At 56.8% G+C, this 54,540-nt stretch carries 66 protein-coding genes and 1 riboswitch (1 of these 67 only partly in view); of the genes, 6 read left to right on the forward strand and 60 right to left on the reverse strand.

Going from position 1 to position 54,540, the window contains the following annotated elements; all coding sequences use genetic code 11:
- Positions 1-94 precede the first annotated feature (94 nt).
- From NWF31_RS06410 to NWF31_RS06455, 10 genes are all read right to left on the reverse strand, one after another.
- On the reverse strand, positions 95-1,102 hold the full coding sequence (locus tag NWF31_RS06410) for a sodium:calcium antiporter (RefSeq protein ID WP_258359682.1): 1,008 nt from the start codon (positions 1,100-1,102) through the stop codon (positions 95-97).
- 285 nt (positions 1,103-1,387) lie between these two features.
- Complete coding sequence (locus NWF31_RS06415; RefSeq protein ID WP_258359683.1) at positions 1,388-2,143, reverse strand: histidinol-phosphatase HisJ family protein; 756 nt, start codon at positions 2,141-2,143, stop codon at positions 1,388-1,390.
- A 595-nt stretch (positions 2,144-2,738) separates the two neighbouring features.
- Positions 2,739-3,569: an FAD/NAD(P)-binding protein gene (locus NWF31_RS06420; RefSeq protein ID WP_258359684.1), complete on the reverse strand. Its 831-nt coding sequence runs from the start codon at positions 3,567-3,569 to the stop codon at positions 2,739-2,741.
- Positions 3,569-4,570 carry a 4Fe-4S dicluster domain-containing protein gene (locus NWF31_RS06425; RefSeq protein ID WP_258359685.1) on the reverse strand — a complete coding sequence of 334 codons (1,002 nt, stop codon included), beginning with the start codon at positions 4,568-4,570 and terminating at the stop codon, positions 3,569-3,571. Before NWF31_RS06425 ends, NWF31_RS06420 begins: the two co-directional genes overlap by 1 nt.
- A 15-nt stretch (positions 4,571-4,585) precedes the next feature.
- The gene (locus NWF31_RS06430; RefSeq protein ID WP_258359686.1) at positions 4,586-5,494 is read right to left on the reverse strand and encodes a ferredoxin family protein; all 909 of its coding nucleotides are present in this window, start codon (positions 5,492-5,494) and stop codon (positions 4,586-4,588) included.
- Complete coding sequence (locus NWF31_RS06435; RefSeq protein WP_258359687.1) at positions 5,491-5,928, reverse strand: hydrogenase iron-sulfur subunit; 438 nt, start codon at positions 5,926-5,928, stop codon at positions 5,491-5,493. Before NWF31_RS06435 ends, NWF31_RS06430 begins: the two co-directional genes overlap by 4 nt.
- Complete coding sequence (locus tag NWF31_RS06440) at positions 5,919-7,901, reverse strand: CoB--CoM heterodisulfide reductase iron-sulfur subunit A family protein (RefSeq protein WP_258359688.1); 1,983 nt, start codon at positions 7,899-7,901, stop codon at positions 5,919-5,921. Before NWF31_RS06440 ends, NWF31_RS06435 begins: the two co-directional genes overlap by 10 nt.
- Positions 7,898-8,797 (reverse strand): CoB--CoM heterodisulfide reductase iron-sulfur subunit B family protein, encoded by a 900-nt coding sequence (locus tag NWF31_RS06445; protein WP_258359689.1) that lies wholly within the window; start codon positions 8,795-8,797, stop codon positions 7,898-7,900. Before NWF31_RS06445 ends, NWF31_RS06440 begins: the two co-directional genes overlap by 4 nt.
- Positions 8,794-9,366 carry a 4Fe-4S dicluster domain-containing protein gene (locus NWF31_RS06450; protein ID WP_258359690.1) on the reverse strand — a complete coding sequence of 191 codons (573 nt, stop codon included), beginning with the start codon at positions 9,364-9,366 and terminating at the stop codon, positions 8,794-8,796. Before NWF31_RS06450 ends, NWF31_RS06445 begins: the two co-directional genes overlap by 4 nt.
- 211 nt (positions 9,367-9,577) lie before the next feature.
- On the reverse strand, positions 9,578-10,717 hold the full coding sequence (locus NWF31_RS06455) for a geranylgeranyl reductase family protein (RefSeq protein WP_258359691.1): 1,140 nt from the start codon (positions 10,715-10,717) through the stop codon (positions 9,578-9,580).
- Between the two features lie 124 nt (positions 10,718-10,841).
- On the opposite strand from NWF31_RS06455, the gene NWF31_RS06460 reads away from it, so the two are divergent.
- Both NWF31_RS06460 and NWF31_RS06465 read left to right on the forward strand, forming a co-directional pair.
- Entirely contained in the window at positions 10,842-11,336 is a 495-nt protein-coding gene (locus tag NWF31_RS06460) for a general stress protein (RefSeq protein ID WP_258359692.1), read from the forward strand.
- 157 nt (positions 11,337-11,493) lie between these two features.
- A complete protein-coding gene (locus tag NWF31_RS06465) occupies positions 11,494-11,673 on the forward strand; it encodes an alpha/beta-type small acid-soluble spore protein (protein WP_258359693.1) in 180 nt (59 codons plus the stop codon).
- 58 nt (positions 11,674-11,731) lie between these two features.
- On the opposite strand, the gene fliY is transcribed toward NWF31_RS06465, so the two are convergent.
- Genes fliY through NWF31_RS06495 form a run of 6 tightly spaced genes read right to left on the reverse strand, consistent with a single transcriptional unit; the run spans position 11,732 to position 16,196 of the window.
- The gene (gene fliY / locus NWF31_RS06470) at positions 11,732-12,847 is read right to left on the reverse strand and encodes a flagellar motor switch phosphatase FliY (RefSeq protein ID WP_258359694.1); all 1,116 of its coding nucleotides are present in this window, start codon (positions 12,845-12,847) and stop codon (positions 11,732-11,734) included.
- Positions 12,848-13,819 carry a flagellar motor switch protein FliM gene (fliM, locus tag NWF31_RS06475; RefSeq protein WP_258359695.1) on the reverse strand — a complete coding sequence of 324 codons (972 nt, stop codon included), beginning with the start codon at positions 13,817-13,819 and terminating at the stop codon, positions 12,848-12,850. It lies immediately after the preceding gene.
- 14 nt (positions 13,820-13,833) lie between these two features.
- On the reverse strand, positions 13,834-14,196 hold the full coding sequence (locus tag NWF31_RS06480) for a response regulator (protein WP_258359696.1): 363 nt from the start codon (positions 14,194-14,196) through the stop codon (positions 13,834-13,836).
- Between the two features lie 48 nt (positions 14,197-14,244).
- Positions 14,245-14,865: a chemotaxis protein CheC gene (locus NWF31_RS06485; RefSeq protein ID WP_258359697.1), complete on the reverse strand. Its 621-nt coding sequence runs from the start codon at positions 14,863-14,865 to the stop codon at positions 14,245-14,247.
- A gap of 39 nt (positions 14,866-14,904) precedes the next feature.
- Positions 14,905-15,678: a CheR family methyltransferase gene (locus NWF31_RS06490; protein ID WP_258359698.1), complete on the reverse strand. Its 774-nt coding sequence runs from the start codon at positions 15,676-15,678 to the stop codon at positions 14,905-14,907.
- A 14-nt stretch (positions 15,679-15,692) separates the two neighbouring features.
- Positions 15,693-16,196 (reverse strand): chemotaxis protein CheD, encoded by a 504-nt coding sequence (locus NWF31_RS06495; protein WP_258359699.1) that lies wholly within the window; start codon positions 16,194-16,196, stop codon positions 15,693-15,695.
- A gap of 104 nt (positions 16,197-16,300) precedes the next feature.
- Here NWF31_RS06495 and NWF31_RS06500 point away from each other — a divergent pair, with 104 nt between their 5' ends.
- Positions 16,301-16,903, forward strand: coding sequence for a tetratricopeptide repeat protein (locus NWF31_RS06500; RefSeq protein ID WP_258359700.1), 603 nt, complete (start codon positions 16,301-16,303; stop codon positions 16,901-16,903).
- Between the two features lie 7 nt (positions 16,904-16,910).
- Here the strand turns inward: NWF31_RS06500 and flgG are convergent, their stop codons facing one another.
- The 36 genes from flgG to NWF31_RS06680 form a co-directional block, all read right to left on the reverse strand.
- Positions 16,911-17,693: a flagellar basal-body rod protein FlgG gene (gene flgG / locus NWF31_RS06505; protein ID WP_258359701.1), complete on the reverse strand. Its 783-nt coding sequence runs from the start codon at positions 17,691-17,693 to the stop codon at positions 16,911-16,913.
- 70 nt (positions 17,694-17,763) lie between these two features.
- Positions 17,764-18,531 (reverse strand): flagellar hook-basal body protein, encoded by a 768-nt coding sequence (locus tag NWF31_RS06510; protein WP_258359702.1) that lies wholly within the window; start codon positions 18,529-18,531, stop codon positions 17,764-17,766.
- A 63-nt stretch (positions 18,532-18,594) separates the two neighbouring features.
- Positions 18,595-18,978 carry an MltG/YceG/YrrL family protein gene (locus tag NWF31_RS06515; protein WP_258359703.1) on the reverse strand — a complete coding sequence of 128 codons (384 nt, stop codon included), beginning with the start codon at positions 18,976-18,978 and terminating at the stop codon, positions 18,595-18,597.
- A 68-nt stretch (positions 18,979-19,046) separates the two neighbouring features.
- On the reverse strand, positions 19,047-19,559 hold the full coding sequence (locus NWF31_RS06520; protein ID WP_258359704.1) for a helix-turn-helix domain-containing protein: 513 nt from the start codon (positions 19,557-19,559) through the stop codon (positions 19,047-19,049).
- A 9-nt stretch (positions 19,560-19,568) separates the two neighbouring features.
- On the reverse strand, positions 19,569-20,327 hold the full coding sequence (locus NWF31_RS06525; protein ID WP_258359705.1) for a FliA/WhiG family RNA polymerase sigma factor: 759 nt from the start codon (positions 20,325-20,327) through the stop codon (positions 19,569-19,571).
- A complete protein-coding gene (locus NWF31_RS06530) occupies positions 20,317-20,991 on the reverse strand; it encodes a flagellar brake protein (protein ID WP_258359706.1) in 675 nt (224 codons plus the stop codon). Before NWF31_RS06530 ends, NWF31_RS06525 begins: the two co-directional genes overlap by 11 nt.
- A gap of 12 nt (positions 20,992-21,003) precedes the next feature.
- On the reverse strand, positions 21,004-21,828 hold the full coding sequence (locus NWF31_RS06535) for a MinD/ParA family protein (RefSeq protein WP_258359707.1): 825 nt from the start codon (positions 21,826-21,828) through the stop codon (positions 21,004-21,006).
- Positions 21,821-22,990, reverse strand: a complete 1,170-nt coding sequence (gene flhF / locus NWF31_RS06540; protein WP_258359708.1) for a flagellar biosynthesis GTPase FlhF — start codon at positions 22,988-22,990, stop codon at positions 21,821-21,823. Before flhF ends, NWF31_RS06535 begins: the two co-directional genes overlap by 8 nt.
- A complete protein-coding gene (gene flhA / locus NWF31_RS06545; protein WP_258359709.1) occupies positions 22,987-25,059 on the reverse strand; it encodes a flagellar biosynthesis protein FlhA in 2,073 nt (690 codons plus the stop codon). Before flhA ends, flhF begins: the two co-directional genes overlap by 4 nt.
- Before the next feature lie 108 nt (positions 25,060-25,167).
- Positions 25,168-26,304 (reverse strand): flagellar biosynthesis protein FlhB, encoded by a 1,137-nt coding sequence (gene flhB, locus NWF31_RS06550; protein WP_258359710.1) that lies wholly within the window; start codon positions 26,302-26,304, stop codon positions 25,168-25,170.
- Positions 26,304-27,071, reverse strand: coding sequence for a flagellar biosynthetic protein FliR (gene fliR / locus NWF31_RS06555; protein ID WP_258359711.1), 768 nt, complete (start codon positions 27,069-27,071; stop codon positions 26,304-26,306). Before fliR ends, flhB begins: the two co-directional genes overlap by 1 nt.
- Positions 27,072-27,128: 57 nt before the next feature.
- On the reverse strand, positions 27,129-27,398 hold the full coding sequence (gene fliQ, locus NWF31_RS06560; RefSeq protein WP_258359712.1) for a flagellar biosynthesis protein FliQ: 270 nt from the start codon (positions 27,396-27,398) through the stop codon (positions 27,129-27,131).
- A gap of 40 nt (positions 27,399-27,438) precedes the next feature.
- Positions 27,439-28,101 (reverse strand): flagellar type III secretion system pore protein FliP, encoded by a 663-nt coding sequence (gene fliP / locus NWF31_RS06565; RefSeq protein WP_258359713.1) that lies wholly within the window; start codon positions 28,099-28,101, stop codon positions 27,439-27,441.
- Positions 28,091-28,501, reverse strand: coding sequence for a FliO/MopB family protein (locus tag NWF31_RS06570; protein ID WP_258359714.1), 411 nt, complete (start codon positions 28,499-28,501; stop codon positions 28,091-28,093). Before NWF31_RS06570 ends, fliP begins: the two co-directional genes overlap by 11 nt.
- A 2-nt stretch (positions 28,502-28,503) precedes the next feature.
- Positions 28,504-28,881, reverse strand: coding sequence for a flagellar motor switch protein FliN (gene fliN, locus NWF31_RS06575; protein WP_258359715.1), 378 nt, complete (start codon positions 28,879-28,881; stop codon positions 28,504-28,506).
- 11 nt (positions 28,882-28,892) lie between these two features.
- Positions 28,893-29,357, reverse strand: a complete 465-nt coding sequence (locus NWF31_RS06580) for a flagellar basal body-associated FliL family protein (RefSeq protein ID WP_258359716.1) — start codon at positions 29,355-29,357, stop codon at positions 28,893-28,895.
- A gap of 68 nt (positions 29,358-29,425) precedes the next feature.
- Positions 29,426-30,160, reverse strand: a complete 735-nt coding sequence (locus NWF31_RS06585; RefSeq protein ID WP_258359717.1) for an OmpA family protein — start codon at positions 30,158-30,160, stop codon at positions 29,426-29,428.
- 18 nt (positions 30,161-30,178) lie between these two features.
- Positions 30,179-30,994 carry a motility protein A gene (locus NWF31_RS06590; protein WP_258359718.1) on the reverse strand — a complete coding sequence of 272 codons (816 nt, stop codon included), beginning with the start codon at positions 30,992-30,994 and terminating at the stop codon, positions 30,179-30,181.
- Positions 30,995-30,997: 3 nt separating this feature from the next.
- Positions 30,998-31,207, reverse strand: coding sequence for a flagellar FlbD family protein (locus NWF31_RS06595; RefSeq protein ID WP_258359719.1), 210 nt, complete (start codon positions 31,205-31,207; stop codon positions 30,998-31,000).
- Positions 31,208-31,360: 153 nt separating this feature from the next.
- A complete protein-coding gene (locus tag NWF31_RS06600; protein WP_258359720.1) occupies positions 31,361-32,146 on the reverse strand; it encodes a flagellar hook-basal body complex protein in 786 nt (261 codons plus the stop codon).
- Between the two features lie 74 nt (positions 32,147-32,220).
- On the reverse strand, positions 32,221-32,592 hold the full coding sequence (locus NWF31_RS06605) for a TIGR02530 family flagellar biosynthesis protein (protein WP_258359721.1): 372 nt from the start codon (positions 32,590-32,592) through the stop codon (positions 32,221-32,223).
- An 18-nt stretch (positions 32,593-32,610) separates the two neighbouring features.
- Complete coding sequence (locus NWF31_RS06610) at positions 32,611-33,102, reverse strand: flagellar hook capping FlgD N-terminal domain-containing protein (protein WP_258359722.1); 492 nt, start codon at positions 33,100-33,102, stop codon at positions 32,611-32,613.
- Between the two features lie 57 nt (positions 33,103-33,159).
- Positions 33,160-34,668, reverse strand: coding sequence for a flagellar hook-length control protein FliK (locus tag NWF31_RS06615; protein ID WP_258359723.1), 1,509 nt, complete (start codon positions 34,666-34,668; stop codon positions 33,160-33,162).
- On the reverse strand, positions 34,637-35,059 hold the full coding sequence (gene fliJ, locus NWF31_RS06620; RefSeq protein WP_258359724.1) for a flagellar export protein FliJ: 423 nt from the start codon (positions 35,057-35,059) through the stop codon (positions 34,637-34,639). Before fliJ ends, NWF31_RS06615 begins: the two co-directional genes overlap by 32 nt.
- Before the next feature lie 32 nt (positions 35,060-35,091).
- The gene (gene fliI, locus NWF31_RS06625; protein ID WP_340674360.1) at positions 35,092-36,402 is read right to left on the reverse strand and encodes a flagellar protein export ATPase FliI; all 1,311 of its coding nucleotides are present in this window, start codon (positions 36,400-36,402) and stop codon (positions 35,092-35,094) included.
- Positions 36,399-37,229 carry a FliH/SctL family protein gene (locus NWF31_RS06630; RefSeq protein WP_258359725.1) on the reverse strand — a complete coding sequence of 277 codons (831 nt, stop codon included), beginning with the start codon at positions 37,227-37,229 and terminating at the stop codon, positions 36,399-36,401. The genes fliI and NWF31_RS06630 overlap by 4 nt, the downstream gene beginning before the upstream one ends.
- The gene (fliG, locus tag NWF31_RS06635) at positions 37,213-38,220 is read right to left on the reverse strand and encodes a flagellar motor switch protein FliG (protein ID WP_258359726.1); all 1,008 of its coding nucleotides are present in this window, start codon (positions 38,218-38,220) and stop codon (positions 37,213-37,215) included. Before fliG ends, NWF31_RS06630 begins: the two co-directional genes overlap by 17 nt.
- 12 nt (positions 38,221-38,232) lie before the next feature.
- Positions 38,233-39,810 (reverse strand): flagellar basal-body MS-ring/collar protein FliF, encoded by a 1,578-nt coding sequence (fliF, locus tag NWF31_RS06640; RefSeq protein WP_258359727.1) that lies wholly within the window; start codon positions 39,808-39,810, stop codon positions 38,233-38,235.
- Positions 39,811-39,966: 156 nt separating this feature from the next.
- Positions 39,967-40,278: a flagellar hook-basal body complex protein FliE gene (gene fliE / locus NWF31_RS06645; protein WP_258359728.1), complete on the reverse strand. Its 312-nt coding sequence runs from the start codon at positions 40,276-40,278 to the stop codon at positions 39,967-39,969.
- A 175-nt stretch (positions 40,279-40,453) separates the two neighbouring features.
- Entirely contained in the window at positions 40,454-40,879 is a 426-nt protein-coding gene (gene flgC / locus NWF31_RS06650; RefSeq protein WP_258359729.1) for a flagellar basal body rod protein FlgC, read from the reverse strand.
- A 113-nt stretch (positions 40,880-40,992) separates the two neighbouring features.
- The gene (gene flgB, locus NWF31_RS06655; protein WP_258359730.1) at positions 40,993-41,391 is read right to left on the reverse strand and encodes a flagellar basal body rod protein FlgB; all 399 of its coding nucleotides are present in this window, start codon (positions 41,389-41,391) and stop codon (positions 40,993-40,995) included.
- 161 nt (positions 41,392-41,552) lie between these two features.
- Positions 41,553-41,687: riboswitch (cyclic di-GMP riboswitch) on the reverse strand.
- A 174-nt stretch (positions 41,688-41,861) separates the two neighbouring features.
- Positions 41,862-42,104 (reverse strand): AbrB/MazE/SpoVT family DNA-binding domain-containing protein, encoded by a 243-nt coding sequence (locus tag NWF31_RS06660; RefSeq protein WP_258359731.1) that lies wholly within the window; start codon positions 42,102-42,104, stop codon positions 41,862-41,864.
- The gene (gene flgN / locus NWF31_RS06665) at positions 42,105-42,593 is read right to left on the reverse strand and encodes a flagellar export chaperone FlgN (protein WP_258359732.1); all 489 of its coding nucleotides are present in this window, start codon (positions 42,591-42,593) and stop codon (positions 42,105-42,107) included.
- Positions 42,594-42,595: 2 nt separating this feature from the next.
- Entirely contained in the window at positions 42,596-43,051 is a 456-nt protein-coding gene (gene fliS / locus NWF31_RS06670) for a flagellar export chaperone FliS (RefSeq protein WP_258359733.1), read from the reverse strand.
- A 98-nt stretch (positions 43,052-43,149) separates the two neighbouring features.
- Positions 43,150-45,048 carry a flagellar filament capping protein FliD gene (fliD, locus tag NWF31_RS06675; RefSeq protein ID WP_258359734.1) on the reverse strand — a complete coding sequence of 633 codons (1,899 nt, stop codon included), beginning with the start codon at positions 45,046-45,048 and terminating at the stop codon, positions 43,150-43,152.
- A 217-nt stretch (positions 45,049-45,265) separates the two neighbouring features.
- Positions 45,266-45,628: a flagellar protein FlaG gene (locus NWF31_RS06680; RefSeq protein ID WP_258359735.1), complete on the reverse strand. Its 363-nt coding sequence runs from the start codon at positions 45,626-45,628 to the stop codon at positions 45,266-45,268.
- A 145-nt stretch (positions 45,629-45,773) separates the two neighbouring features.
- Here NWF31_RS06680 and NWF31_RS06685 point away from each other — a divergent pair, with 145 nt between their 5' ends.
- Together NWF31_RS06685 and NWF31_RS06690 are read left to right on the forward strand one after the other, a co-directional pair.
- Positions 45,774-46,028, forward strand: coding sequence for a type II toxin-antitoxin system Phd/YefM family antitoxin (locus NWF31_RS06685; protein WP_258359736.1), 255 nt, complete (start codon positions 45,774-45,776; stop codon positions 46,026-46,028).
- Positions 46,029-46,034: 6 nt separating this feature from the next.
- Positions 46,035-46,460 (forward strand): type II toxin-antitoxin system VapC family toxin, encoded by a 426-nt coding sequence (locus tag NWF31_RS06690; RefSeq protein ID WP_258359737.1) that lies wholly within the window; start codon positions 46,035-46,037, stop codon positions 46,458-46,460.
- 10 nt (positions 46,461-46,470) lie between these two features.
- Here the strand turns inward: NWF31_RS06690 and NWF31_RS06695 are convergent, their stop codons facing one another.
- Positions 46,471-46,848, reverse strand: coding sequence for a type II toxin-antitoxin system HicB family antitoxin (locus NWF31_RS06695; RefSeq protein WP_258359738.1), 378 nt, complete (start codon positions 46,846-46,848; stop codon positions 46,471-46,473).
- A 73-nt stretch (positions 46,849-46,921) separates the two neighbouring features.
- Positions 46,922-47,071, reverse strand: a complete 150-nt coding sequence (locus NWF31_RS14925) for a type II toxin-antitoxin system HicA family toxin (protein ID WP_258359868.1) — start codon at positions 47,069-47,071, stop codon at positions 46,922-46,924.
- Positions 47,072-47,326: 255 nt separating this feature from the next.
- Between NWF31_RS14925 and NWF31_RS06705 the strand changes: the two genes are divergently transcribed.
- Complete coding sequence (locus NWF31_RS06705; RefSeq protein ID WP_258359739.1) at positions 47,327-48,217, forward strand: endonuclease; 891 nt, start codon at positions 47,327-47,329, stop codon at positions 48,215-48,217.
- 6 nt (positions 48,218-48,223) lie between these two features.
- Here NWF31_RS06705 and NWF31_RS06710 read toward each other — a convergent pair whose 3' ends face one another.
- From NWF31_RS06710 to NWF31_RS06735, 6 genes are all read right to left on the reverse strand, one after another.
- The gene (locus NWF31_RS06710) at positions 48,224-48,769 is read right to left on the reverse strand and encodes a DUF8042 domain-containing protein (protein WP_258359740.1); all 546 of its coding nucleotides are present in this window, start codon (positions 48,767-48,769) and stop codon (positions 48,224-48,226) included.
- A 30-nt stretch (positions 48,770-48,799) separates the two neighbouring features.
- A complete protein-coding gene (locus tag NWF31_RS06715) occupies positions 48,800-50,506 on the reverse strand; it encodes a motility associated factor glycosyltransferase family protein (RefSeq protein ID WP_258359741.1) in 1,707 nt (568 codons plus the stop codon).
- A gap of 116 nt (positions 50,507-50,622) precedes the next feature.
- Positions 50,623-51,435, reverse strand: a complete 813-nt coding sequence (locus tag NWF31_RS06720; RefSeq protein WP_277998879.1) for a flagellin N-terminal helical domain-containing protein — start codon at positions 51,433-51,435, stop codon at positions 50,623-50,625.
- A 196-nt stretch (positions 51,436-51,631) separates the two neighbouring features.
- The gene (locus tag NWF31_RS06725; RefSeq protein WP_258359743.1) at positions 51,632-52,834 is read right to left on the reverse strand and encodes a glycosyltransferase family protein; all 1,203 of its coding nucleotides are present in this window, start codon (positions 52,832-52,834) and stop codon (positions 51,632-51,634) included.
- Positions 52,835-52,862: 28 nt separating this feature from the next.
- Positions 52,863-53,603: an acylneuraminate cytidylyltransferase family protein gene (locus tag NWF31_RS06730; RefSeq protein WP_258359744.1), complete on the reverse strand. Its 741-nt coding sequence runs from the start codon at positions 53,601-53,603 to the stop codon at positions 52,863-52,865.
- A gap of 47 nt (positions 53,604-53,650) precedes the next feature.
- Positions 53,651-54,540, reverse strand: the 3' portion of a protein-coding gene (locus NWF31_RS06735) for a nucleotidyltransferase family protein (protein WP_258359745.1). Its footprint extends 175 nt past the window's final position; the window shows 890 of its 1,065 coding nt (coding positions 176-1,065); its start codon lies off the right edge, out of view; its stop codon occupies positions 53,651-53,653.

Consider the following 54,540-nt stretch of genomic DNA (forward strand, 5'->3'; position numbering starts at 1 on the left):
GTCACCATCCCTCTTGCTCCAGTATACTAAAAAACCCGGTGCCTGCGCACCGGGTTTTCTCAGCAAAAAGAGATTTTATTATAAAGGACTTTTTCTAGCGAATATAGCCGCCAATAACCAGTAAGACAAAAATACTGTAGAAAGCGCCGCCCCCTACCAGGGTGTAGGGTGTCAGGTATTTCTTGGATTTGATCTGGAGGAAGACAAGGCCGGCCGAGACAATAGCCAGGATGGCGCTAATCAGCGCTCCCTGGGTTAATTCCCAGCTGGTCATGGTGATGCCCACTGCCGGTATCACCGAGCTCTGGAAGACCATGGCGCCGGTAATATTGCCCAGGGCCAGGGTATCCTTGCCACGGCCCACCCAGATAATGCTATTAAATTTTTCCGGCAGTTCCGTGGCTATGGGGGCTATAATGAGGGCCAGGACAAAGGGCGGTATACCCATAATCCGCGCCAGGTCTTCCACCCCGTTGACAAAGAGCCGGGCCCCGCCGACAATCACCCCCAGGGCCAGAAGGACCTGGGCTAAAACTACTGCCGTCGACGGCTCGGCTACCTTCCTGGCCAGGTAAAGGGGGTTCAATTCTTCCCCTTCATCCATAGTATGGCCGTTAGTCACCGTCAGGTAGGCATAAGTAACATAGGCGATTACTAACCCGATGGCGATTATTTGCTTCCAGATGTGGGCTCCCAGGAAAGAGGCCAATACGGCCACGGTGTAAACGAGGAGAAAGAAACTTAAATCACGGCCCATAGTCCTGGTATCCAGGTTCATCCTGGGAAAATTGGGCCGGCGGTTACGATAAGCAATCACAGCAATACCTGTAATAAAAAAGGCCAGGGTGCTGAGCATAAAAGGTGCCCCCAAAATGGCCCCTATACCTATTTCTTCCCCGGCATGGCCGCCGCCGCCGAAAAGAATGGCCACAATCGGGATCATTGTTTCCGGCAGGGCCGTTCCTACAGCTGCCAGGATGCTCCCTACCGCGCCTTCTGTTAATTTTAGCTTTTTACCCAGCCATTCAATACCGTTGGTAAAACCTTCCGCTCCTGCAAGGATAACTCCCAGGCTGATTACTAGCAAGACTACATCCAGCATAGTTTCTCCCCTTCTTTATAATATCCCCTGATCGTGCGGCTGCAATGAGGATAATTAAAAACCCCCATCGCCTTAAAGGCGGTGAAGGTCTCGCGCTTTACCTACCAGGCCCGGGCTTGGCAGCCGTGCTGACGAACCTGATACCGGAATAACCGGGGCTACTCCCCTTTTGCCGCTATTTTTTTCGTTTTTATCTTAAATTTAGAGTTTTCCCCTGTCAAGTCCTATTTCCCAAATAAGCTGTAAAACGGCACTATTAGCTAAAATCAACCCTGTCGTTATTCTCTAATCCAGAGGCTCACCAGACATAACGCCGCGATAAAAAGTAGCCAGGCTGGTGTAGCCGATCCGGCGCAGGAGTTCCCGCACCCGCTCCCTTTCCCGGGCCACTTCACCGGGAGCGTGGGCGTCAGAGCCAATGGTGACGGGGATATTGAGGCTGAAGGCCCGCTCCAGGAGTTCCCGGGCCGGGTAAATCTCCCCCACCGGCTTGAACAGGCCGGCCGTATTGACTTCCATAGCAGCGCCGCACCGGGCGACGGCCTGGAGGGCCGGTTCGGCCAGCTCCAGTACCGGTTTCCGGGGGCGGTGGCCGTAAATTTTTATCAGGTCCAGGTGGCCGATGATCTGGAAAAGACCGGTAGAGGCGGCCTGGGCCACCAGGCTGAAATAAGTAGTATAGAGCTCGTCAATATCCCAGGCGTTAAAGCCCCCTTCCTGGCCCGGACGGTCGAAATCCCAGTCACCGATGGCATGGACCGAGCCGATGAGATAGTCCCAGGGGCGGCCGGCCAGCTCCCGGCGGTGTTCTTTACCGGGGCGAAAGTCTATCTCCAGCCCGGCCCGCACGGGCATTCCCGTTACCCGTTCTAGCTCGGGAAAGACGCTGAAGTCCAGTCCTTCCAGGTAGCGGTCATGGTCGGCAAAGCCTATTTCCGTAAGGCCGGCAGTTTTGGCCGCTTCTACGTAGGGCAAGAGGCGTTCGACGGTGTGGGGCGGCCCCACATGGGCCAGCCCGTGAATATGGTAGTCAGCTGGCATGATAAACTCCTCCGAAAATAGACTTCTACCAAAAATAGACTTCTACCAAAAATAGTTTTTACAATAGATTGCCTTTGGGGGGAGGCAGGTTCCCTTCAGGCGCTGGTTGCGCCTTATACTTGTACGAACTCGGCCGGCTTCGGGCGCGGCCTTAACTCGCCCTTCGGGCTTGAAACCTGGCGGCCGCGCTTCTCCTCAGCCGGCCTCGTTCTTTGAACTAAGCGCAAATGCGCCCTCCGGGAACCTGCCTCCCCCTGCACATTACCCCTCATTTTCATGGTTCGCTGGTGGCGGCACTACCCCATGAATGGCTCCTTCGAAAATGGCTTCTTTTGGATAAATGATATCGTTTTACTCATCGGCCTGGCTTTGTTGGGAGTGAGCGACTTGGCCTGAGCGGGAAAGCGGCCTTGGCGAAGCCGAAGAGCGAGGGCGGGGCCGAGGACAGCGAGGCCTTCGGCCGGATTCTAAAGGCAAGGATGCCGAATAGGCCGGGAACCCCGTCCGAGCCTGAGGCTGAGCCTTAGGCCGCTCGGCGAAGGCCATGGAGCGAACGAAAACAAAGCCAGCGCCAAAACATCTATTGAGTATTACCTTAATACTCATTCGGCAGCTGCTTGAGCTGCGCCAGGGTGAAAACGGGGCCGTCCAGGCAGACGTAGCAGCTACCCAGATTGCAGCGGCCGCACTTGCCGATGCCGCACTTCATGCGCATTTCCAGGGTGGTGATGATCTGGTCGTCCTTGTACCCCAGCTTCTCCAGGGACTGCAGGACGAACTTGATCATAATTGGCGGGCCGCAGGTAACGGCCACCTTACCGGCCGGGTCCGGCTGCAGCTCCTCCACGAAGGCCGGCACAAAACCCTCATGGCCCTGCCAGGACGCGTCACCTTTATCCACCGTCACGTCCACCCGGCAGTTTTCCACCCGGGGCCAGTTGTTAAAGAGGTCGCCCTTGAAACAGAGGTCCGCCGGCGAGCGGGCGCCGTAGATGATCCACAGGTTGCCGTAATCCTGGCGGTGCTCGATGCAGTAATTTATCAGGGAACGCACCGGCGCCAGGCCGATGCCGCCGCCGATAAAGAGGATGTCCTTGCCTTTAAGCTCTTCCACGGGGAAGCCGTTGCCGTAGGGGCCGCGGATACCCACCGCCTGCCCTTCTTCGGCCTCGTGGAGGGCGTCGGTCAGCATGCCCACCCTTTTAATGGCCAGCTCCAGGTGCTCAGGCCCCTGGGAAGTGATGGAAAACATGGCCTCCCCCACGTCGAGCAGCGAGAGCATGGCCAGCTGCCCCGGCATGGGAGTAAAGGGCTTGCCCTTCTCCGTCGTCACGTGGAAGGTCTTGACATCGGGGGTTTCTTCCACAATTTTAATGATGTGCCCCGTCATGGGCACCAGGGGGTTGACCCGTGCTGCTTCGGCCATTACAGGGTCACCTCCTTGACCTCGCGGATTACCCGGGTGATGTCGACATTTACCGGGCAGCGATCCAGGCAGCGGCCGCAGCCCACGCAGGCGAATTTGCCGTACCGCTCCGGGAAATACTGGAGCTTGTGCAGGAAACGGTTGCGCAGGCGCTCCTTTTTCGACGGCCGCGGGTTATGGCCGCCGGCCATGCGGGTATACTCGGAGAACATACAGGAATCCCAGCAGCGGAACTTGTAACCGCTGTTGCCCCGGTTTTCGCCCTGGATGTCAAAGCAGTGGCAGGTGGGACAGAGGTAAGTGCAGGCACCGCAGCCCAGGCACTTGCGGCTGACCGCCGTCCAGTAGGGGTGCTCGAACATGCGCTGCAGTTTCGCCGTTACCCCGTCTATATCCACGACCAGGCCCGGCTTTGCGGCCGCCGGTATCTCTTCTTTACCGGCATCCGTCAAAAGGCCTGTGCCCTGTTCCAGGAGTTCCTGCCCGGCCTCCGTTACGACTTCCAGGAGGTAGCCGTCGGCCAGCGGCCACATCTGGACGTCTACCCCTTCGGCCCGCCCGGGGTCTATGCCAAAGGTGGTGCAGAAGCAGGTGGGGGCGGCTTCCGTGCAGGCCAGGGCCACCACACGGGTGTTTTCCCGCCGCCGGCGGTAGAATTCATCGACATAGCCCTTCGTCAGGAAGACGTCGTCCATAATTGCAAAACTGCGGGCGTCGCAGGAACGGACCCCCACCAGCACCATCTTCGCATCGAAGGGGGGAACCTCCGTTACGCCGGCTTCCTGGCCCTGCACCTGGTAGCGGTACATGGTTTCCGTCCGGGGGAAGAAGAGGTCCTTGGGCGGCTCCAGGGTATTGCCCTCATCTAGGGTGAGTTTCCCCTGCCCGTCCCAGGGGAGGAAAACCCTTGTCCCGTCTTTTTCCTGCGGTACAAAAACCCTGGCCCCTGCAGCCCAGGCCTGCAGTAGTTGCGGTAATTTATCCTTGGCAATCTTTAACATGTCCCCACCTCCCTCCTAGTGGAATTCTTCCGGATCATCGAGTTTATACTGGCCCAGGGGCAGCCGCGCTTCCAGGTCTACCCCGGCCTCGTATTCACCGAAGAGCTCGTTTAAGTCTTTTATGATCTTCTTATTGAGGGTCATGATGGGTATCCCTTCCGGGCAGACCCGCTCGCACTCGCCGCACTCGATGCAGCGGCCGGCCACGTGCATGGCCCGGGTAATGGCAAAGAACATATTTTCGCTCCTGTTCATCTGCTTGCCGCACCAGCCCGATTGAGAACGGTCGAAGATACACTCCCGGCAGTTGCAGGCCGGGCAGATGTTACGGCAGGCGTAGCAGCGCAGGCAGCGGTCGTAGGCCGCCGTCCAGAAGGCGTAGCGCTCGTCGGGGGACATGGCTTCCACCCTTTCAACTTCGGCGAAACGGCCTTCCGCCGCAGCCGCCGCCTCCCGGATGGCCTCCCCGCCGTCCTCCTGCAGGAGCTCGTCATAGATCACCGGTTCGGGATGGGTACAGAAACGGCACTTTTCGGCCGGGGACACTTCCCCACGCCTTTCTTCCCCCAGGGCAGCCGCCTGGCGGCCGTCCTTCACACCGGGACATTTAATGCCGATCAGGTAGACCCTTTCCCGGGCGATCTGGTTGTCCTGGAGAAGGCGCACAATGCCCCGGGCGTCGCAGCCCTTGACGAAGAGGGCGATTTTATCTCCCGTGTGCTTGTAGTCCAGGAGGTACTTGGCCAGGTTGTTGGTGCAGAACTCGTCCCACACCAGGCGATCGCATTCCCCCGGTTCGGTGATAAAGGCCGGGGGCGACAGGTACCAGAAGGTGCCCTTCTCCCAGCCGATAACCATTTGCACGGCGCCTTGCGTCAACAACTCCCGGGCCCGGGCACGCATTTGTTCCTGGAGGCTGCTCATGCGTCATCCCTCAGCTTTCTGTTGGGCCCCAGGGCCCGGATGTCCTCCGTCAGCTGGGTGATGATCTCGGCAAAGCGCGGGCCCTCAGAACCCGACACCCAGCGTGCCTGGAAACGCTCCGGCTCCAGGCCCATGAACTGTAAAACCCGCTGCATGAGGAGGAAACGGCGGCGGGTGAAGTAATTGCCACTAACATAGTGGCAGTCGCCGGGGTGTCACCCGGCCACCAGGACGCCGTCGGCACCGCGCTGGAAGGCCCGCAGGACAAACTGGGGATTGACCCGGCCGGAACAGGGGACCCGTATAACACGGGTATTGGCCGGGTACTGCAACCGGTTCAGGCCGGCGAGATCGGCGCCGGCGTAGGCGCACCAGTGGCAGCAGAAGGCGACGATTTTGGGCTCCCAGCTGTTTTCTCCGGCTGCTACAGGCATACTGCATCCACCTCCGCCAGGATTTGTTCATTGGTAAAGCCACGGAGATTCATGGCGCTCGACGGGCAGGCAACCGAGCAGGCGCCGCAGCCCTGGCAGAGGCCGCCGTTTACCGTTGCCACCTGGCGGTTCACCTGCCTGCCGGCTACCCGTTCGGTTATGGTCTTCATGGAAATGGCTTTGTACGGGCAAATCTTTTCGCACATGGCGCAACCGGCGCAGATGCTTTCATCTACCGCTGCGATCATGGGGTCGGTGGCCATTTCGTCTTTGGTGAAGAGCTGGCACACTTTGACGGCCGCGGCGCTGGCCTGGGACACCGTATCGGGAATGTCCTTGGGTCCCTGGCAGGCGCCGGCCAGGAAGACGCCGGCCGTAAAGGTTTCCACCGGCCTGAGCTTCGGGTGGGCTTCCTGGAAGAAGCCGTCTTTATCCGTTTGCAACCCCAGCATCTTGGCGACATCGTCCCATCCGGCGCTGGGTACCATGGCCGTGGCCAGGACCACCATGTCGGCCGCCACTTCCACCTGGCGGCCAAGGAGGGTATCCTCGCCGCGGACGATGAGCTTGTCCCCCTCCTGGAAGACGCGGCTCACCCGGCCCCGGACGTAGACGGCCCCTTCGTGGACGGTACGCTGGAGGAACTCTTCATAGGCCTTGCCGGGGGTGCGGATATCCATATAGAAGACGATGGCCCGGGCGTCCGGAATCTTCTCCAGCACCTGATGGGCGTGCTTGGCCGTGTACATGCAGCAGGCCCGGGAGCAGTAACTTTTCCCCTTGGCTTCATCCCGGGAACCCACGCATTTAATGAACACCACCGTCTTCGGTTCTTTACCGTCCGAAGGACGGACGATCCTGCCGCCCGTAGGCCCGGAGGCATTGTTCAGGCGTTCGAAATGCATACCGGTTATGACATCAGGGTATTTGCCGTAACCGTACTCGCCGTAAACCTCTTCCCATTTAAAGAGATCATAACCTGTGGCCACGACGATGGCCCCGAATTTTTCGGTGACTACTTCATCCTGCTGCTCGTAGTCGATGGCTTTGGCCGGGCAGACCTTCTGGCAAACGCCGCACTTACCCCTGGTAAACTGGCGGCAGTGCTCGCGGTCGATAACCGGTACCGCCGGTACCGCCTGGGGGAAGGGCAGGTAAATGGCCTTGCGTTTGCCCAAACCCAGATCGAACTCGCTTTCCACCTTGGTGGGGCACTTTTCCCAGCAGGTGCCGCAGCCGGTGCACTTGACCGGATCCACCGACCGGGCCTTCTTGCGGATGGTCACTTCAAAATTGCCCACATAGCCCGCCACATTCTCTACTTCCGCATAGGTCACTAATTCAATGTTAGGGTGCTGCGCCGCAGCAACCATTTTCGGCGTGCTTATTCAAGCGGAACAATCCAGGGTCGGGAAGGTCTTGTCCAGCTTGACCATATTGCCACCAATGGTCGGCTCGCGGTCCAGAAGCACTACTTTATAGCCGGCGTCGGCGATATCCAGGGCGGCCTGCATGCCGGCAATGCCACCGCCGATAACCAGCGCCCTTTTAGTTATGGGAATGGTCCCGGGAGTAAGGGATACATTGCGCCGGGCTTTGGCCACTGCCGACCGCACCAGGTCAATGGCCTTGAGGGTAGCCCCCTCCTTATCTTTAGCATGGACCCAGGCGCACTGCTCGCGGATGTTGGCCATTTCAAAGAGGTAAGGGTTTACCCCGGCACTTTCACAGGTCTTCCTGAAGGTGGGTTCGTGCAGCCGGGGAGAGCAGGAGGCAACAACCACCCGGTCCAGGCGTTGTTCTTTGATGGCCCTGCGGATTAGCTCCTGTCCCGGATCGGAACACATATACTGGTAATCGGTGGCATAAACCACATCAGGCATGTTCCTGGCGGCCTCGGCCACCTTTTTGACATCAACTACCGAAGCAATATTGGTACCGCAGTGACAGACAAAGACGCCGACACGCTTCATGCCGTTTCCCTCCTTGTGGCGGGATGCCGCAGGATTTCCCTGGCTTCAAGCAGCGGGAGCGGGTTGACAAAATGGGTGGTCAGCCCTAAGTCTTTGGGCGCATAACCCAGGGCTATACCCATGAGCTCGGTAAAATAGAAGATGGGGAAACCGAGCCGGTCCCCGTGGGCCGCTGCCGCCTGTCCCTGGCGCATGTCCAGGTTTAAGAAACACAGGGGACAGGCCGTGACGATGCCTTCCGCCCCGGCATCGCGGGCACGGCGCAGGACCTGGTAAATCATCCGCACCCCGATGTCGGCGCGGGCCGTGGCGAGGCTCCCGCCGCAGCATTCGGTCTTGTAGCTCCAGCTTACGGCTTCGCCGCCCAGGGCTTGAATTAGGCGGTCAATGGTCATGGGGTCTTCCGGGTCATCAAAGGCCGTAAGCTGCGGCGGCCGCACCAGGAGACAGCCGTAATAGGCCACCAGTTTCAAGCCCGCTAAAGGCTTGACCACCTGTTCCTTGATCTTTTCCAGGCCGACCTCGTTGACCATCACGTCCAGGAAGGCCCGGGTCTTATTGGTGGCCCGGTAATCACGGCCGATGATTTCACTGACGGTCGCCTGCATGCTTTCCGACTCCCGTACCGCTGCTTCGGCAGCCCGCAGGCGATTGAAACAGGCGGCGCAGGGCACGGCCACGTCCAGACCCTCGGCTTCCGCCAGGGCGAGATTCCGCGCCGGCAGGGCCAGGGACAGGAGGTGATCGTTGTTGTGGGCGGCGGTGGCGCCGCAACAGCTCCAATCGGGAATCTCCCAGAGCTCCACTCCCAGGTGCCTGGCCACTATTTTAGCCGACTGGTTATATTCCTTGGCCGTGGCCTCCAGGGAACATCCGGGATAATAGGCGTATTTCAATGCCGGCCACCCCCTTTAGCCCGCGCCCGGGCGAAGATGTTCTTCACCTCGGCGATGTTCTTGATCTTCGCTGGTATAGGACTGATCTTCCCCTTGAACAGCAGGGGCGGTGCCAGCAGGGCGTCCTTAAAGGGCTGTCCCGACTGGAGGTTGTACTGGATTATGAGCCCCATCTCGTGGGCACGGCCGTAACGTTCCAGGCTCCTTAAGAAAGCCTGGTCAAAAATATCTACTTTTTTCTCGTTAATCAGCCCCCGGCGGCGGGCTTCCTGGCGCACGGCTTCCATCAGCCGCGGCAGGTTGACTTCCCGGGGGCAACGGGTATAACAGGCCTGGCAGCTGGCGCAGAGCCAGGGGGTATGGCTTTTCAACGCTTCTTCTCCCAGGCCCAGCTGCAGCAGGCGAATCACCTGGCGCGGTGTGTAGTCCATAGCGAAGGCTACCGGGCAACCGGCCGAGCATTTGCCGCACTGGTAACAGTCGCTCAAAACGACGCCGCTGGCGGCCTCTACCAGGTTTTTTAACGCCTGGCTTGCTCGCAAAGCGCCGGCTAGTTCCACCCTTTCCATCTTATTCCCCCTCTCCCATGTTCCTGCCGGAACTTAAACGGTTAAAAAAGTACGTTTTTATATATTCTTGTTCATCGACCGGATTCCTTTTTTTAAGCTAAAAAAGCCCTGCATAAATACAGATCACTTTCTGCATAACCTTCCCTGCAATTTACGGCTGGCGTGCAGGGGGACTACTGCCGGGGGTTTAATGACCCGGGTACCAAGCACATTACTGCCGCGCCAACCTGAAGATAGCGTAACGTTCTACAAGATAGCGCCAGAGGTCCTCGTAAGTATCGCCGCCGAAGAGGACGGCCACCAGGCGCCGGGCCACCTCCGGGTTGGCCGTCACCAGCCGGTGCACCACCGGCGTCAGGGCATAGACTACCCGGGCAATACGCCAGGCATAGCTAAAAGACGGCGTTATCTCGTCGTTAATTTTCCTGGTGTAACTTTCCAGGTCCTCCCTTCCGGACATGACGGCTAAAATGGCCTCCGCCGCCAGGCGGCCGCTCCTTAAAGCATAGTAAATACCTTCGCCGGAAAATGGATCGACGAGGCCTGCGGCATCGCCGGCCAGCACCGCCCTCCCTGTATGGAAAATGCCACCTCTACCGCCGGCAGCGGGTATAACGGCGCCGCGGCAACGTATCCCCTCCGGCACTTCCAGCCCCAGGCCCCGGCAGAAGTCGTAAAAATAGCCCTTGAGGCCCTTCACCCGGCGGGTAAAAGAACCGATTCCCACCGACAGGTGGTCCCCCTTGGGAAATATCCACCCGTACCCGGCCGGGATGCCGCCGTAGCTCAAGTGCACCCGGCCCCGGAAAAGGGCCAGGACTCCCTCCTTGACGGGCATCTCGCATTCCAGGGTCACACCGGCAGCCATGGCGGTATTAAAAGGCAGGCTCCGGCGCACCAGGCTCCTGGCCCCGTCGGCCCCCACCAGGAATTCGCCGTGATAGATGCTGCCGTCTTCACCGGAGACCGTCACCCCGGTTGCCGTTTCGGCCACGGCCGTCACCCTGCAGCCCTCGCGGACTGTGGCCCCGGCGGCTGCCGCCTGCTCCAGCAACCAGGTATCCAGCTTGTCCCTGTTCACCATCTGGATGACCGGCTGCCGGTACGTTATGCTGATGGGCTTTTTTTGCCGGTGGTAAAAGATCACTTCCCGGGTGCTGTCTTCGTTTAACCTTTCCCAACCCGGTTCCAGCTCACCCAGGGCTTTGCCCGTCAAACCGCCGCCGCAGGGTTTGTAGCGGGGAAACCCGGCCTTGTCGAGGATTAAGACCTTCACTCCCCGGCGGGCCAGGAGACGGCCGCAGGTGCTGCCTGCCGGTCCGGCCCCGCAAACGATAACATCATACTTCACCCTCAACCTGCTCCTCAATAATAATTTTTTAGTAATTTTTTCTTTTAATTATTCCGGTATACGACCCGGTGAAAAGGCCATAATAAAATTGGATTTGGATTTTCCACAAGGAGGATATACAAACATGGCCAAGACAGTAGTTGCCGTCTTCAGCAATGAACAGGTAGCCAGGGAAGCGGTTGAAGACCTGCGCCGGGCCGGTTTTGATAAGGAAATTTCCATCCTGGCCCGCGATAAGGGCGGTGAAGGGGGCGACCGGGAAGGCGCCGGCGGCCTCACCATGGACACCGACGTCGGGGGCCTCGGCAACGGGATTACCACCGGCGGCGTCCTGGGCGGCCTTGCCGGCCTGGCGGCCGGCGCGGGAGCGCTGTTCATCCCCGGTCTGGGGCCCCTCATTGCCGCCGGCCCCATCGCCGGTATGCTTTCCGGGGCGGCCACCGGCGGTATTGCCGGCGGGCTGATCGACTGGGGCATCCCGGAAGCCGAGGGCCGGGAATATGAAAATGAAATCCGCCGGGGGAAAATCCTTGTTTCCGTCCGTTGTGACGACCGGCGCGCCGACCAGGCCAACCGTATCTTAAAAGATCACGGCGCCGACCGGGTGCGCCTCCACTAGGATTAAACGATTAAACTGCAGGCCGGGTTTAAACCCGGCCTTTAATTTGCCAACCCGGCCTGGATCCTGGCTCCCTTCCCAGCAATGTCTTGTATGGGGACGAAGACATCTGCCGAAGCTAATTAACAGGAGGGCAGCACAAAAAGGAGGCTTGATCATGGCCAGAAGGCGCGGGATTATGTCCGATGCTCTCAAATATGAACTGGCCCGGGAGTTGGGCGTTTACGATACCGTGGTCAGGGAGGGATGGGGCAGCGTACCATCCCGGCAGTGCGGCAACCTGGTCCGGCTAGCCATTGAAAAAGCTGAACAAATGATGACCCAAAACGGGTTGTAGCTGCCCCCCGGCCGGATAGCCAAAAGGCTTCCGGCTTTCTAATTCCTGCCGGTCGGCGCTACTGGCGCAAATGGTTGACTCGCTCGTAGGGATCCATAATATGGGTAATCCGCACGCCGAAATTTTCGTTGACGACGACTACTTCTCCCCGGGCAATGGGAGTACCGTTGACGGCTATTTGCACCGGCTCCTCCACCAGGCGGTCCAGTTCGATTATGGCGCCTGGAGCCAGGTTGAGGATATCCCGGATGCGCTTCATGGCCGTTCCCAGGATTACCTCCACGTCCAGGGGAACGTCCAGGATCAGGTCTATATTCCGCGTCGGCGTCCCGTATACCTGCCCCCGGCCCCCGTTGGCATCCGGAGCCTGGGTAACCGGTACCGCCCGGGTTGCAGGAATCGCTTCACCTGCAACCGGGGAGACGGCGCCGGTATCCCGTCCTGCCTCCTGATCGCCGGTCGTAATACCCGGTGCGGTGGCGGTTTCTCTCCCGGCCGGCCCTGCCGTTTCCGAATCCCGGGGATTTATCAGCATATCCACCTGGGCTTTAGCTACTTCCACCGGCATGACCTGCATGATCTGGCTGTCGATCAAGTCCTCAATCTCCATCCTAAAATAAACGACCGCTATTCTCTTGTCTTCAGGCCAGGGAAAAGTGTAGCTTTCTTTCCCAAAACGTACGGCCGTCACCCGCGGCGGGCTGATTTTGACGCTGCGTTGAAAAATGGTGGCCATAGACGTGGCCGCGCTGCCGATCATCTGGTTCATGGCCTCCGCCACGGCGCTGCTCTTAATTTCGTCCAGCTCCGGTTGGACATCCTTCCCGCTGCCGCCCATCATCAAGTCGGCAATAACGGCGGCATCACTGACTTTAATGATCAGCAGGTTGGTCCCTTCCAGCCCTTCGGTAAAGTTGACTTCCACCAGGATATAGGGCACCTGGAAGGAGGTTAAAAGTTCCGCCGGTGTCATTATTTGCGTATCTGGCGTCGTAATCAGGACGCGCTTGTTGAGGATCTGGGACAGGGCCGTGGCCGCGCTGCCCATGGAAATATTGCCAATTTCGCCCAGGGCGTCCTTTTCCATGTCCGTCAGAACTGCTTCTTCAACCGGTGGCTCAAGGTTACCGTTTAAAAGGGCGTCGATTTCCTCCTGGGACAGGAACTCGCCCATTTACACCACCTCCGTTACCTGGATGGCCATCTTCTGGCCTACTACCCCGGGCTGCACTTTAAACTTGAGGTGCCCGTCAACATAAAGCTCCAGGTCTTCGCCCACTACTTTCTCCAGGGTAATGACGTCCCCTACCTGGAGCTGGATAAAATCCCGCACCGGCAGCCGGGTACGGCCACAGTAGGCAATCAGTTCCACCGGCACCCCGGCCAGGATTTTTTCGATGGCTACCCGGCGGTCGGGGCTGGCTTCGCCTTCAGCGGAAGCTGCAAGCCAGTGGCTGGCCGACAGGCGGGAAATAAGCGGTTCCAGGAGCATATAAGGCAGGCACAGGTTTAAGAGGCCTTCCTGCCGGCCGACTATTGTACTCAGGGTAATGACGGCCACCGTCTCATTGGGGGAAATGACCTGGGTAAACTGGGGATTCGTTTCCATGGCTTCCAGTTTCGGCTTAAAACTATAAATATCCGACCATGAGTAGGTTAACTGCTCCAGGATACGGTTATTCAAGCGCCGCAGGACGTGGAGCTCTATTTCCGTCAGTTCCCTGCTGAAGGCCAGCATTTCTCCCCTGCCGCCAAAAAGGAGATCAACGATGGGAAAAACAAAATTCATGTTGGCCTGCAGGATGGCCGAACCCTTCAAAGGCTCCATGCTAAAAACGTTCATCAAAGTCGGCGTCGGCAGGGAGAGGACAAAATCTTCATAGGTCATCTGCTCTACCGAAACAATTTTTACCTGGATGCTGGACCGGAGGTAGGCAGACAGGAAATTGGCCACCAGGCGGCCGTAATTCTCGTGAATCATGTAGAGGGTACGGAGCTGTTCTTTAGAAAACTTGTTGGGCCGGCGGAAGTCGTACTTTTTTACTTTAGCTATCGCCTCATCCTTGATGGTTTCTGCCTGGACCTCCCCGCTGGTCAGGGCATGCAGGAGGGCATCGATCTCCGCCTGGGATAAAATCTCAGACATGAGCATCACCTGCTTTAAGCCAGGACTTTTTCCAGGGCCTGGAGGACGCGGTCCTGCTGGAAGGGCTTGACGATAAAGTCCCGGGCGCCGGCCTGGATAGCTTCCATGACCATTAACTGCTGGCCCATGGCGCTGCACATGATTATCCTGGCGTTGGGATCAATTTTTTTAATGGCCTTCACGGCGGCTATGCCGTCCATTTCCGGCATGGTGATATCCATGGTCACCACGTCGGGGCGGAGTTCCTGGTACATAGCAACTGCCTTTTGCCCGTTTTCTGCTTCCCCGGCTATTTCATATCCGTTTTTTACCAGGATATCTTTAATCATCATGCGCATAAAGGCGGCATCATCTACGATCAATACTTTTTTACCCATAAACAGTCCCCCTCAATAAATGGATGATTTTACGCCAATAAATCCCCTTCAATCCAGCTTTAATCCCAGGGACTGGAGGATCTTCTCCAGGGCCGCATTTTCAGGGATGAGGAAGAAATGGCCGTAGATGGTAGCAGTCGCGCTGTAAAACCTGGTTTCGATCACCAGGGCGCGGTCGGAAAAATAACCCCCTTCCAGGAAGGCCGAGCTCAGCACAGCCCCCAGCATGTCAAAGGCAAAGGCGGGTACGCTGGGCTTAAACTCCAGCCGGCAAAATTCGGCAAAGGCGTTTAAAAAAGAGCCTGCCAGGATATTGCCCAGCTCGGTGAGGACGGAGCAACCCATCTCATCCAGGCTGCCGGTAGAACCCTGCGGCTTGCCCAGCAGGAGATCGATCAAGAGATAGGCACTAGGCTCGTTGAGGAGGAAAAAAATCTTGCTGGGCGCCGGGCCCTGGACGGTAAATTCCACGCAGGCGACGGGGTCCTCCTCGTAACCGACCAGGCATGTTATTTCCTTAAGAGGCAATACCCCCGCCCGCGGTACGGCCATCTGGATGCGGCTCCCCAGCATGCTGGCCAGGGCCGTGGCCGCATTGCCGGCACCGATGTTCCCTATTTCCTTCAGGGCATCCAGGTGGATAGCATTGAGTTTATCCCAGGGTTCCATTTGTCTTCCCCCTATAGCTGGCTGTAATCATTTAGCGGGTTAAGCCCCGGGGCGACGGTAAAACCACGGGGCGAGCTTGGTAAAGCCAAGCTCCCGGTAGTGAAAAAGGCTCTCCGTCGCCCCGATAAACAGGACGCCTCCCGGTGCCAGGGCCTGGTAAAACCGGCGGTAAAGCTCATCCTGGGTAGCGGTGGTAAAATAAATGACCACATTGCGGCACAGGATCAGGTGGTAGCCGCTGCCAAAGGGATCCTTCAGCAGGTCATGATGGAAAAAGTTGACCATGCCTTTAATCTTTTCTTTAAGGTAAAAGTTATCGCCTTCCTGCTGGAAATAGCGCTCCAGCCTTTCCCGGGTAACGGCCTGTACCGCCCGGCCGTGGTATACTCCCCGGCGGGCGGCGGCCAGGGCGCCGCTGTCTATATCGGTGGCATCAATCTGGTGGCGCCCGGCGGGGGCCAGTTCATCGAGTAAAATGGCGACCGAGTAAGGCTCCGGGCCGTCGGCGCAGGCAGCGCTCCAGACCTTAAGGTTTTTGTGGCGGGCCAGTAAATCCGGCAGGACCTCTTTTTCCAGCCGGGCAAAAATCTCCGGGTTGCGAAAAAACTCCGACACGTTAATGGTAATTTTATCGATAAAGCGTTGCCACTGCCGGCCGTCCTGGCTTAACAGGTGCAGGTAAGCGGCATAATCCGGTACCTGGAGCTGGGACATCAGGCTGTCAATACGCCTTTTGAGCTGGGGCTCTTTGTAACCATCGAGGTAAAGGCCAAAGCGCCGGTGAACCTGGCGCTTGAATTCGGCAAAATCCATCAGGTGCCTCCGTTTTATATTTTCTTTAACGGCCGTCCGATAGTGCGTATATGTACGTCGCCGTTCATCAAGTCAAAGATCATGGTACGGCCGTAATTGCCTCCCGTGTCGGCGCCGGTAATGGGGACCCCCAGCTCCTCCAGCACCTGCCGTACCATGGCCGTATTGCGCTGGCCTATGTTTAGCAGGGGAAGGTGCCGGTCGCCGGAAGTAAACATCTGGGCGCCGCCGGCAATTTTAGCCGTGATCTTGCTGCGACAGGCGCCACGGCTGAGCATTTCGGCCAGCATGTCCGGGATGGCCAGGTCGGCAAATTTCGCCCGGTTGACCCGGTCCTGGAACTGGCTGCTGTCGGGCAGCATGATGTGGGCCAGCCCTCCTATCCGGGTAGTCGGGTCATGGAGGGCTATGCCGACACAGGAACCCAGTCCCAGGGTGACCAGGCGGCGGGGGCTGCTGGCAACCTGCCACTCGGCTATACCGACTTTAACCTCTTCGGGATTGATCACGGCTTCCATGGACTTTCCTCTTCCGTTTTCTTTATTTTCAGCTTGGTTACATATTTTAGCACCGGGAGGGGCATAATACAATATATATTTAATTTAAGGTGGGAGGTCCTGCTATGCTTTACTGTTCCCGGTGCGGGCAAGCCCTGCCCCCGGGATGGCGGTACTGTCCCGGCTGTCTCCCCGAACATGCTAAAGAACCCCCCGGGAGCCAGGCAGGCTTTTTCCTGTTCCTGGGCAATTTTTCCCTGGCCCACCGGCGTCCCCAGCTGGCAGCCCTGTTTTACCGCGCCGCCTTTGAAACGGGCCGGGACAGCTGGGTAGACTGTTTCAACCTGGGATGCCGGGCCTGGCAACAGGGTGATGTCAACCGGGCTCTTGTTTTGTGGGAAACAAGTCTCCGTTTGAACCCCGGCAATTACCTGGCCCATTTTAACCTGGGTACATATTATCTCTATAACCGTAATTTAAGGGCCGCCCGCTACCATTTGACCCGGGTGCGCCGGCTCAGACCCGGTTTTGTAGAAGGGCGCATCAACCTGGGGACCACTTACCTGCTCCTGGGCCTTTTAGAAGCATCCCGGCAAGAATACGCCTTTGTCCTGGAGTGTATTCCCGGCCATCCAGGCGCCAGGCGCGGCCTGGCCCTGGTTAACAGGGTTGCGGCGATCGGGCACCGGTCACCGGAGAGGGCCGGTATCCAGGAACCCGGGGATTAAAGTGCCTTCATCGCCTCAGGTTGTTGGCCAGGTCCCACATTTCATCCGCAATTCGGACGGAACGGGAATTCAGCTCGTAGGCCCGCCGGGCCAGGAGCATCCCCGTTAACGATGCGGCCAGGTCGACGTTAGCCGCCTCCAGGTAACCGGAGCGGATGGTACCCAGGCCGGCCGTCCCGGGCCGGCCGGCGGCCGCCAAACCACTGGCGTCAGTTTCCCGGAAAAGGTTGTTACCGGCAGCCTCGAGCCCGGCCGGGTTGGGGACGTTATAGAGGTAAATCTCTCCCAGGACCCATGTCTCCCCTTCTACCGTCGCCGTTACGGTACCGTCGCCGGTTATGGTGACCTTTTCCGCCCCTTCCGGCAATGCGAAGGGGACATCAAGGTAGTAGCCGCCGGCGTTGACCAGGTATCCTTCACTATCGCGGTGAAAATTGCCGTCCCTGGTCAAGAACAGTTCCCCGCCCGGTCCATAGACGGCAAAAAAACCTTCTCCCTGGATGGCAAGGCTCAAGGGATCGCCGGTATGCACCAGGGACCCCTGGGTGAAGTCCCTGGTTGCGGCGGCCACTTTTACCCCCGTCCCGGGGGCCGGGGTTGCTGCCACATCCAGGGGCTGGTTGACGGGCATGCCAATTTCCTGGACCGGGCGGTAGACCAGGTCGGCAAATTCTACCCGGCCCCGTTTGTAGCCGGTGGTATTGACATTGGCCAGATCATTGGCCAGGCTATCTACCGCAAGCTGCTGGGTCCGCATCCCGCTGGCACCGCGCCAGAGCGCGCCGATCATTTTTCATATCCCTCCTTCAAGAATACGGCTTTGCCCGGGCCGGTATCTTTTTGCCCCGGCATTGACGGTTCTACCGTATACTCCCGACTTCATTGACGCTCTTGCCCAGGATCTGGTCGGCGGCCTGGATGGCCTTCTGGTTGGCTTCATAGGTCCTCAATACGGCAAGGATATCCACCATTTCCCGGGTGACATCGATATTGGCCTTTTCCAGCCACCCCTGCCGTACCTGGGAAGCGGCAACCGGCAAGGGCTGCACCCCCTGGGGCGCTATAAAAAGGTTATCGCCCCGGCGCTGCAGGAGAGGTAAATCCTGGGCGTTAAAAGTTACAATCCAGAGCCGGTCGACAACCTGGCCATCGATAATTACCTGCCCGTAGCTGTCTACCTTAAAGTTACTAGTGCCGGCGTAGACGGCGCCGTAATCTCCCAGGACGGGATAGCCTTCCTGGGTGACTAAAAAGCCGTTCGCATCCACCTGGAAGGAACCGCCGCGGGTATAGGCCTCGCTGCCCCCCGCCTGGACGGCAAAGAATGCCGGTGTACTTCCCGGATTGTCTATCAGGGCAAGGTCCGTGGTCCTGCCGGTCTCCTCCAGGGAGCCGGGGGTATAGCTGGTATGAATATCGTCAACCATCACCCCGGGACTGAAATAACCTACCGGGGCGCTGTGCCCTTTTTCCATGCGCTGGAGGAGCATCTCCGGAAACGAACGCAGGGTCGCCGTCTGGGCCTTAAAACCGCTGGTTGCGGCGTTGGCCAGGTTGTTGGCTATGACCTCCTGGCGCAGCTCCTGGACTACCATACCGGTAGTGGAAAGATATAACCCCCTTAACAATTGTTTTCCCTCCCTCCCGAAAATATTTCTGCTAACAGAGGCATTTAATGACGGTGATGCAAACTAACCGGTTAACCGCCTGATAATCTCCTTTATATCCCCGGCGGGGAGATAATAGGACCCGGCCTTGAGCTTCTGCTGTACGCCAAGGCGGCGCACCTCGGCTTCAAAGACGGCGGCGGCAGCTACACCTTCCTTTTCCAGGAGGGCGGCAATTTCCTCCAGGCCGGCCCCCGCCGGGACGGTGACCAGTATTTCTTCCCGTTTATCAGCGGGGGCAGCCGGCTGCACCCCGGCAGGCTGCTCTTTTAATCCCTGATCCTTCAAGGCTTCATCCCCGGGGGCAGGTGCAATGGGGACCACTTCTTCCCGGAAAACCATACCGTACCCGCGGGCGCGGGCAATAACCTCCTCCCTGGCCGGCTCATGCTGGAATATGAAGAGCATGATGCCAGCCAGGAAGAGGCCAAGCCCAAGGCCTAGGCCGAAGGGAGCCAGGAAGGCACCCTTTCTCTTTAACGCTTCAAGTTGATGATTAATGCGACTTCCCCCTTCCCCCGGCCAAACCGCCGCGCCAGGCTGTCGATGCTCTCGCCGGCGGCATAGGCCCGGCGAATTTGCTCCCGGACATCCGGCTCCTCCGCCCCGGTAACCGATGGCTTTCCGGCCCCGGCTGTTTCCACCGGCGTCCCGGCCGGCCTCCCTTGAAGGCCGGGGTTTGCCCCGGCCGCGTCTTCTCCCTCCAGGGCTGCCGCCAGGTAAGAACGGAAAGCCCCCGGGCTGGCTGCCGGGATGGCCAGCTCCTCCACCCGGGCAGCAAGGGCGGCAACCTCTTCCTGGAGGGCTTCCAGGCGTCCGGCCAGCTGTTCCCCGTTCCCGGGAGGACCGGGACGTTCCCGGTCTTGAGGTTCGTTATCCTTTGCCGGCCGGAGCCCCTGGCTTCCTTCCCCGGCCACCAGCATTTTCAGGGCGGGCAGGGCACTGAGGGCAATGAGTACGGCACCGGTAATCAAGAAGAAATATGCCATTCATACCACCTACATAAAATCGGCTAAATAACGGCGCAGGTTTAAGATTGCCCGGCCGTGGAGCTGGCAAACCCGGGATTCGGAGACGCCTAGAATTTTTCCGATTTCCTTTAAGGTCAGGCCCTCGTAATAGTACAGGGTGAGGACCAGGCGATCTTTATCGTTTAAATGCCTGATACCCTCTACCAGGGCGCGGCGAAGTTCATCCTGTTCATAACACCCCTCCGGATCCGGGCTCTGGGGGTCGGCCAGCAATTCCGCCCGGCTAACCCCCTCTTCCCCGTCCCGTTCAAAAAGGAAGTCTTCCAGGGAAAGGACGGCCATCTGGGAACCCCGCTCCAGCAGCTCCCTGAGCTCCTCTACCGTTATCCCTGCCGCCGCCGCCACCGCTGCATCGCTTATCTCCCTTCCCTGCTCCTGCTCCAGGCGGCGGTAAACCATGCTTACCCGGCGCAGTTTTTCCACCAGGGTGCGGGGTGCCCAGTGGGACTGGCGCAGGGCATCGAGGATGGCCCCGCGGATACGCTGGGAAGCAAAGCTTTCAAAGTTAACACCCCGGGATGGGTCATAACGATCAATGGCCTCCAGCAGCCCGATTATGCCGTAGCCGATCAGGTCTTCCTGGTCCAGGTGCTGGGGCGGTTTTACTGCCAGGCGGCCTGCATGATATTTCACCAGGGGGAGATACTTGAGAACCAGTTCCCGGCGCCCGACCTCTTCCTTGCCGGCAAGGTAGGCGGCCCACATGGAGCTGTCCTTAACTGCCACTTTCCCTCTCCCCCCGGCGCCTTTTTTCTTCCAGCAACCGCTGGAAAACAAAGGCCACAATCTCGTCTTCCTGCCTCTCGCTGATGCCTTCAAAGGCCACACCGGCTTCATAACGTGTCACGCCGTCTATCTCCCGCGGGGCCGCGCGCTTGACGCGCCCGGCCAGGCGCATGGGTAAACGGCGGCGGCCGGGCAGGTGGAACTCCATGTAAATAAGGTCGCCCACAGCAACCGGTTCCCGGAGAACCAGCTGTGCCCCGCCGCCGCTTATATCCACCGTTACCCCCTTTTTATGGAGCCTGGTTGGCCGGGCGGGCCCGTCGGTCGCTGGACAGACGGCATAGCGAAATTCCAGGGCCGCCCTGACCCGTACATGGGAACGCACCTGGAGGCGCCGGTAATCGTCCGGGTAGGCCAGGTAATAAAGGGGGGGATCCCCCGGCAGGTATCGCCGGACAGTGGTAGTGAACTCATAGCGGGCATCCAGCCGGTTGCAGGTAACCTCAACAGCATCTCCCGGCGCCAGGACCAGTTCGCTGCTTGCCGGCGCAAGGACGGCAAAGCCGTCTTGTCCTACATCCTGGATAATGGTGCGCAGGTCTTTACGACCGGGATTTTTAATGATAATAGGCATGTTTATCATAATAAAGTTGAGCCCGGCCATGATATCCCCCTCCTATCTTCCCAGCAGGCGGCCCAGGCGCTGCCAGAAACCCTGGCCCCGGCCTGCCGGCAATTCCCCGCCCTGGAACCTGGCAGCCGCTTCTTCCAGGGCCAGGGTCGCAGGGCAGCGGGGATATAGCTCGCTGAAGGGCTGCTGGCGCCTTACCGCCTGGCCTACCCGGGGATCCTCGGGTATGATCCCCAGGAGGGGCAGTTCCAGGTGTAAAAACCGGCGGCAGGCACCCTGGAGCCGCCCGGCGGCCTCCTGCCCTTCCAGATTGCTGGCAGCCCGGTTAATGAGGAGATGCATCTTTACCCCCAGGCGCTGCAGTCCTTTGATCAAACCGTAGGCATCGGTTATGGAAGTAGGTTCCGGCGTGGCTACCACCAGGGCTTCCCCGGCAGCAGCCGCAAAAGTGAAAACCGCCCGCGATATCCCGGCGCCGGAATCGACCAGGATGATATCAACCTGCCCGGCCAGGGTCGCCAGGCCCTGGAGGAGCCTTTCCCGGTCCCCGGGGGCCAGCTCGGCCAGTTCCTGGAAGCCCGAGGCTCCCGGCACCAGGAGCAGGTCGTGGGGGCCGTGGACAACCACTTCTTCTATAGTGCATTGCCCCCCGGCGACTTCCTTCAGGCTGTAACGGGGTACCAGGCCCATCAGGATGTCCACATTGGCCAGTCCCAGGTCGGCGTCAAAGAGGAGGGTCCGCCGTCCCTGGCGGGCCAGGATCAGGCCCAGGTTGACGGCAATATTGGTCTTGCCCACGCCGCCTTTACCACTGGCAATGGCAACCACCCGCGACCGCCCTTCCGCCCGTCCGGCTACTAGTTTACGCAACCTGCCCGCCTGATCCATCTTCTGCCACCGCTTCCCAGATACGCCTGGCCAGGAGGTGGGGATCGGCCGCTTCAAGGTCATCCGGCACGTCCTGGCCGGTAGATATGTAAGCCAGGGGTACACCCGCAGCTGCGGCTGCAGGGAATATTACCCCCGGGCAGCTCGTCTCGTCGATCTTGGTGAAAATAAGCCGGCTGTAGTTAAGGCAGCGGAAGTTTTCCAAGGCCTGGAGCAAGTCCCGGCGCCTGGTGGCGCAGCTCAACACCAGGTATACTTCCCGCCCGGGAACGACCTCCAGGAATCCCCGCGTTTCCGCCAGCATGGCCTTGTTCTCCGGCGCCCGCCCGGCCGTATCGATTAAAACTACGTCGCAGTGCTCCAGGTTTTCCAGGGAAGTGCGCAGTTCCCGCGGCGTCATGGCCACTTCCAGGGGCAAGCCCATAATTTCGGCATAGGTTTTGAGCTGGTCTACGGCCCCGATACGGTAAGTATCCAGGGTTACCAGGCCGACCTTGCGCCCTTCATAAAGGCTGTAGCGGGCTGCTATCTTGGCCAGGGTAGTCGTCTTACCCACACCGGTGGGGCCGGTAAAGGCCTGGACCCGCTGCCGCGAGGGACCAGCTATATGCCCGCTCAAGCGGTCCGCCAGCCGGCTGCGAATTATTTCGGCAATAATTTCTTCCCCGGCAGTCCCTTCGATGCCGTTTAACAGGAAAGCCACTAGATCTTCCTCCAGCTCCTGGGCCAGCAGGCGCCGGCGTAAGGCCGCCAGCTGTTCCGGCACCGGAGCGCTGCCGGGCCGGATCAAGCGGTTGAGGGCGGCTTTGATGTCGGCCAGTTCCCGCTGGAGGGTATCCAGGCCGGGGTGGCCGTTGTTACCGCTCCCGCCCGTACCGGCCGCCCCGGCCGGTATCCCCGCTGCCCGGCCGGCTGCGCCCGGCAGGGATGCCCTGCCGGGCGGGACCTCCCCCTGGACTAAGGGCCTTCCCGTAGCCTCTTCCAGGGCTGCCGTTACTTCCAGGCGGGGGGGTAAAAATAAGCCCTTGAGGCCCGGGTGGCGTACCCGGCGGGTAGCCACAATAACCGCCTCGGGTCCCAGATCGCGGCGGATGGCCAGGTAGGCTTCCTGCATATCGCGGGCAAGATAGCGTTTAATCTTCACACTAAGTTCACCGCCTCCACGGCCTCGATTTCCAGGCCGGGTTCCAGTTCGTTATAAGCCAGGACCGGTACATAAGGTAAGGAACGCTGGAGGAGCCGCCGCAGGGGCAGGCGGATCCTGGCCGAGCATAAGATCACCGGCTGGACGCCGCCGGCGGCAGCTTTCTCCACGGCCCGTCCCAGCCTGCTTAGAAGTTCCCGGCCCTCCTCCGGGGCCAGGGCCGGGAAATTGCCCTGGGAGGTGGGCTGGATGGCTTCCGCCAGCTTCTGCTCCAGCTGGGGATAGAGGGTAATGGCCGTGAGCCTGCCCTCCCGGGCGTACTGGCGGCTTATGGTGCGGCTCAAGGCCTGGCGCGCCGCCCCGAGCAGGTAATCCGGCTCCCGGCTGGTACGGGCGGCATCGGCCAGGGCCTCCAGGATGCTGACCAGGTCCCGGATGGGCACCTGTTCCTGGAGCAGGCCGGCCAGGACCTTCTGTACCTCCCCTACCGTCAGGAGGTTGGGCACCAGCTCTTCAACCACTGCCGGGTTATTTTCCTTGATCTTGTCAAGGAGCTCCCGCGTTTCCTGGCGGCCCATGAGCTCGGCGGCATGGGCCTTGATGAATTCCGTCAGGTGGGTAATGAGGACGGTGGCGGCGTCAACGACGGTAAAACCGGCCAGCTCCACTTCCTGGCGCCTGGCCCCCGGCACCCACCAGGCCGCAAGGCCGAAGGTGGGTTCCCGGGTAGGTATACCCTCCGGCGGCCCTTCATTCCCGGCGGGGTTCATGGCCAGGAGATAGCCGGGTTTAATCTCTCCCCGGGCCGCCTCCACACCCCGCAGCTTAAAGACATAGCCGTGGGGAGGCAGCTGGAGGTTATCGCGAATGCGAATTGGCCGGACGTAGATGCCCATCTCGGTGGCGCACTGGCGCCTTACCGCCGCCAGCCGGTCCAGCAGGTCGCCGCCTTCGGTTTCATCGGCCAGGGGGATGAGGCCGTAGCCGATTTCCACCTCCAGGGGGTCTACCTGGAAAAGGCTCAAGACATTCTCCGGCTGGCGCTGGGAAGCCTTCTGGACGGCGGCCGTCTCCTGCCGGCGCTGGCCCTGCAACCTTTCCTCCCTGGCCAGGCTATAGGCGGCATAACCGACCCCGCCGGCCATAATAAAGAAGGTCAGGTGGGGCATCCCCGGCAAAAGGCCCAGCAGGAACAGGACGACCGCCACCAGCCCGGCGATCCGGGGAAAGCCCGTTAGCTGGCGGATTACCTCCTTGCCAAAGCTGTCTGCCGCCCCGGAGCGGGTCACCAGGATACCGGTACCGGTGGAAACCATGAGGGCCGGCAGCTGGGTCACCAGGCCGTCGCCGATGGTCAGGCGAGTATAGGTCTGCAGGGCATCCATAAAAGGCATCCCCAGCTGCCACACACCGATAGCCAGTCCCCCGAGGATGTTGATGGCCGTGATGATGAGGCCGGCAATGGCATCCCCCCGGACGAATTTGCTGGCACCGTCCATGGCCCCGTAAAAATCGGCTTCCCGCTGGAGTTCCCGCCGCTTGGCCCGGGCCTCGTCCTCGGTCAACAGGCCGGCATTGAGGTCGGCGTCGATGCTCATCTGCTTGCCGGGCATGGCGTCCAGGGTAAAGCGGGCCGCGACCTCGGCCACCCGCTGGGCACCGTTGGTTATGACGATAAACTGGATGATGGTAATAATGAGGAATATGACAAAGCCGACGATATAATTACCCCGGACCACAAAACTGCCGAAGGTTTCGATCACTTCCCCGGCATCGGCCCGGCTCAAAATAAGCCTGGTGGAGGAGATATTAAGGGACAGGCGGAACAGGGTTACCACCAGCAGGAGGGACGGGAATACGGAAAAGTCCAGGCTGCGGGAGACGAACATGGTGGTAAGGAGGATAACCATGCTGATGCCCATGCTCATGATGAGCAGGAAGTTCATCACCCCGGGGCTTACGGGAATAACAATGAGGACGACTATTCCCAGGACCAGGGCCGCCACCAAAATATCGTTGTACGGGGTAAGGCGCCGCAGGGCGCCCAGCAGGCCGGTATTTGCCGCCATAGAGCAGTTTTTCCTCCGTATGCTTACTGGCTCATCCGAAAATCGGGTTTTATCGCTATAAATTGGCACCCTGGGGCCTGGATGGTACAGGCTCCAGGCTAAATGCCCCTACAACTTCCCCCGCAGGCGGTAGATCTGGGCCAGGATTTCCGCCACCGCCTGGTAGAGGGCCACCGGGATCTCCTGGCCCAGCTCCACCTGGCGGTACAGGGCCCGGGCTACCGGCGGGTTTTCAACAACGGGAACGTTATGCCGGCGGGCTACGTCCTTGATACGCTCGGCAATGCTCCCCGCCCCCTTGGCCACCACCCGCGGCGCTCCCTCCGTTTCCCGGTAACGCAGGGCTACGGCCAGGTGCACAGGGTTGGTGATGACCACGGTGGCTTCGGGCACGGCGTGCATCATGCGGTGCCGGGCGAGGCGCCTCTGTTTCTCCCGCAGGCGCGAACGTACCAGGGGGTCGCCCTCCATCTGTTTCAATTCTTCTTTAACTTCCTGCCTGGTCATCCGTATATTGCGTTGAAACTCGCGCCGCTGGAAGATATAGTCGGCTGCCGCTAGGCCTAAAAATACGGCCATGGCCCCCAGGCCCACCCGGAAGATAATCCGGCCCGCCAGTTCCAGGGTTTCGGGGAAACCCATGTCTACGGTCATCAACAAGCGGCCAAACTGCCCCTTGACCAGGAGCCAGACCACCAGGCTAACTATTACAACCTTGCCCAGGCTTTTGACCAGTTCCATGAGGGCGCGGCGGGAAAAGAAGCGCTGCAACCCCTTCACCGGGTCCAGGTTTTCCAGGCGCGGCTTTATGGGTTCCAGGGAAAAAATGAAACCCGTCTGGGCAAAATTGGCCGCCAGGCCTACAGTTGCCGCCAGCAGGAGCAGGGGGGCCAGGAGAATACCCGCCTTAAAGGCAATCTCGCTGACCATGGCCAGGAAGACTCCCCCGTCCAGGTCGTGCCTCCAGCCCTCCTGGATAAGGGTGCTGATGAGGCCCGCCATCTCCACGTAAAAGGTTTCCCGCCGCCAGTAGAGATAAATAATACTCGCCAGCAGCACCAGGGCCGCGCTCAGGTCGTTGCTCCGGGCAACCTGGCCCTTGCGGCGTACCTCCTGGATACGGTGGGGGGTGGCCTCCTCGGTCTTTTCTTCGGCAAAGAGCTGCAGGTTGATACAGGGTGCTGCCAGCCCTGCAACATGCCGCCCGGGCCCGCAGGTTTTACCGGTAAAATACCGTCTTTCCATCAGCGCGGCCAGCTCCGCAGCAGCAGGGCCAGGTCATGTTCCATCTGGCCGAAAATATTGCGAAACACCGTAACCAGCAAAGGCAGTACGGCGATTAAGGCCAGCAGTCCCAGGCCGATTTTTAAAGGAAATCCGAGGATAAAGACATTTAACTGGGGCACCGTCCTGGCAATTAAACTTAAAGCCAGGTCGGCAATGAGAATGACGACGATTACCGGGACGGCCATACGCACCGCCAGGCTGAACATGCCGGTGAAGAGCTTGACCACGGCCCAGGTTATATTGCCGTCAAAATGCACTCCTCCCAGGGGCAGGAGGCGAAAACTCTCCTGCAGGGCCAGGAGCAGGGTATGGTGGCCGTCCACCTGGAAAAAAAGGAGCAGGCCCAGGATGGTAAAAAACTGGCCCATTACAGTAGTTGTAGCTGCGTTCTGGGGGTCGAAGAGGGTGGCCATCCCCAGGCCCATATGGATGTCCAGGAGCTGCCCGGCCACCTGGACGGCGCTCAGGAACAGGCCGGCCAAATAGCCCAGGGCCATGCCGGCCAGGGCTTCGTTGAGTACGGCCAGGGCATAAGCCCCGGCGCCGGTGAAGGCCGGCTGCCCGGCCGGAAGCACCGGAAAAATGAGCACGGCTACCAGCACCCCCAGGCCGGCCTTGACCGGGACCGGCACACCGCGGATGCCGAAAAACGGCGCCGTCACAAAAAAGGATGCGGCCCGTACCACTACCAGGAAAAAAAACTCTGCCTGGTTCAGGTAGCTCATAGTACCCCTTCCTTGTAGATCAACTGCCCGGTCTTCCTATTCCCCGGCGCCCGGCAACTACTTTACCAGGGCGGCCAGGTTGCCGAATATTTCGGTGGTGAACCGGATCAGGGTGTTGAGCATCCATGAGCCCAGGAGCAGGAGCCCCAGGATAACGGCAACAATCTTGGGTACAAAGGTCAAGGTTTGTTCCTGGATCTGGGTAGTGGCCTGGAGGATGCTAATGGCCACGCCTACTACCAGGCTTAGGCCCAGGGCCGGTGCCGCCAGCATGAGGGCGGTGGTCAGGGCTTCCCTGGCCAGGTGAATGACAAACTCCTGGGTCACTTTATCTCCCCCCTTTGCTTGTTCCCGTCCATGACCGGCCTTAAAAACTCTCCAGCAGGGATTTAACTACCAGGTACCAGCCGTCCACCAGGACAAATAGCATGAGTTTAAAGGGCAGGGAGATCATCACCGGCGGTACCATAAACATGCCCATGGCCATCAACGTGCTGGCAATTACCAGGTCGATAATGAGAAAAGGAATATAGATCAAAAAGCCCATCTGGAAGGCCGTCTTCAATTCGCTGATAACAAAGGCCGGGATAAGGACATGCATGGGTATGTCGTCACGGGTGCGGGGCTGTTCCATTCCCGACATGTGTACAAATAAGGCCAGGTCTTTTTCCCGCGTCTGGCGGTACATGAATTCCCGCACCGGTTTGGCCCCGGCATCCAGGGCCTGCTCCCGGGTAATCTGCCCGGCCAGGTAAGGGTCAACAGCCTGGGTCTTTACCTGGCTGTATACCGGCGCCATGATGAAAAAGGTCAGGAACAGGGCCAGGCCGATAAGCACCTGGTTAGGCGGCGTCTGCTGGGTGGCCATGGCGCTGCGCACGAAGGACAGGACGATGATTATCCGGGTAAAGGAAGTCATAAGGAGCAGGATGGCCGGTACCAGGGCCAGTACCGTCAGCAGCACCAGGATCCTGACGGTATCTGCCAGTTGCCGGGGATCGGTGGCCTGGATTAAACTGTTAATTTCCATGGCCTTTAAACCTCTGCCACGTCGACAACCATGCAGCTAATACTCCCCCGGGATGGGACTGGCCCGGCAGCTCCTTTTCCTTCTCCTCCAGGGACCGGAGGGGGTAAACCGTTACTTCCCTTCCCGTCGCCACCGCCGCCGGGTAATCAGGTAGCTCCGCCAGGAAGACCGGGGCGCCTTCCCCCAGGCCGATCAGGAAATGCCTGTCACCGCAACGGACTACCGCCAGGCCACTTTTACTGCTTAAAGGTAGCCTTTCAACCAGTTCCAGCTGTCCCGGCCCTACGTTCCTGCCCGCAGCCCGGCCCATACCCAGGCGGAGGGTAACATAGGCAAGGCCCAGGACCAGGGGTAAAAAGATTACCAGTCGCAGTAAAGCCAGGACAAACTCGCGGTCCATATTCAGTCCTGCCCTTCTTCTTCCTTAACTTCTGCCAGGTTGTTGATCCTGACGCCGAAGACATCGTTAATAACCACCACCTCTCCCGTTGCCAAGGGGATACCGTTGACCCGGACTTCCACCGCCTCGCCGGCCAGCTTGTTGAGGGTGATGACCGACCCTTCCTTCAGCTCAAGGATTTCCCTGACCGAAAGGCGCGTCCGGCCCAGCTCCGCCACCAGGCGTAAAGGAACATCAGCGATGCGGTCAAAGCCGGCCTTTACCCTGGCTACCGGGGCCTGCTGCAGGGGTGCAAAGCGGGCCTTTTCAATACGCGGCCGGTCGGCGCCGGCAGCCATGGCCTCCAAAAGCTTCTGGATTTCATCGTCCGTTAAGGGCATAACTTATTCTCCTACTGGATGATAAATTCTTCAAAATAAAGGGCTTCCACCTGGCCGCCGACAAGCTGCGCATTCACGGCCGTTAAAAGCTCCCGCTTCAGGGCGTCCTCATTCTGCAGGTCATCGGTTTTCTTGCTGCGCAGCACCGAAATAAGGGTGTCGCGGACCCGGTAAACTTTTTCGTTGAGTTCGGCAGTCAACTTCGCATTGCCGTACTCCAGGGTAATTGTTGTCCGCAGGTAGCGGCGCAGGCCCGGATCGGCCAGGTTGACAACAATGGGCTCCAGGCTCATTTTCTGCATGATCGCCGTTTCTTGCCTGCTGGTCGGCGACGACGCGTTTACGCCCTTGCTGCCGCCGAAAAAAAAGTAGTAGATGTAACCCCCGCTTAAAAGGAGGGTTAACACGAGCAGGGCAATAGTTAACCAGGGCCGGCCCTGCTTCTCTTTTTTCACCGTTTCGTCTTTAGGGGGCATTGCTCCACCTCTTCCTTAACTGCAACTGTTTCCCCGCAGCCTTACCGGATCTGCAAGGGAGGCGTATTTTACCGGCCGTTATTCATCCCCAGCAGCAATACTACACGCCGGTTTTCCGCCATATGCTCCGGGGTATCGTTGGGATAAAGGGGACGGTATTCACCGTAGCCTATGGCGACAAAACGCTCCGGCTGCAGGTGGTGTTCCTCAATAAAATAGCGCACCACCCTGGCCGCCCGGGCCGTGGATAACTCCCAGTTAGAGGGGAACTGGATGGTACGGATGGGGCGGTTGTCGGTATAACCTTCCACGCGCACTTCATTGGGGAGGCGCACCAAAAGCTCCGCCAGTTTGTCCAGCAGCCTGACGGCTTCAGGCTTTAAATCGGCCTTGCCGGAATCAAAGAGGATGCGTTCCTTGATGTCCAGGGCAATGCCCTGTTCCTCGTAACGTACTTCGACCATAGCCTCCAGGCCGCTTTCCGCCAGGAAGTTTTTAACCGCCTGGTAGGTCTCCATCAGTTCCCTGGCCCTAGCCAGGGCGGCAGCCGCCTCCGGGGTATCAATATCCTGCGGGAATTCGAAGGGCGCCGGCTCCGTTTCCACAACCGGCGACACACCTCCATCCAGGATCCCTATTCCCTGGTAGGAGGCAATAAACTGCTGGAATTTTTGCTGGCTCAAAACAGAAAAGGAAAATAGAAGAACGAAAAAAACCAGCAGCAGGGTCATAAGGTCGGAGTATGTAACCATCCACGCCGGCGCGCCCTCTTCTGCCTTCTTTTGCTTTTTTATTACGGCCACTGCCAAACCTTCCCCCTCTTATAGCCGCTGGCGGAATACTTCTTCACCGGCAACCACTGCTTCACCTGCCGGCCGGTGGGCCGAGTTGGCCGGCAGGAAGGAACGCAGGCGTTCTTCCAGGATGCGCGGGTTGACCCCGGACTGGATGGAGATAATGCCTTCCAGCATCATCTGGTGCAGCATCATCTCCTGCTCGCTGCGCAGGCCAAGCTTCCCGGCCAGGGGGATGAAGATCATATAGGCCATTATGGCACCGTAAAAGGTGGTGATCAGGGCCAGGGCCATGCTGGGGCCCAGGGCTTCCGGATTGTCCAGCCTGGCCAGCATCTGCACCAGTCCCATGAGGGTACCGATGAGACCAAAGGCCGGAGCGAGATTCCCCCAGGTTTTGAAAATGCTCTGGCCTATTTCATGGCGGCGGGCCATGTAGGCCATGTCTGTTTCCAGGATCCCCCTGATCATTTCCGGTTCCATGGCATCAACCATCATCTGGATCCCTTTGCGGAAAAAAGGGTCCTCCAGGCGGCCGGCGTCATCCTCCAGAGCCAGCAGGCCCTCCCGGCGCGCCTTACGGGCCAGTTCGCCGAAAAGTTCAATGAGCTCCTCCGGCTCCATACTTTTAGTGGTAAAGGCCTGTTTTACCGTCCCAAAGACGTTTTTCACTTCCTGCAAACTGAAGTTTATTAATACGGCGGCAAAGGATCCCCCCACCGTCACCATTAGAGATGGGACGTTCCAAAAGAGCTTGGGGTTTCCGCCCATGACCAGGGCCCCACCCATGAGGCCGATGCCGGCGATAATCCCCACCACGGTCATGAAATCAATGCGCCGCAACCTTTATTTCACCTCATCTTTGGAACTATCCGGCCGGAAAACCCTGCGCCGGTACGCGATAACCCTGGCTATTATTTCATCTACCGACTGGCTTACTAAAACCTTTTTGCCACTGGTAAGGGTAATCACCGTTTCGGGAACACTTTCGATGCGCTCGATAAGCTCGGCATTAAGGACCACTTCCCGTTTATCCAGGGTGGTGACCTTGATCATCCTCTGCCGCCCTCCTTCACAAATATAGCTTCCTGACATGATACCTTCCGGCCGGTATTTATCCCCGCCGGGCCTCCGGTAAAAAACCACCTTTAGCCCGCGGGGATACCGGCCTCCCCGGGGAACTCCCCGGCAACTAACTTCTCCCGGGGATTAACGCTTCAGGTTCACCAGCTCCTGGAGCATCTCATCGGAAACGGTGATGGTCCGGGCGTTGGCCTGGAAGCCGCGCTCGGTGATGATCATCTCGGTAAACTCCAGGGCCAGCTCCACGTTGGACATCTCCAGGGCCGAGGGGATGATGGTGGTGTTAGGAAAATTAGTATCACCCGCCACTCCTTCAATTGCCGTACCGGCTCCCGCTGCTGCAGCATATAGATTGCTTCCTATTTTCTCCAATCCCGGAGGGTTGGGAAATTTAACCAATTTTATCTGAAAAGATTGCGTCCCATCTACATATACATTGCCGTACTTATCTATGCTGTAACTAGTAGCACTTGTACCGATGTTTATGCCATTGCCGCCGGAATCCTGTACTATTAAACCGTCAGGAGTAACCAGATTGCCCTCGCTATCAAAATGAAAATTTCCCGCGCGGGTATAATAAACATTTCCACCTACATCTTTAACCTCAAAGAACCCGTCTCCCTGGATCATCAAATCCGTCCCGTTGTTGGTGGAAGCAGCAGCGCCCTGGGTGTGAATGACATCAATGCTATTCAGGGTGACACCCAGGCCGATTTGCTGGGGGTTAGTACCACCAATGTCATTACTACCGGCTGCTCCACCCCTGAGGGTCTGGTAGAAGACGTCTTTAAAGGTCACGGCGCTGCGCTTGAAGCCCACGGTGTTGACGTTGGCGATATTATCGCCGATGACGTCCATACGCAGCTGGTGGGTGCGCAACCCGGATACAGCGGAAAAGAGTGAACGCATCATGGTAAATTCCCCCTTTCTGTACGGGCCGCCTCTGTCGGTCAGCGGCCCCGGGCCTCCCCCCCGGGGGTCCGGCCCTATAACAATACGGCGCTGTCGATATTGGTAAAGACGTTATCCCGCAGTTCCTGCCTGGTGGCCGCCGTGATGACCGTGCGGTTTTTGATGCTTACAACCAGGGCCAGGTCGTCCAGCAGGACCAGGGATTCCCGGGCGCCTTTAACGGCGGCCTTATCAACGCCCTGCTCTAGGCGGGCCATCTGCTCCGGCGAGAGGTTTATCTGCCGGCTTTCCAGGCGCTCGCTGGCATGACGGGAAAACTTCAAGCCCGCCAGTTTTTCATTGAGGATGGTACGGAAATCCTGGCCCGGCCACGACCCGTTCGCCGGCGTCTTGCCCGCCGGGGCGGCCGGCTGTCTAATAAAAACCTGCCCCTCGATGCGGTTCAAAGGCCATCACCTGCCTCCTTAAGCACCAAAACTCCCCGGACCGGCCGCCTCGCCGGCAGTGGCGCTACCCGCCGCATCTCCCGGCAGCGCCACTTCCACCACCGCCTCCAAAGGTACCCGCAGTCCCCCGACCAGGAGCATGATGCCATCCCCCGTCCAGGTGATTTTACTGACCGTTCCCGTCAGGGTCCGGTCGTCAACTACGGCCGTCACCTCTTTGCCCATCATGCTTACCGCCTGGAGCATCATGCTTTCCACCTGGAGCATCATGCTCTGCTGCAAATCCTGCCGCAGGAGGTTAAAACTCTCGTTAAGGTTATACATCTGCTCCAGGGCAGTGAACTGGGCCATCTGGGCGATAAACTCGGTGTCGCTCATGGGATTTAAAGGATCCTGGTTGCTCAGCTGGGCCGCCAGGAGCTTCAAGAAATCATTTTTACTCAACCCTCCGGTCGCAGTCACCCCGGTTGTCATCCCGGTTCCGGCTGCCGTAACGCCGCTGATGTTCACCGTGATCCCTCCTTCATGGCTTAAAACCCCGTATTTTCCCGGGCTTCTTTGAATAGACTATGCCAGGTAATCCAGCCGGTAGGTGGAAAGAGGGATTATTTCCCTTGCCTCCTGCCCCGCCCCGCCGGGCGTTCCCCGTCGCCAACCAGGCAAGTCCCGGCCGTAGGAGCCGCCTTCCCCGGCTTGAAAACCGCTACCGGGGCCTTCGCCGCCCACCTGCACCTGGACCTGGTCCAGGTGTAAACCCTGCTGGGCTACGGCCAGGCGCATTTCCGGCACCGCCGCTCGCAGGGCCCGGGCGGCCTCATTGTTCTCTACCAGCAGGTGGAGGACCAGCCGCCCCCCTTCCAGGATGGCCCTGAGCTTCATATTTCCCAGGCTTTCCGGCTGGAGCCGGATTTCTATTTCCTGCTGCCTCCCGGACCGGCTCATCCGGGCCGCCGCCATAGTTGCAGCGACAACATCCGTCAGGTTGCCCACCGGTAACCCCGTCCCGCCGGCCTGCCCCCCGTTAGCCGGGAAATTAAAGAGGTGGCTTCCCTGGCCGGCCCTCACCCTTTCATTGACGGCTATCTCCGGCCCGCCGGCAGTCCCGGTTCCCCCCGGTTCGCCGGCAGGGCTTCTACCGGCATCGCCGCCGGCCAGATTAAAGGTCCCATGGCCGGCATGATTGCCGCCCCGGCTCCCTCCTGCCTGTACTTCGTCTTCTTTGAACCGGACCTGCTGACCTTCTACCATCCCCCGGGGGAGAATATCCCCGCCGGTGTCCTTTCTACGGGGCAAGGCCTCTAATTTAGCGTCTTTGAGGAGTTTGCCTTCCTTCCCGGCCGCAGGAACACCTGCCGCCACGATGGTTAACCCCATCCCATCTCCTCCGGAAGTGTCGGCAGCATTTTCTTTACCGGTCGCTCCTGCCCCGGCCAACGCGGCCGGGCCGGCGGCAGCATCCCCGGGGCCGTCGGATTTCAGGACCGGTAAAAGATCGCCGGCCTGCACCCGGCTTAAGGGATTGGCCCCACCCGCCGGCACCTCCAGGCCCGCAGGTATGCCGTTCCCGGGCCGGCTGCCCCCGGCGGCCTGCACCATGCCGGCAACCGCCTCAACCTCACTGGGGGTCATGGACCCGGCGACTGCCTTTGCGGTCTCCTGTGCTGCCGCCGGGGTTTTCTCCCCCTGGCTGTACTTCGTCACCGCCCGTCCCTGGCCTTCACCGTTTTCTCCCTGTTCCGGACCGCCGGCCCGGCAGGCTCCCTCCTCCCCTGATCCGGCAGCAGGGCAACCCCTGCCTGAATTCAAGCTGGCTGCCGTATTAACCTCGTCCCCGCCGGGCATTTGGCGGCAATCATCCCGGCCGGATAGTTCTTTCCCGGCGGTAAACCGCATCGAGCCCGGCCGGTGCATCAAGCCGGCCAGGTAAAGGGCAAAATCGTTCTCGCCTGAAGGCCGGCCGCGTCCCCGGACCAGTGCTCCCCGGCTCCCGGTATTTGCTACTACCTGTACGGTCATCTTTTCACCCCCTTTCAACGATGTATATTTATAGATGACGGCGGCTACCTGCCGCTTCATCTACCTGCTTTTGTTCCTCCCGGGCCAGTTCGTAGCGATAGGCAACAAGCTGGCGCTCGCGCAGGCGGTCCAGGACCTTCCTCTCCCGCATGACCGCCTGCACCTGGTCGCATTTCTCCTTTACGGCCATGTGCGCCCGGGCCACCCTTTCCCGCTGGCCGGCAATGCGGCCTTCCAGGGCTTCCAGCAGCGCCGCCTCCCGGAGCAAATCACCGGCCGCCAGTTCCCCCTGGACGACCCCGCAGCTGTCCCGCAACCGGCGGTAATGCTCCAGGCGCTCTTCTTCCTCTTCCTGGCGGCGGCGGGCAACGGCCAGCTGCAGCTTGAGCTGTTCTTCCATGGATGTTTTATAGGATCGCACCCGTTCCAGGGAAAAACGAAAAGGAGTCACCGGTAAACACCTCCGTAACGAGGCATTATCCGTCAGCTAAACAGGGATGCCAGCCCGGCCAGGGTGGCGTCAAAATCATAGTACTCCCCTAAATCCTGGCGCAGGAATGACTTGATGGCGTCATAATACCGCAGCGCCGCGTCTACCCTGGGGTTGGAGCCGCGTTGATAAGCGCCAATCTCTATTAAATCCGCCGCCTCCTGGTAGGCAGCCAGGAGTTCCCGCAGGTATCCTGCCCGCTCCTGCTGTTCCCTGGAGGTAATCTCCGGCATGAGGCGGCTGGTACTCGCCAGGACGTCAATCGCCGGGTAGTGGTTACCGGCCGCCAGCTTCCGGGAAAGAACGATGTGGCCGTCCAGGAGACCGCGCACGGTGTCGGCCACCGGCTCGTTCATGTCATCGCCTTCCACCAGCACCGTGTACAGGCCGGTGATGGAACCCCTGGCCCCGTTGCCCGCCCTTTCTACCAGCCGGGGCAGGGAAGCAAAGACGGAAGGGGTATATCCCCGGGTAGCCGGCGGCTCGCCGATGGCCAGCCCCACCTCCCGCTGGGCAATGGCAAAGCGGGTAAGGGAGTCCATCATCAAGAGAACGTTCTTCCCCTGGTCGCGGAAATACTCGGCAATGGCCGTCGCCGTAAAGGCTCCTTTAATGCGGACCAGGGCCGGCCGGTCGGAGGTGGCGACTACTACCACGGACCGGGCCAGGCCTTCCGCCCCCAGGTCGCCTTCGATAAAGTCCCGTACCTCGCGGCCGCGCTCGCCGATGAGGGCGATGACGTTGATATCGGCAGTGCTGTGGCGGGCAATCATTCCCAGGAGGGTGCTCTTACCCACACCGCTGCCGGCGAAAATGCCCACCCGCTGGCCGCAGCCGCAGGTGAGGAGGGCGTCGATGGCCTTAACCCCGGTGGCCAGGACCTCTTTAATCCGCCGCCGCTCCAGGGGATGGGGCGGGGAATTGCTCACCGGCCGGAAATCCTCCCCGGCAAGGGGCCTCCCGTCCATGGGACGCCCCAGGCCATCCAGGACCCGGCCCATTAGTTCCTTCCCCACCGGGACGAGATGGCCCTGGCCGGCGGCCGTCACCCGGCACCCGGGACCGATGCCTTCCAGCTCCCCCAGGGGCATGAGGAGGGTCACTTCTTCCCGGAAGCCGACCACCTCGGCCACGACAGGGGCCGCGCCGTTATTATAAATATGGCACAGCTCCCCTATGGCGGCCTTGAGGCCGCGGGCTTCGATGGTAAGCCCCGTCACCCGGGTAACTTTACCGCCCCGGCGCCAGAGGCTGGCGGATGCCAGTTGCTGCCTGCAGGCCGCCAGGTCGAGGTTCGCGCTCACGGGCGCTCACCCCCCGGTAAAAAAGCCTCCCCCGCCGGTGCGGCGCCGGCAGTACAGGCGTCCTGCCGGAAGATTTTCTTCAGTTCCTCCATCTGGGTGTCTATAGCGGCGTCGATAAAGCCGTTTTCCGTCTCGACCCGGCAGCCGCCCCCCTTAAAGGCCGGGTCGGCGATTACCTGGAGCCGCGCCCCCGGCGCCGCTTCCGCCAGGAGCTCGGCCCGGCGCTGGCGGATAGCACCGGCTGCCTCCGGGGAGGCATAAATTATGTAATTTTGGCCTTCGGCCACCTGGCGGATTGCCTGGCGGGCCATTTCTACCACCAGGTCCGGCCGCAGCTCTATCTCCCGGCCAATTATCTTACCGGCGATGGCCAGGGCCAGCTCGATAATATCGCCTTCAGCAGCGCTGATGGTCTCCTGGTAAACCCGGCGCGCCTCCTGCAGGACCTGCCGGGCTTCCTCCCGGGCGGCTTCCGCCTCCCGGCGGATGCGCAGGGCTTCTTCCTCCGCCTGGGCCAGGCCTTCCCGGTAGCCCCTGGCTTCCCCGGCGGCCCGCCCCTCTTCCAGGACCTTTTGCCGCTCCTCAAAGGCGGCATCCTTAATGGCATCCGCCTCCCGGCGGGCCTGCTCCAGGATGGCGGCCGCCCTTTCCCGGGCGGCGGCCTCTTCCATCGCGCCGGCTTTAGCCGCGGCCCCGTCACCCGGATTGCCGGTATCCTGCCCTTCTCCGGGTCTTTTAGCAGGAACGGCCTGCAGGGGGCGCAGGGGTATTATCCTCTCTCCCCGCCCCGGCCCTGCTTCTTTAAGTACCCTAGACCACAATGGCATCTTCACCACCCCGGGCGATGATAATCTCGCCAGCTTCATCTAAGCGACGGATGATCTGGACAATACGCTGCTGGGCTTCTTCTACATCCCGCAGGCGCGCCGGGCCCATATACTCGATATCCTCTTTGAGCATCTCGCCGGCCCGCTTGGAAAGGTTGCGGTAAATGCGGTTGGCCACTTCTTCGCTGGCCGCCTTGAGGGCCAGGGCCAGGTCTTTAAGGTCGACTTCCCTGAGAACCCGGCGAATGGAATTGTCGTCCAGGGTCAGGATATCTTCAAAGACAAACATGCGCTTGCGGATCTCGTCGGCCAGTTCAGGGTCATCTTGTTCCAGGGCTTCCAGGATGGTCCGCTCGGTGCTGCGGTCGGCCCGGTTCAAGATGTCCACCAGGCTTTTCAAACCACCGGCCACGGCAAAGTCCTGCTCCACCAGGGAGGACAGGCGCTGTTCCATGATGTTTTCCAGTTCCCGCAGGGTTTCCGGGGAAGCCCTTTCCATGAGGGCAATCCTCTTGGCAACGTCGGCCTGGATGTTATCCGGCAGGGCACCCAAAACTATAGCCGCCTGTTCCGGTTCCAGGTAGGCCAGGATCAGGGCTATGGTCTGGGGATGTTCGTTGTAAATAAAATTTACCAGCTGCTTGGGGTCGGCCTTGCGGATCACACTGAAAGGCCGGATTTTGGAAGTAGCCACTAGCTTTTTTATAATTTCCGCAGCCCGCGCCGGCCCCAGGGTTTTTTCCAGCACCTCGCGGGCATACTTTATCCCGCCCTGGAGGATGAACGTCTGGGCCTCATTGAGCTGCAGGAACTCATCGACAATCTGCTGCATGGTCGCCGGGTCGATAGAAGTAGTGTTGGCGATCTGGTAGGTAATGCGTTCAATTTCTTCCTGGCCCATTTGCTTTAAAATTAAAGACGATAGCTCCGGCCCGACGGCAATCAAAAAAATGGCTGCTTTTTCCAGGCCGGAAAGGGCTTTTCTCGCCAATCAAGCCACCCCTTAATCTTCAGCCAGCCAGGCCTTGACAAGCAAGGCGGCTTCCTCCGGACGCTGGCGGATGATATCCCGTAAGTGGTCCATTTTGGCCTTGCGCTCGGCTTCCTGGCGTTCTTTTTCTACGTCTACCGGTCCCGCCGGCTCGACTATCAAAGGTTCGACGGGGATACCGGCCCTCATGCCGGCCGTAACGGCCGCAGGGGGTAATCCTGCCTGTAAACCTCCCTGCCGCCGGCGGCGCAAGAAGAGGACCACCAGCACCGCCAGCAGGAGAAGGGCCGCCAGTCCCGCCCCTCCCCACAGTAAATATTGCCGGTACTGCTGCAGGCGCTGCTCCCGGGCTGCCATCTCCGCCGCCAGCTGCTGCTGCAAGGAGTCGTCAAAGGGTATGGGTTCAACGTTAATCTGATCCCCCCGGGCTGGGTCAAAACCGATAGCGGCGGTAACGATATTCTGGATCTGGGCCCTCAGGTCCGGGGTCACCGTGCCGTTGACGGCCACCGCCGTGGAAAGGCGCCTTACCTGGCCCGGGGCCACGATGGTGTGAGTCAGGGTCTGGTCAAGCTCATAGTTGTGGATAGTATCGGATTTATTGTAATTCCCCGTCGCCGGGTTAATGGCCTGGTATACCGGGGGCTGGGTGTTGGTCGCCGTCCCCGCCGCCCCTGCGGCGCCGCCGGTAGTACCCTCTTCCGTTTTAACCTGCTCGCTCCTCAGGGCGCCCTCCTTGCCCCACACCGTCTGGGTAATTTCCTGCTGGTCGAAGTTTAAGTCAGCGGTGACCATGGCCACGGCCTTACCCGGTCCCAGGATCTGGGTCAGCATGGCCTGCAGCCTTTGTTCCAGGTCCCTTTCATACTGCCTTTTCAGTTCCATCTGGACCTGCTGCTTCTGGCTTGAGGGTACCGCGTCACTGCCGGCCACACCTTCACTCAGCACGTTGCCGTACATATCAATGACGCGGATATTCTCCAGTTTGAGGCCGGCCACGCTGGCCGCCACCAGTTCCATGATGCCCTTGACCTGTTCCGGCTTTAAATTGGCCAGGGGTTTAAGTTTCAACATCACCGCCGCCGAAGGGGGCTGCCGTTCCTGTAAAAAGACGCTGGGCTGGGGGATAACCAGGTGTACCCGGGCGTCTTCCACTTCGTCCATGGCCACGATGGTCCGGCGCAGTTCTTCCTGGAGGGCACGCTGGTAATCCAGGTTGCGCTCAAAATCAGTCATACCCAGCTTGTTCTGGTCAAAGAGTTCAAACCCCCGGCCGCTGTTTAAAACCCCCGCGCTGGCCAGGTCCAGGCGTAGCTGGTAAAGCTGTCCTTTAGGCACCAGGATGGTCGACCCCTCGCCGGCCAGCTGGTAGGGCACCTTCATTTCCTTCAACTTTTCCACTACCGCCGCCGCGTCGCGCTGCTCCAGGTTGGTAAACAGGGGTGCGTACTGGGGCTTCAGCAGCCACTGCAGCAAAAAGGCGGCGCCCAGGAGGGCGGCTATGCTTACGGCCAGGAGGGCCGAACGCCTCCCAGGGGTTAACCCCTGCCAGAACCCCTTGATCCTGTCGAGAATATGTTTAAGCTTCATTTTGAGCTCCCGGAAAGCGATAATGCTTTGCTAACCATAACTACTATCACGGGCGGGAAAAACGCTCCCCTTACCCGCCTGATTTGCGCGGCAAGCCGCAGCATTCCCGCAGGCCATCAAAAACCTGCCGCGCCGGCGGCTGCGTCCCCGGCGGCGTTAGAACTGCATGCGGGAAATTTCCTGGTAAGCCTCCACGGCCCTGTTGCGTACCTGCACCGCCAGCTGCAGGGCCAGGTTGGCCTCCTCCAGGGCCAGCACTACCTGGTGGACGTCTTCGATTTTGCCGGCCAGGTACTCCTGGGTAAGGACATCGGCCTTTTGCTGCAGCGCGCTTATTTCCTCCAATTTTTCCAGCAGTATGTCGCTAAAGGCCCTGCCTGTGGTCCCCGGGTCCCGCGATACGGGTTGGGACTGCTGGCCACCCTGGACGGGAGCCGGCATTAATAGGGATACAGGTGCAAGGATCATAGACACTTTCCTCCTGAAAGTTTATAACCCAGCTTCCTGCAGGCTGGAGGGTACAGCCTCCGGGCTCCGGTGGTTCTCGGCTAGCAAACTTAGCGATCAGCCTGTATCCTCCAACTTCTTTTCTCAGCCCTATATTTTCATGCTTCATGGCGAGGGCGGCAGCCAAACCCTGCCTCTAACGCCCGATTTCCAGGGCCTTCATGGTCATGGCCTTGGCCGCATTCAGTACGGTGACGTTGGCCTCATAGGCCCTGGTAGCGGTGATCAAGTCCACCATTTCGTTAACGATATTGATATTCGGCAAGGCCACATAACCGTCGGCACCGGCATCCGGATGGGACGGGTCGTACACCAGGCGGGGCGGCGTGCTATCCTCTACAATGGCCGCCACCTCAACCCCCCTGCCCGGGGCCAGGCCGGGCGTCTGTCCCATGGCTTCCCGCAGCTTTTCCGCAAAAACAGGAACCTGCCGCCGGTAGGGGCCGCCCCGGGGTGTCCTGGTGGTATTGATATTGGCCAGGTTGTTGGCGATAAGATCCAGGCGCAGGCGCTCGGCCGTGAGCCCGGAAGCGCTGATGGCCAAGGCCGGTAACAGTTCCATTCATCCTACCTCCATCCCGTATATTTATCAACCGGTTGCCGGCAACAGGCCTGGCGCAGGAGCGTCACGAACGGCAATACGGCATCCTCTCCAGCTCCAGCATCCGGGCCGCCTCATCGCCGGCCTTCATTTATGGCATAGCGCAGCATGGCCAGCCGGCCGTTGAGCTGCTGGGCGGCGAAGTTAAAGTTCAAGCTGTTCTGGGCCAGGTCGACCATCTCCCGGTCGATGTCCACGTTGTTGCCGTCCTGGCGCATGGTGGTACTGTTGTCCTGGACAATTTCCGGGGAAAGATCTAAACCTGTGGCCGGCAAATGGGCGGGATTGGTACGATATAGGGCTACACTCTCCTCCAGTCCCAGGGCCCGGCCGAGCTTCTCTTCAAAGGTGACATCATAGCGCTTGTAGCCCGGCGTATTGACGTTGGCCACGTTGTGGGCGATGACCCGCTGGCGTAACGCCGCCGTATCCAGGGCCTTTTCCAGGACGTACAATGCCGGCGTCATAAACATCCATCTTTCCTCCTTTTTCCCGGAAAAACGATGTTTTTCTCCAACAGTTACCACTTTAGCACTTGTATGGTAATTTTTGCATCGGGCTTAAGGCCTAAAATTTACCGGGACTTTGGTCCTAAAAGAAAAGCCCGTCTGGCGGGCAACTCCGGGTAACCGGGGACGGCGGCCTGGCGATCATAGCCCTTGCCGGTGTCACGGGGATATGGATTCGTAAACCCTTTAACCGTCAAACAGGGGCCTTAGACCCATGGCTTTGCGCGCATCCCCTTTCGGGGAGCTTGCCCTTGACGCCCATGGTAAGAAAATTTTACCTTGATATTGTCAATAATTATTCAACATGTTTTGCCAAATTCCTTCATGTTGAGAGAAAATTATCCAAAAAAATAAGGGCCGTTCGCCATCAAGGCAACGGCCCCCATTTTTCCGTTAAATTTTCGCTCGGCTCATCTTCGTGATAACTTCTCCGGCTACTTGATTAAACCCACCCATACCTGCTGGTGCCTTTCCTGCCGGATGCTTTCCAGCTGCAGGCGCCGCAGGATGACCGTTTCGCCCTGCACTTCCACGGCCAGATGATCTCCTGTCTCCCATCCCAGGAGTTCCCGGATCTCCTTGGGGATAACTACCTGTCCCCGGCTTGATAGTTTTGTTATCTCCACAGGATTGCTCATATTTTTATTTTCCCTGCCCCGCTCAATGTCTTTTTTCACTCATAGCCGCCGGTCCAGGCAACGTGGCACCGCCGTTTTATTTTCCCGTTTGTAGGTACGGCACATCTGCCTGGCTGCCTGAACCTGCTCCACTTGCGCCTTGACTGCCGCCATGGCTTCTTGCACGTCTTTTAAGTTGGTTTCCTGCAGTTGCCGGCACTCTTCATATAGATGCCGTAGTTGCCGGGAGGCTGCGGCCAGCTCCTGGCGGGCGGCTGCAGGCAGGAAATCGAGCTTGTCCCACTCCGGAGGTTCGCATCCAGACACTAGTACCAGGAGCTCTTCAAGCTGCCGGGTGGCCTGCCGCGCCCCGGTCATCCTTTCCTTCCACGCCGTGTCTCCTGCCAGGAGCTTATTCAATTCATCCCACGCAGCGCCTTGAATGGCCTGCCGTTGCTGCTTTAAAATAAGTCGCCACTCCTGCAGCAGTTCAATTTCCTCGCAGTACGACCTGAAAAGCCTTCCGGCCACCTTTTCTGCCTCGCCCATCGTCACCCCTGCCAGTGTGTACTCACCCGCGTGCGATAGTCGTGGGTCTGGTAAATCCTTGTCGCTTCTTCCCAGGTGTCCCGCAGCTGCTGCAGCAGGTCGATTACCTCGTTAATCATCCTGGCGCTCTTTTTCACATTGGCCTGGACCAGGTGACGGTACATGAAGTCGTAGAGCTTGTAAAGGTTTTCCGCCACTTCGCCTGCGTCCCTGTTTAAAGTCACCATCAATTCGCCCAGGATGTCCTGGGCGCGTCCCAGGTTATTGTTTACCCCGGCATAATCCTTTTTGTCCATAGCAGCCAGGCCCTGGCGGCAGAAACGCAGGGCGCCGTCGTAAAGCATCAGCACCAGCTTTTCCTGGGACAGGGTCTGGACCTGGTTTTGCCGGTAGGCCTGGTAAGGGTTGTTCACAGCCATTGGTGACACCTCGATGCCCTTTGCAACTTTAATAGCCATAGTTTTATAGTCCTTATTTTCCGGCCAAATCAGGCCGGTTTGGTTGCAGGTTAAAATGTTTTCCTCGTTTCTCAAAAGCTTTACGGTGGCCCTTCAGGCTACTCCTGCTGGTAGCTCCCCAATCCGTAAATCTGCTGGGCCAGCCAGTTCCCCTGGCTCTGCAGAGCCGCCAGGGCCTGCTCCATGGCCGTAAACTGCCGCCGGAGCTGCTCCTCCTTCATGGCCAGCCTGTCCTCCATCCGGGCGATCTGGCCGTCAATGTCGTCCATTATTTTCTGCAGGGACTGCTCCCGGGAGGGGATGAGGCCGTCCGCGGAACGGACAAGGGATGTAAGATATTCATCCAGCTTGTCAACCAGCCCGGTCTTGCCGCTGTTGCTAAATACAGCCATCACGGCCGCCGGGTCTGCCTCTAGAGCGGCCGCCAGCTTATCCGTATCGAGGGTAATCTTGCCGCTGCGGTCGAAGGTTAAAGCGCCGCTCCCAGCTACATCGCCAGTAGAAATACCGATACTCCACGGCGTCTGGTAGACCCCTGTTAAGCCGTCAATTTTGTCGGTCATCAGTCGCCACAGGGAACTCCGCAAACGCGCCACGGTGGGATCGCCCTGCAGGTCACCATCCTCCCCGGCTTTTGTACTAATAAAATCCATCACCGAGTTGTACTGGTCCACCATAGCCTTGATAGCATCGACGGCCTTCTGGGTATCGCTGCTTATTTCCAGGTTCAGGGTTTCTGCCGGTTCAATTGTACCGCTGCCGTTGGTATCGGTTACGCCTAGCAGGTTAAGGGTAACCCCCTGGATAACGTCGGTAACAGTGTTGGTGGAGCGGGTTATGGCAAGGCCGTCGATTGTAAATTCGGCGTCCTGGGCGTCCTGGACCACCGCGCCGGACAAAATATTTCCACTCGCATCCACCAGCCCCAGCCTATTGAGAATACCGTCCGGATCGGAAAAAGAAATGGCCCCGGCGGCACCGGTGGTTTTGCTGGTCAGTACCAGGCGGTGGTCAACGACGTTGGCCGTCACAATATCCCCCGCCCCGGTCGTTTCCCCCTCAGGGGGAATAGCATTGATGAGGGAAACAATAGACTGCAGGCTGTCATTTTCGCTAATAGTGATAATCCTGGTTTCACTACCAACGGTAATACTGAAAGAACCGCGCAGGCCCAGGGCAACTGTATCGGAGGTAATGGGTACGGACGGCTGGAAGGTGGCCGTCCAGTCGGCAAGCATGGGAATAACGCTGGAGCTAAAATTTCCGTTTAAAGTTGCCTTAATCTCTAACTGTTGCACATTACCGCTAATATCAGCAGTCAAGGTATGACTTTTAAAAACTCCCGAACCATCACCGTTTAAACTGCCCAGTGTCTTCCATTCACTCCACGTAGTACCATCAAAAGTTCGATATTGGTATACATAATTTGTATTTAACCTCTCCTGCTGGTTGACCATTAAAGTAAGGCGGCCGCCATTTACCGCATTAATGCTAATAGTTTTTGAGGTAATACTTCCCGTTGTTCCCGAAGCTAATTTTAACACGCCATTTACTGTATCCTGGGTCAAATTACTCACGGTAGCTATACTGCTGGTAAAGGAGGAGTCATTAAAAGTATCTGATAACAATTGGGTTTCTGTGCCATAAACCAGAGGTTGCTGGCTCGCCACTTTATGGGCCTGGGCCAGCTGGATGATGCCTATACGGTAACTGCCGGCGGCGGCGCTGCTGGCTGCCGTGGCCGTCAGAGCCACGGTATTGCTGGAAGTGGCTTTCATGCCTGTATAGGTGGAGGCCAGTTTAAGACTGCTGAGCTTGCTCTTTAAGTTGCTCAAACGGGTATAAATATCGTGCCAGGCGTTTTTCTCCACGTTATACTGGTCTTTGCGTTGCTGAAGCCTGGTCAGAGGTACCCTTTCGAGGTTCATTAGTTGTGTAATAATCGATTCGGTGTCCAGGCCCGATGCCAGGCCGGTAAAATAAATGCCGCCAGCCATTTATAAAGCCCTCCCGAATTTATCTCCCACTTAAGAAACATGCCAAAGCAATCTTTCCGGCCCTGTTCCGGCAATACCTCGCTCTAACGGCGATCTGTCACGGCAAGCAGGCAAAGCTGTCCTACCGCCACCAGGCTGAAACAGGTTAAAAACTTCTAGCGCCCATCTCGAACCCTTCTTAAGCAATCAGGCGCCAGACAGGTCTGCAGGATAAGTCCTAAATCAGCTCGTCCAAAAGAAGCCCCACCATGTACTGCATCTGGCTGGTCACCTTCAGCACATTTTCCGGCGGGATGCGGCGGATAACTTTACCCTCACTGGCGTCGATGACCAGGACGTAAATCTCGCCCTTTTCGTGGTCGAGTTTGAAGCGCAGCTTTATATTGAAGAGGTCCGTAGCCGCGTTGAGTTTTTCCACCGCCTGCTGTAAATCGCCCCGGGAATAACCGGCCTCACCCTCCTGGCGGCGCTTTTCCTGCTCGTTGTCCACGTTAATCTTTTTGGCATCCTGCACTGCCGGTTTCTGCGTCTGGCTCTGGATCTGGTTTAATACTAAAGGATCGACTCCCTCGACCCGCACTATTGCCACCTCCACGGTGTTTCGCTATTTTTTTATATCGACAGATAATTGCCCTGCTTGAGGTTTAATATTGGAATTAAAGCCAACTATAGCTTGATTTCATTTTCTAATAGTTATATAATATGGCTAGTGGAGGTGACCATTTATGTTGACTATTAATGTAACCCAGGCTAAAGAACAATTCCTGGAAATAATACGTCAGGTAGAAGATTGGGAAAGTGTAGTATTGGAAAAAAGAGGTAAACCCGTGGCTGCCCTCCTACCCTACGAGGAATACGCCAGCCTGCGGCGCATAAAAAATTTCCTTGACATGCAGGAACTCTCCGCGGCCTTGAAAGATGCGGGGATAACGGCGAAAGAAATATATCAAGACTCACGCAAAGAATTAGAAACGAGGTAGAAAACATTGGACATTGTAGCGGATGCGAGCGCTATTCTCTGCGCTTATTTCCCCGACGAACTTTCCCCCAGGGCCAAAAAAATAATGCTCGATTATGCTTTAGGCCGGATCAACCTTTGCGGACCACGATTGCTGATCCTCGAGCTAATCAATGCCTGTTTGGTGGCTGCCAGGCGCCGCAGGATTAGCGAAGAAATTTTATTGAAAATGGCAAAGGAAGTTTCTTCCCTGCAGATCCTCTGGGTAGATATCGAAAAAGAAGCAGGAACTGTTTTTTCTTTAAGCCGCAAATACCAGATTACCGCCTATGACGCTGCCTATATCGTTTCAGCCCGGCTAAAAGGATGCGAATTTTTCACCGCCGATGAACGTTTATACAATGCCGTGAAACACGACCTAAATTTTGTACGCCTGTTGGGTGAGTACGAGTAAAAAAGCTTAATTACCTGCTCAACTTGTAAAGGGCGTACTGGTTCAGGGAAACACCCTCCTTCTGTGCTTCTATAGCCAGTTTTCTATGAAGGCTTTTAGGAATCCGTAGCACAAATTTACCGCTGTAATTCTCGCTGCCGGTGGGTTCTGGAATGGGATCTCCATGTTCCAGCTTTACTTCCAGCCACCCTTCCATCACCTCACGTAAATTTCTATATGCTTCCTCAAAAGTGCTGCCATGGCTCTGGCAGCCATCAAGCTCTAGTACCCGGCCGAAAAAATAGCTGCCGCTTTCATCGCTTACCGGCTGAATTAAATAAGTGTAGGGTAAGTTCATATAGTAGCTGACGTCTCTACTTTCAGTCATGGTTTCAAGGCAGGAGTTCATTTGATTTTCCGGGGATAGAACCCGGCTTATTTACTTCCCGACCTTTCCAGGATATCCCTAATGTAAGCAGCCTTTAATGATTTTCCTCTTTGATAGTAATAACATCGCCCTGGTTATTGCGGAAATGATGGTGGGAACCTTTCTTCCTCACCAATGTATAACCGAAACTTTCCAGAACATTAGCCGCCTCATTAAAACGAATCCCGTTAGGCTGCGTTTTCATCTTCTGGATAATTTTTTCTACTCCTGCAACCGACACCTCCTTCTTGTTTGTATAGTTTCACATTTGATACTATTGATCAAGGGTTAAGCTGTTTGACTTTTTATAAAGCAAAAGCCCCAGCTCGACTTGATATTGCTCAAACAACTTATGCTTATTCTGCTTTTTCCAGACTACAATAACAAAATATTTGACGCACATTAGTTCGTATGCTATACTAAATATAGCTTTGATATGCCGGTAAAAGCAGGTGCAAAGATGTCACACGAAGATTTACAAGCCTATTTAGCCCAGCATTACCCCGACACCGACAATAAGCTCCTGGCAGAAGAGCTGGGAATAACCGAAAATAGGTTGCGCAAACTCGCCTCTCGATACGGCATTAAAAAAAGCGATGGCTATAAACAAGAGCTACATAAAAAACTAATGCAGGCCAAGGAAGAAAAATATTTAGACAATCTACCGGGCATTGAGCCGAACCCGTATGAACTAAATATCATCGTTGGCAGCCTAATCGGTGATGGCTGCCTTGGGTTCGCGCCGCGCAGCCGCCAGGCTTTTTATCGCGAACATTTTGCCCCATCCCAGCGGGACTACCGGGTTTGGAAAGCAGGCCAGCTTGAAAGGCTTGGTTTTAAAATTACAAGGGATAATCATTTGCGCAGCCCCTCCCTGCCCGCTCTTACCCGGCTATATCATGCCTTTTACCTCGATAATCGCAAATGTCTTACAACGGAAAACATAAAACTCCTTACCCACCCAGTGGGCCTGGCCTGCCTTTTTATGGATGATGGCAGCCTGGTTATAAACTATAGCCGTAAAAAAGACGGCTTTTATATCTTCCCGCGTCTCACTTTTTATACCTTTGCTTTTACTGCCGAAGAGAACGACTTGCTTCGCCGGCACCTGGAAAAGACATTTGGCCTGGCTTTACGCTTAAAACCCTTCCCTTACGGCCACGGCTACGGCCTCGACAGCGGGCGTCAGGACACGATTCAAAAATTAATCTCCCTCATTAAACCTTATGCCAGGATGATCCCTTCCAAAGCAAAGCGCCTGGATATAACCCAACGCCTCTTGGCCAAGGACGCGGAACTGCGCCGGCGTTTTGGAGAAGAGTGCCGGAATACTACCATTGCTTTTATTTAAGCGTCTTCAGTTTTTGTTGAAGCAGTTCTTCTCTCTTAAAGCAGCCTCCCATTCATCCAGGAATGGCACCAGTTCATACTCAAACAAATCCCCTACCAGTACGTAATCTCTATTCTCCCATGCCTTTAATAAATCCTGAAGTTTATCCTTAAAGGTAGTTATGCGCTCTTCCGGCAAAAAACCCGGTTCGGCTAGATTAATATTTGCAAATGCTTCTATTAACCATTCCAATCCATCAATTATCTGGACAACCATAGAAAAAGCTTCCTCTTCCCTGCCTGTTTGGAAAAAGCGGCCTACACGAAGCATGTTATCCCTTACAATCGGGAGATACTGTTTGACTGAAATCTTAACTTCCTCGAGCAGTTCTGCTAAGGAACCGGTTTCTAATCTGATCTCTCGAACCTGTTTTTCATTTAATGCTTGCTCTAATGTACCGGCATATTCCTGCCCGTCAATTTTGATAGATTTTACCACCTGATTATTTTTAGCCAATGTTTTAACCAACTCTCCATCATTTGCCCACTCGCGATCGTTAACAAAGATCTTCACGCAAAAGCACCTCTTGTTTTTGAATGCTATTCAAACTGAACTCAACCTTTCGGCAGCTTGTGCCATGGCATCCTGGACAATATCTATCCCCTCAGCAAGACCCTGGTACAATAATAACGATTTTTTGGCCAGGCGCAAGCCCTCCGCCCGCCATTCAGCCTCGGGCCTGGAAAAGGGCCCTTTATTTAACTGAAACCATACAGGTTGAAAGACCATAGCTACCGGAAGTAACTCTTCACGCAAGTTATTAATTTCCGCATCAACCTTATCAAGGCGCTTCAAAATCTTATTAACTTGCTGCTGAGAGGGCATTTTAGAAGTAAAGGCCAACTCCAAATCCCTAGCCAGTCTCTCCCCCGTTCGACAAATCTTTATGGCTTTTTCCATTACAGCTTTTTCGGCTTTGATTTTTTCAGCTAGTTCCCCTGGTTTTATTTTGTTAAGGGGTTGGTAAGAAGAACAAATCTCTTTTATCCTAGTATCAGGATTAAATGGCTCCTGACAGTAGGTATCAATGGCCTGACGCAGGGTCATAACTTCCGTTCCCTTTATGCGCGCCCCGCCCTCAGTAGCGTTGATAATTCTGCGCCCGTTTGCAGTCATAGCAATCTGGGTCTCAATATATTGCAACATAGCATGTAAAGAACGATCGGTGATAACCTTACCACCGTAAAAACCTTCTATCTCCAAGAGACGCGATTTTTCTTTAGTTGGTTCTCTATTCTCGTAAACCGTACCTCGAGCATGGGTATTACCACCGGTAAAGGCCAGGTCCTGGCCGATAAAGATTATGGGATCCAGTCCCAGTTTTAATGCAAAATCAAAGGCATAATTGGCCACCGAGGGGCCCATCCGCACCTGTCCGGGGTCTAGATAACCCAAATTTTGCAACCATGTTTGAAAGATTTCAAAATAGACACTAGCAATTAAACAACCTTTATACTCTTCTAAGATGCGCGGGTAAATAATTGGATCAAAAAGCAGAGGAAAGCCTGTAGTATCTATTCCCTCAAAGTGCCGGAAGTTAGCTTTTCCACCATCAATGGAAACTCCTATATCGGGATTAATGCCTGTAGCCAAAACCGGCTTAAGTGCCGTGCCCACGGTTAGGATTATAGCCTTACCTTTTGCTTCTTTTAATAAACTGAGATTTTTATTCAGAGAAGGGCCGGCAGAAACAATTATTCCTGGCTTGCTTTGAAAAACTCCATAAAAGGACTTCACCGGCGTGGAAGTTAAAACTTTAGCAAGATTTAAAAAGAAATTTCTGGTCCAGGTTACAGAAAAACGTAAAGCTGTATTGAGAGAGCATAGAAGACCAAATAAAATATCGTTAATCTCCCGCCTGTACTTGAGAAATTCCTGTGGAAATACACGTTCTAACGGTTTGTACTCTATTACCTTAACCCTTTCCAAAAGGAACTGGTCGATATGGGCAGTTAAAAAATTTTGAAGAGGCTGTTCATGGTGAAATATTATTATTTTCCCTGTTTGTTCTAGATTCTTTAAGGCAGGATTGAAAAAGCAATACTTCAATAACTCCACAGCCGGCTCGACGGCGATAATTTTGACTTCATTCGCTTTTTCCACCAAGGCGGCCAAATGATAACCTAGACCTACCCCCAGTACGATTAAGGTATCCCCTGGCTGGTAAGAAACTTCAGCCGCCCAGCGCTTTCCCTCGTTGAGAGGATCATAACTGCTATGTAACCATTTATTGCCATATCGTAAAGTCAAAGCCCCATTTCTCGCCTTTGTAATTTCAAAATGACATTGCATAATAGCAGCCAGATTCTCCTTTTAATTTAATAAGGCTGGCCGGTACGTACCGGCCAGCCATATAGATGTTAATTTTACTGTAAAAGTTGCAGTACGGTCTGCGGCTGAGCGTTTGCCTGGGCTAGCATGGCCGTACCAGCCTGGGCCAAGATTTGGTTCTTGGTAAAGTTCACCATCTCCTGGGCCATATCCAGATCGCGGATACGGGATTCGGCCGCGCTGAGGTTCTCGGAGGCTACGCTCAAGTTGGCAATAGTATGTTCCAAGCGATTCTGGATGGCCCCCAGTTTGGACCTTTCTGTTGAAACCTTTTTAATAGCAGTATCAATAGTAGAAATTGCATCATCTGCTTTGGTTTGCGTCGAGATAGATAAGCCATTAACCCCGATTGCTGAGACACTCATAGTTCCTATTGTAACCGTAAGCGTTTGATCAGAATTTGCCCCGATATGAATCACTGCATTGGCAAAAGAGCCATTTAACAGGTTCTTAGTATTAAATTGAGTAGTATCAGCAATACGGTCTATTTCCGCCAGTAATTGAGAAATTTCTTGCTGGAGTTGAGCCCGATCTTCGTCCGTATTGGTATCGTTGGCCGACTGGACAGCGAGTTCCCGCATGCGCTGTAAAATACTGTGGGTCTCATTTAGTGCCCCTTCGGCTGTTTGAATCAGGGAGATGCCGTCCTGGGCATTGCGAATTGCTTGATTGAGACCTCTGATCTGGCCGCGCATTTTCTCGCTGATGGCCAATCCGGCGGCATCGTCGGCAGCCCGGTTGATCCGCAGGCCCGAAGACAATTTTTCCATGGACTTGGTCAGGGCGTTATTGGTAACTGTCAGGTTCCGGTAGGCATTGAGGGCCGAAATGTTCTGATTGATACGCATGTACATTCATCCTCCATGACTTTAGTTTTGGCATCCCTGCCATTTTACTTTGGAAAACAAACCCGGTTCTTTCTATCATTTATAAATCATCATAGCGTAAGTCACATACCACCTCCTGCAAGGGAATCTTAAAACTGCACCTTCCTGTATATTGTTATATCGTCAATAGCAACAAAAGGTTTAGGCACTGGCGGCCTTATGATACCCTAAGATTCTTTAACGACTTATATGTCTCGATAACATCCAGGATTCTTTTCGCCCTGACAACCCAGGTATGTCTTTCTTCCGCTTTACGTTTACCCGCCAATCTCAGCAACTCAATTTTATCGGGATTTTCCAGGAGCCCGTAAATTTTTGTCGGTAATTCATGGAGTTTGCTCCACGAATAAAGAATAATATCTTCGCCATCAGTGAATTCCTCGGAGTAAAAACTGTTAGTGTTAGAAAGTGTAGCTGCCCCGTTTATCATGGCTGAAAACACCCGTTCGTGGCCGCCATTTGCAAAATTTTGATCAATATTAAGCACCATCTTTGCCTGTTCCATTAAGCCGAGCATTTCTAAGAAGCCCACCGGCTGATGGATTAAGAAGTTGTTTTTCGCTTTAATCCGGGCTTTTTCCCAGTTGGCACCATACACATGGACCCTCAAGCCGGAATCGGCAAGCACATGCAAGCACTGGCGCCGGCGATAAGCGCGGACAAATTTGTCAACAAAAGGCAACAGCAATATCAGTTTATTTGACAGTTCATTGTTCAGATAAATACCCCTGGATGCAAGAACATTTTCAGCCGCCATCGCCAGGTTTATATAATCTTTACCCAGGATATAATCCACTATTTCATCCAAAAGCCTTGCTATAGTAGTATTTAGACTAACCCAGATATTACGTATATTATCCGGGTCTTGATATGAGCCCCCGAACAAAATATCTATTCCCCGAATGCCATCCTGTTGAACGCTTCTAGAATCAATAACATCCCTTGCTTTACATCCTCCATGAGGAAGGAAAAAGCAGGTCCGCTGATTACCATAATAACTGTTAACAAAATTAATATGCGAACGATCCACACATCCGATTAACAAATTCTCTGCCGGATATTCCAAACGCTGTAAGTGATAAACTGGATCGTCTACCAGGGCAGCAATAAAAGGTATGCCCAGGGAATCATATAAAGATTTCCCGCTTATTTTCAGATCTAAGCCTATCGCATTAAAAGCAAAAACAAACTCGCAGGGTTGGCTAAAAGCTTCCTGCAATTGCTGACCGGCACTGCTGGCCAGAAGGTCTACGATATAAACCTCTTTACCTAAGGATTTAAAAGCCTCACCTAACTGGTCGACAAAGACTCGAAGTACATCATACTGCGACTGACCTTTATAAATAACAATATGTCCCAAAATGATACCTCCAAACAAGCGGTAATTCTCATTTCATATCCCTCATCAACACATCCGCCAGAACAAAATCCATTTCCCTATCAATATCCACCGACCGCTCTTTGGGCATAATATAGGCATAAGTGCCCGGACCATAAAAGGAGCTTTCCTTTTTACAAAACTCCCATTCGCCCAGATATATCGCCCCGTTCAGGCGGTAAAAAACAGGCAGCTCCTGCCGGTTTAAATTTAAAACCTCAGGCCGGAGGAAGTTTTCCATGTTTAAATCTTCGGGAAGAGTGTTACACCACCAGGGGTGGTGGTCAACCTCACATACCGAAACGACTGCTTGAGCATCACGTTCCAGCATCAACCGGCATGCTCCCAGGATGTCTTCAACAGCCCGCAGGGGGCTGGTGGGTTGCAAGACCATTACCCAATCATAAAGGCGCCCGTTTTCTTCGCACCAGACCATGGCGTGGGCCAGGACATCGCTTCCCCGGGCCGTATCGGTAGCCAGTTCCACCGGGCGGATAAAGGGTACTTCCGCCCCGGCTTCCCGGGCTATCCTGGCGATCTCTTCGCCGTCAGTCGAAACCAGCAGGTAATCAAAAACGCCGCTCTCCCTGGCGGTTTCAATGGTATAGACGATTAAAGGCTTCCCCGCCAGAGGTCTGATGTTTTTCCCCGGCACGCCTTTAGATCCGGCCCGGGCGGGGATAAAACCGAGTATGGTTTTACCTTGATACATCAATTCTTCTCCTTTCCGCTTGTGAACAGATACTGCCATTGGGGTCGCTACCGCGGCCTGCGGAGATGCCGGGACCGGCAATTACCTTATCTTAGACCGTCGAAGGCCCGCAGGGTCTGACGGTATTCATCCCACTGGCCGATATCAAACCAGCGGCCATGATGGGGATATACTCCAACCCGGAGGCCTTTATCTTTGGTGGCCATAATTAAATCCGTCATATGTATGAAAGAACTATTATCAAGGCCCTCTAAAACCTCGGGTTCCAGCACATACAGGCCGATATTGACCAGAAAATGGAAACTGGGCTTCTCTTCTATCTGGTGAAATTCCCCGGCGTCGGTACGCAAAACGCCGTAGGGAATGGTAAAATCCCGCAGGGCTCCTACTATAGTCAGGGCATTCCCTTTCTCATGATGGTAACGCAGCAATTCCCCGTAATTCATCTCAATAATAACGTCGCAGTTGGTTACCAGAAAGGTTCCCTGAAGCTGCTGCCGCAGGAGCCCCAGGGCGCCGGCGGTCCCCAGGGGTTCTTCTTCCTGGACAAAATTTACTTTGTACGGCCGGCCGTTGCTATCGTTAAAATATAACTTTACTACTTCAGCTTTATAGCCCACTGAAAGAATAAACTGCGAAAATCCCTGGTCATAAAATCTATCCATTAAAACTTCTACTATCGGCTTATCGCCAAGGGGGATCATCGGTTTGGGTAAAATCTTGGTAAAAGGGTCCAGCCGGGTACCCTTCCCACCGGCCATAATCACCACCGGTTCCGGCCTCTCCTCGACCTTGCTTCCAAAAAGATCTATCCATAGTAACAGGTCCACTACCCGGTTTTCGTTATTTACCAGGGGAATGTGACGAATATTATGGGTCAACATTAACCTTCTCGCTAACTCTAAAGAAACACCTGCCGGCAAAACCTTGGGCTGGGCCTGCATAACCTTTCTGACAGGGACATCTAAACTTTCAC

The organism is Neomoorella sulfitireducens (assembly GCF_024733845.1).
GTDB lineage: Bacteria > Bacillota > DSM-521 > Neomoorellales > Neomoorellaceae > Neomoorella > Neomoorella sulfitireducens.

What these genes read in the sequence shown, in the direction of transcription:
- NWF31_RS06410 (WP_258359682.1), bottom strand. Translation starts at nt 1,102, where the DNA reads ATGCTGGATGTAGTCTTGCTAGTAATCAGCCTGGGAGTTATCCTTGCA.
- NWF31_RS06415 (WP_258359683.1), bottom strand. Translation starts at nt 2,143, where the DNA reads ATGCCAGCTGACTACCATATTCACGGGCTGGCCCATGTGGGGCCGCCC.
- NWF31_RS06420 (WP_258359684.1), bottom strand. Translation starts at nt 3,569, where the DNA reads ATGGCCGAAGCAGCACGGGTCAACCCCCTGGTGCCCATGACGGGGCAC.
- NWF31_RS06425 (WP_258359685.1), bottom strand. Translation starts at nt 4,570, where the DNA reads ATGTTAAAGATTGCCAAGGATAAATTACCGCAACTACTGCAGGCCTGG.
- NWF31_RS06430 (WP_258359686.1), bottom strand. Translation starts at nt 5,494, where the DNA reads ATGAGCAGCCTCCAGGAACAAATGCGTGCCCGGGCCCGGGAGTTGTTG.
- NWF31_RS06450 (WP_258359690.1), bottom strand. Translation starts at nt 9,366, where the DNA reads ATGGAAAGGGTGGAACTAGCCGGCGCTTTGCGAGCAAGCCAGGCGTTA.
- NWF31_RS06460 (WP_258359692.1), top strand. Translation starts at nt 10,842, where the DNA reads ATGGCCAAGACAGTAGTTGCCGTCTTCAGCAATGAACAGGTAGCCAGG.
- NWF31_RS06465 (WP_258359693.1), top strand. Translation starts at nt 11,494, where the DNA reads ATGGCCAGAAGGCGCGGGATTATGTCCGATGCTCTCAAATATGAACTG.
- fliY (WP_258359694.1), bottom strand. Translation starts at nt 12,847, where the DNA reads ATGGGCGAGTTCCTGTCCCAGGAGGAAATCGACGCCCTTTTAAACGGT.
- fliM (WP_258359695.1), bottom strand. Translation starts at nt 13,819, where the DNA reads ATGTCTGAGATTTTATCCCAGGCGGAGATCGATGCCCTCCTGCATGCC.
- NWF31_RS06480 (WP_258359696.1), bottom strand. Translation starts at nt 14,196, where the DNA reads ATGGGTAAAAAAGTATTGATCGTAGATGATGCCGCCTTTATGCGCATG.
- NWF31_RS06485 (WP_258359697.1), bottom strand. Translation starts at nt 14,865, where the DNA reads ATGGAACCCTGGGATAAACTCAATGCTATCCACCTGGATGCCCTGAAG.
- NWF31_RS06490 (WP_258359698.1), bottom strand. Translation starts at nt 15,678, where the DNA reads ATGGATTTTGCCGAATTCAAGCGCCAGGTTCACCGGCGCTTTGGCCTT.
- NWF31_RS06495 (WP_258359699.1), bottom strand. Translation starts at nt 16,196, where the DNA reads ATGGAAGCCGTGATCAATCCCGAAGAGGTTAAAGTCGGTATAGCCGAG.
- NWF31_RS06500 (WP_258359700.1), top strand. Translation starts at nt 16,301, where the DNA reads ATGCTTTACTGTTCCCGGTGCGGGCAAGCCCTGCCCCCGGGATGGCGG.
- flgG (WP_258359701.1), bottom strand. Translation starts at nt 17,693, where the DNA reads ATGATCGGCGCGCTCTGGCGCGGTGCCAGCGGGATGCGGACCCAGCAG.
- NWF31_RS06515 (WP_258359703.1), bottom strand. Translation starts at nt 18,978, where the DNA reads ATGCTCTTCATATTCCAGCATGAGCCGGCCAGGGAGGAGGTTATTGCC.
- NWF31_RS06520 (WP_258359704.1), bottom strand. Translation starts at nt 19,559, where the DNA reads ATGGCATATTTCTTCTTGATTACCGGTGCCGTACTCATTGCCCTCAGT.
- NWF31_RS06530 (WP_258359706.1), bottom strand. Translation starts at nt 20,991, where the DNA reads ATGGCCGGGCTCAACTTTATTATGATAAACATGCCTATTATCATTAAA.
- flhA (WP_258359709.1), bottom strand. Translation starts at nt 25,059, where the DNA reads ATGGCGGCAAATACCGGCCTGCTGGGCGCCCTGCGGCGCCTTACCCCG.
- flhB (WP_258359710.1), bottom strand. Translation starts at nt 26,304, where the DNA reads ATGGAAAGACGGTATTTTACCGGTAAAACCTGCGGGCCCGGGCGGCAT.
- fliR (WP_258359711.1), bottom strand. Translation starts at nt 27,071, where the DNA reads ATGAGCTACCTGAACCAGGCAGAGTTTTTTTTCCTGGTAGTGGTACGG.
- fliP (WP_258359713.1), bottom strand. Translation starts at nt 28,101, where the DNA reads ATGGAAATTAACAGTTTAATCCAGGCCACCGATCCCCGGCAACTGGCA.
- NWF31_RS06570 (WP_258359714.1), bottom strand. Translation starts at nt 28,501, where the DNA reads ATGGACCGCGAGTTTGTCCTGGCTTTACTGCGACTGGTAATCTTTTTA.
- fliN (WP_258359715.1), bottom strand. Translation starts at nt 28,881, where the DNA reads ATGCCCTTAACGGACGATGAAATCCAGAAGCTTTTGGAGGCCATGGCT.
- NWF31_RS06580 (WP_258359716.1), bottom strand. Translation starts at nt 29,357, where the DNA reads ATGCCCCCTAAAGACGAAACGGTGAAAAAAGAGAAGCAGGGCCGGCCC.
- NWF31_RS06595 (WP_258359719.1), bottom strand. Translation starts at nt 31,207, where the DNA reads ATGATCAAGGTCACCACCCTGGATAAACGGGAAGTGGTCCTTAATGCC.
- NWF31_RS06600 (WP_258359720.1), bottom strand. Translation starts at nt 32,146, where the DNA reads ATGATGCGTTCACTCTTTTCCGCTGTATCCGGGTTGCGCACCCACCAG.
- NWF31_RS06615 (WP_258359723.1), bottom strand. Translation starts at nt 34,668, where the DNA reads ATGAAGCGGCAGGTAGCCGCCGTCATCTATAAATATACATCGTTGAAA.
- NWF31_RS06630 (WP_258359725.1), bottom strand. Translation starts at nt 37,229, where the DNA reads ATGCCATTGTGGTCTAGGGTACTTAAAGAAGCAGGGCCGGGGCGGGGA.
- fliF (WP_258359727.1), bottom strand. Translation starts at nt 39,810, where the DNA reads ATGAAGCTTAAACATATTCTCGACAGGATCAAGGGGTTCTGGCAGGGG.
- fliE (WP_258359728.1), bottom strand. Translation starts at nt 40,278, where the DNA reads ATGATCCTTGCACCTGTATCCCTATTAATGCCGGCTCCCGTCCAGGGT.
- flgC (WP_258359729.1), bottom strand. Translation starts at nt 40,879, where the DNA reads ATGGAACTGTTACCGGCCTTGGCCATCAGCGCTTCCGGGCTCACGGCC.
- flgB (WP_258359730.1), bottom strand. Translation starts at nt 41,391, where the DNA reads ATGTTTATGACGCCGGCATTGTACGTCCTGGAAAAGGCCCTGGATACG.
- flgN (WP_258359732.1), bottom strand. Translation starts at nt 42,593, where the DNA reads ATGGGCGAGGCAGAAAAGGTGGCCGGAAGGCTTTTCAGGTCGTACTGC.
- fliS (WP_258359733.1), bottom strand. Translation starts at nt 43,051, where the DNA reads ATGGCTATTAAAGTTGCAAAGGGCATCGAGGTGTCACCAATGGCTGTG.
- fliD (WP_258359734.1), bottom strand. Translation starts at nt 45,048, where the DNA reads ATGGCTGGCGGCATTTATTTTACCGGCCTGGCATCGGGCCTGGACACC.
- NWF31_RS06685 (WP_258359736.1), top strand. Translation starts at nt 45,774, where the DNA reads ATGTTGACTATTAATGTAACCCAGGCTAAAGAACAATTCCTGGAAATA.
- NWF31_RS06695 (WP_258359738.1), bottom strand. Translation starts at nt 46,848, where the DNA reads ATGAACTCCTGCCTTGAAACCATGACTGAAAGTAGAGACGTCAGCTAC.
- NWF31_RS14925 (WP_258359868.1), bottom strand. Translation starts at nt 47,071, where the DNA reads ATGAAAACGCAGCCTAACGGGATTCGTTTTAATGAGGCGGCTAATGTT.
- NWF31_RS06705 (WP_258359739.1), top strand. Translation starts at nt 47,327, where the DNA reads ATGTCACACGAAGATTTACAAGCCTATTTAGCCCAGCATTACCCCGAC.
- NWF31_RS06720 (WP_277998879.1), bottom strand. Translation starts at nt 51,435, where the DNA reads ATGCGTATCAATCAGAACATTTCGGCCCTCAATGCCTACCGGAACCTG.
- NWF31_RS06730 (WP_258359744.1), bottom strand. Translation starts at nt 53,603, where the DNA reads ATGGCAGTATCTGTTCACAAGCGGAAAGGAGAAGAATTGATGTATCAA.